The organism is Algoriphagus confluentis, from assembly GCF_036245625.1.
GTDB classification, from domain to species: domain Bacteria; phylum Bacteroidota; class Bacteroidia; order Cytophagales; family Cyclobacteriaceae; genus Algoriphagus; species Algoriphagus confluentis.
Genome location: NZ_BTPD01000005.1, coordinates 1 through 55686, shown reverse-complemented (window position 1 = coordinate 55686; position 55686 = coordinate 1). Strand labels below are relative to the sequence as shown.

Annotated in this window: 57 protein-coding genes, 4 tRNA genes, 1 other RNA gene and 1 pseudogene (1 of these 63 only partly in view); 30 read left to right on the top strand and 33 right to left on the bottom strand. The window is 44.8% G+C overall.

Annotated features, from left to right (window positions below; genetic code table 11):
* The 5 genes from AAA943_RS08555 to rpsT form a co-directional block, all read right to left on the bottom strand.
* Positions 1-165, bottom strand: the 5' portion of a protein-coding gene (locus tag AAA943_RS08555) for a hypothetical protein (protein ID WP_338221723.1). The gene continues 120 nt to the left of window position 1, outside the view; the window shows 165 of its 285 coding nt (coding positions 1-165); it begins with the start codon at positions 163-165; the stop codon falls past the left edge of the window.
* Positions 166-167: 2 nt separating this feature from the next.
* A complete protein-coding gene (gene pheT / locus AAA943_RS08550) occupies positions 168-2582 on the bottom strand; it encodes a phenylalanine--tRNA ligase subunit beta (RefSeq protein ID WP_338223809.1) in 2415 nt (804 codons plus the stop codon).
* A gap of 103 nt (positions 2583-2685) precedes the next feature.
* Positions 2686-3303 (bottom strand): DUF1684 domain-containing protein, encoded by a 618-nt coding sequence (locus tag AAA943_RS08545; protein WP_338223808.1) that lies wholly within the window; start codon positions 3301-3303, stop codon positions 2686-2688.
* Positions 3304-3306: 3 nt separating this feature from the next.
* Positions 3307-4002, bottom strand: a complete 696-nt coding sequence (gene radC, locus AAA943_RS08540; RefSeq protein WP_338223807.1) for a RadC family protein — start codon at positions 4000-4002, stop codon at positions 3307-3309.
* A 98-nt stretch (positions 4003-4100) separates the two neighbouring features.
* Entirely contained in the window at positions 4101-4355 is a 255-nt protein-coding gene (gene rpsT, locus AAA943_RS08535; RefSeq protein ID WP_338221719.1) for a 30S ribosomal protein S20, read from the bottom strand.
* Between the two features lie 211 nt (positions 4356-4566).
* On the opposite strand from rpsT, the gene AAA943_RS08530 reads away from it, so the two are divergent.
* The gene (locus AAA943_RS08530; RefSeq protein ID WP_338223806.1) at positions 4567-5505 is read left to right on the top strand and encodes a zinc dependent phospholipase C family protein; all 939 of its coding nucleotides are present in this window, start codon (positions 4567-4569) and stop codon (positions 5503-5505) included.
* A gap of 65 nt (positions 5506-5570) precedes the next feature.
* Here the strand turns inward: AAA943_RS08530 and AAA943_RS08525 are convergent, their stop codons facing one another.
* Positions 5571-6875 (bottom strand): pyridoxal phosphate-dependent aminotransferase, encoded by a 1305-nt coding sequence (locus AAA943_RS08525; RefSeq protein ID WP_338223805.1) that lies wholly within the window; start codon positions 6873-6875, stop codon positions 5571-5573.
* Between the two features lie 226 nt (positions 6876-7101).
* On the opposite strand from AAA943_RS08525, the gene AAA943_RS08520 reads away from it, so the two are divergent.
* Together AAA943_RS08520 and AAA943_RS08515 are read left to right on the top strand one after the other, a co-directional pair.
* The gene (locus tag AAA943_RS08520; RefSeq protein ID WP_338223804.1) at positions 7102-8175 is read left to right on the top strand and encodes a metallophosphoesterase; all 1074 of its coding nucleotides are present in this window, start codon (positions 7102-7104) and stop codon (positions 8173-8175) included.
* Between the two features lie 266 nt (positions 8176-8441).
* Positions 8442-9656: an ATP-binding protein gene (locus AAA943_RS08515; RefSeq protein WP_338223803.1), complete on the top strand. Its 1215-nt coding sequence runs from the start codon at positions 8442-8444 to the stop codon at positions 9654-9656.
* On the opposite strand, the gene AAA943_RS08510 is transcribed toward AAA943_RS08515, so the two are convergent.
* From AAA943_RS08510 to ettA, 4 genes are all read right to left on the bottom strand, one after another.
* On the bottom strand, positions 9653-9832 hold the full coding sequence (locus tag AAA943_RS08510; RefSeq protein WP_338223802.1) for a hypothetical protein: 180 nt from the start codon (positions 9830-9832) through the stop codon (positions 9653-9655). The two genes, AAA943_RS08515 and AAA943_RS08510, sit on opposite strands and share 4 nt — an antisense overlap.
* A complete protein-coding gene (locus AAA943_RS08505) occupies positions 9829-10233 on the bottom strand; it encodes a hypothetical protein (RefSeq protein ID WP_338223801.1) in 405 nt (134 codons plus the stop codon). Before AAA943_RS08505 ends, AAA943_RS08510 begins: the two co-directional genes overlap by 4 nt.
* Before the next feature lie 226 nt (positions 10234-10459).
* On the bottom strand, positions 10460-10657 hold the full coding sequence (locus AAA943_RS08500) for a hypothetical protein (RefSeq protein ID WP_338223800.1): 198 nt from the start codon (positions 10655-10657) through the stop codon (positions 10460-10462).
* Between the two features lie 121 nt (positions 10658-10778).
* Positions 10779-12458, bottom strand: a complete 1680-nt coding sequence (gene ettA, locus AAA943_RS08495; RefSeq protein ID WP_338223799.1) for an energy-dependent translational throttle protein EttA — start codon at positions 12456-12458, stop codon at positions 10779-10781.
* Positions 12459-12589: 131 nt separating this feature from the next.
* On the opposite strand from ettA, the gene AAA943_RS08490 reads away from it, so the two are divergent.
* Positions 12590-13837, top strand: coding sequence for a DUF349 domain-containing protein (locus AAA943_RS08490; RefSeq protein ID WP_338223798.1), 1248 nt, complete (start codon positions 12590-12592; stop codon positions 13835-13837).
* Positions 13838-13911: 74 nt separating this feature from the next.
* The gene (locus AAA943_RS08485; protein ID WP_026952747.1) at positions 13912-14133 is read left to right on the top strand and encodes a DUF2795 domain-containing protein; all 222 of its coding nucleotides are present in this window, start codon (positions 13912-13914) and stop codon (positions 14131-14133) included.
* A 56-nt stretch (positions 14134-14189) separates the two neighbouring features.
* On the opposite strand, the gene AAA943_RS08480 is transcribed toward AAA943_RS08485, so the two are convergent.
* The 5 genes from AAA943_RS08480 to queA all read right to left on the bottom strand — a co-directional run bounded on the left by AAA943_RS08480 (position 14190) and on the right by queA (position 18783).
* The gene (locus AAA943_RS08480) at positions 14190-14918 is read right to left on the bottom strand and encodes a LytR/AlgR family response regulator transcription factor (RefSeq protein WP_338223797.1); all 729 of its coding nucleotides are present in this window, start codon (positions 14916-14918) and stop codon (positions 14190-14192) included.
* Between the two features lie 16 nt (positions 14919-14934).
* The gene (locus AAA943_RS08475) at positions 14935-15969 is read right to left on the bottom strand and encodes a sensor histidine kinase (RefSeq protein ID WP_338223796.1); all 1035 of its coding nucleotides are present in this window, start codon (positions 15967-15969) and stop codon (positions 14935-14937) included.
* 33 nt (positions 15970-16002) lie between these two features.
* Positions 16003-16848, bottom strand: a complete 846-nt coding sequence (locus tag AAA943_RS08470) for a LiaF transmembrane domain-containing protein (RefSeq protein WP_338221707.1) — start codon at positions 16846-16848, stop codon at positions 16003-16005.
* Positions 16849-16974: 126 nt separating this feature from the next.
* The gene (locus AAA943_RS08465; RefSeq protein ID WP_338223795.1) at positions 16975-17655 is read right to left on the bottom strand and encodes a 2-C-methyl-D-erythritol 4-phosphate cytidylyltransferase; all 681 of its coding nucleotides are present in this window, start codon (positions 17653-17655) and stop codon (positions 16975-16977) included.
* A 78-nt stretch (positions 17656-17733) separates the two neighbouring features.
* Positions 17734-18783 (bottom strand): tRNA preQ1(34) S-adenosylmethionine ribosyltransferase-isomerase QueA, encoded by a 1050-nt coding sequence (gene queA, locus AAA943_RS08460; protein WP_338223794.1) that lies wholly within the window; start codon positions 18781-18783, stop codon positions 17734-17736.
* Between the two features lie 248 nt (positions 18784-19031).
* On the opposite strand from queA, the gene AAA943_RS08455 reads away from it, so the two are divergent.
* On the top strand, positions 19032-20279 hold the full coding sequence (locus AAA943_RS08455) for an ABC transporter permease (RefSeq protein WP_338223793.1): 1248 nt from the start codon (positions 19032-19034) through the stop codon (positions 20277-20279).
* Positions 20280-20353: 74 nt separating this feature from the next.
* Here AAA943_RS08455 and recA read toward each other — a convergent pair whose 3' ends face one another.
* Entirely contained in the window at positions 20354-21382 is a 1029-nt protein-coding gene (recA, locus tag AAA943_RS08450; protein WP_338223792.1) for a recombinase RecA, read from the bottom strand.
* Between the two features lie 177 nt (positions 21383-21559).
* Here recA and AAA943_RS08445 point away from each other — a divergent pair, with 177 nt between their 5' ends.
* The 9 genes from AAA943_RS08445 to AAA943_RS08405 all read left to right on the top strand — a co-directional run bounded on the left by AAA943_RS08445 (position 21560) and on the right by AAA943_RS08405 (position 28429).
* Complete coding sequence (locus AAA943_RS08445) at positions 21560-22342, top strand: DUF3108 domain-containing protein (RefSeq protein ID WP_338223791.1); 783 nt, start codon at positions 21560-21562, stop codon at positions 22340-22342.
* A 145-nt stretch (positions 22343-22487) separates the two neighbouring features.
* On the top strand, positions 22488-23177 hold the full coding sequence (locus AAA943_RS08440; RefSeq protein ID WP_338221701.1) for a response regulator transcription factor: 690 nt from the start codon (positions 22488-22490) through the stop codon (positions 23175-23177).
* Between the two features lie 3 nt (positions 23178-23180).
* Positions 23181-24263 carry a sensor histidine kinase gene (locus tag AAA943_RS08435; RefSeq protein WP_338223790.1) on the top strand — a complete coding sequence of 361 codons (1083 nt, stop codon included), beginning with the start codon at positions 23181-23183 and terminating at the stop codon, positions 24261-24263.
* A gap of 75 nt (positions 24264-24338) precedes the next feature.
* Positions 24339-25049: an RluA family pseudouridine synthase gene (locus AAA943_RS08430; protein WP_338223789.1), complete on the top strand. Its 711-nt coding sequence runs from the start codon at positions 24339-24341 to the stop codon at positions 25047-25049.
* Between the two features lie 180 nt (positions 25050-25229).
* Positions 25230-25673, top strand: coding sequence for a 50S ribosomal protein L13 (gene rplM / locus AAA943_RS08425; protein WP_338223788.1), 444 nt, complete (start codon positions 25230-25232; stop codon positions 25671-25673).
* 10 nt (positions 25674-25683) lie between these two features.
* Entirely contained in the window at positions 25684-26070 is a 387-nt protein-coding gene (gene rpsI, locus AAA943_RS08420) for a 30S ribosomal protein S9 (RefSeq protein WP_187176960.1), read from the top strand.
* 38 nt (positions 26071-26108) lie between these two features.
* Positions 26109-26870 (top strand): 30S ribosomal protein S2, encoded by a 762-nt coding sequence (rpsB, locus tag AAA943_RS08415; protein WP_338223787.1) that lies wholly within the window; start codon positions 26109-26111, stop codon positions 26868-26870.
* A gap of 183 nt (positions 26871-27053) precedes the next feature.
* Positions 27054-27884 (top strand): translation elongation factor Ts, encoded by an 831-nt coding sequence (gene tsf / locus AAA943_RS08410; RefSeq protein WP_338221696.1) that lies wholly within the window; start codon positions 27054-27056, stop codon positions 27882-27884.
* 128 nt (positions 27885-28012) lie between these two features.
* Positions 28013-28429 (top strand): hypothetical protein, encoded by a 417-nt coding sequence (locus AAA943_RS08405; RefSeq protein ID WP_338223786.1) that lies wholly within the window; start codon positions 28013-28015, stop codon positions 28427-28429.
* Between the two features lie 97 nt (positions 28430-28526).
* On the opposite strand, the gene AAA943_RS08400 is transcribed toward AAA943_RS08405, so the two are convergent.
* Entirely contained in the window at positions 28527-29816 is a 1290-nt protein-coding gene (locus AAA943_RS08400; RefSeq protein ID WP_338223785.1) for an aminopeptidase P family protein, read from the bottom strand.
* A gap of 111 nt (positions 29817-29927) precedes the next feature.
* On the opposite strand from AAA943_RS08400, the gene AAA943_RS08395 reads away from it, so the two are divergent.
* Genes AAA943_RS08395 through AAA943_RS08380 form a run of 4 tightly spaced genes read left to right on the top strand, consistent with a single transcriptional unit; the run spans position 29928 to position 34463 of the window.
* Positions 29928-31157, top strand: coding sequence for a M16 family metallopeptidase (locus tag AAA943_RS08395; RefSeq protein WP_338223784.1), 1230 nt, complete (start codon positions 29928-29930; stop codon positions 31155-31157).
* A 3-nt stretch (positions 31158-31160) separates the two neighbouring features.
* Positions 31161-31808: an O-methyltransferase gene (locus AAA943_RS08390; protein ID WP_338223783.1), complete on the top strand. Its 648-nt coding sequence runs from the start codon at positions 31161-31163 to the stop codon at positions 31806-31808.
* 59 nt (positions 31809-31867) lie between these two features.
* Positions 31868-33448, top strand: coding sequence for a LysM peptidoglycan-binding domain-containing protein (locus tag AAA943_RS08385; protein WP_338223782.1), 1581 nt, complete (start codon positions 31868-31870; stop codon positions 33446-33448).
* Between the two features lie 22 nt (positions 33449-33470).
* Entirely contained in the window at positions 33471-34463 is a 993-nt protein-coding gene (locus AAA943_RS08380; RefSeq protein ID WP_420915598.1) for a DUF3078 domain-containing protein, read from the top strand.
* Here the strand turns inward: AAA943_RS08380 and AAA943_RS08375 are convergent.
* Both AAA943_RS08375 and AAA943_RS08370 read right to left on the bottom strand, forming a co-directional pair.
* Positions 34460-34909 (bottom strand): hypothetical protein, encoded by a 450-nt coding sequence (locus tag AAA943_RS08375; RefSeq protein WP_338223781.1) that lies wholly within the window; start codon positions 34907-34909, stop codon positions 34460-34462. The two genes, AAA943_RS08380 and AAA943_RS08375, sit on opposite strands and share 4 nt — an antisense overlap.
* Positions 34910-35031: 122 nt before the next feature.
* The gene (locus AAA943_RS08370) at positions 35032-36174 is read right to left on the bottom strand and encodes a DNA polymerase III subunit gamma/tau (RefSeq protein ID WP_338223780.1); all 1143 of its coding nucleotides are present in this window, start codon (positions 36172-36174) and stop codon (positions 35032-35034) included.
* Between the two features lie 313 nt (positions 36175-36487).
* On the opposite strand from AAA943_RS08370, the gene ssrA reads away from it, so the two are divergent.
* Positions 36488-36889, top strand: a transfer-messenger RNA (tmRNA) gene (gene ssrA, locus AAA943_RS08365).
* 102 nt (positions 36890-36991) lie between these two features.
* Positions 36992-37345: a hypothetical protein gene (locus AAA943_RS08360; protein ID WP_338223779.1), complete on the top strand. Its 354-nt coding sequence runs from the start codon at positions 36992-36994 to the stop codon at positions 37343-37345.
* A gap of 15 nt (positions 37346-37360) precedes the next feature.
* Here the strand turns inward: AAA943_RS08360 and AAA943_RS08355 are convergent, their stop codons facing one another.
* Entirely contained in the window at positions 37361-38056 is a 696-nt protein-coding gene (locus tag AAA943_RS08355) for an ABC transporter ATP-binding protein (protein WP_338223778.1), read from the bottom strand.
* Positions 38053-39546, bottom strand: a complete 1494-nt coding sequence (locus AAA943_RS08350) for a DUF5687 family protein (protein ID WP_338223777.1) — start codon at positions 39544-39546, stop codon at positions 38053-38055. Before AAA943_RS08350 ends, AAA943_RS08355 begins: the two co-directional genes overlap by 4 nt.
* An 88-nt stretch (positions 39547-39634) precedes the next feature.
* Between AAA943_RS08350 and AAA943_RS08345 the strand changes: the two genes are divergently transcribed.
* Positions 39635-40366, top strand: a complete 732-nt coding sequence (locus AAA943_RS08345; protein WP_338223776.1) for a nitroreductase family protein — start codon at positions 39635-39637, stop codon at positions 40364-40366.
* 13 nt (positions 40367-40379) lie between these two features.
* Here AAA943_RS08345 and AAA943_RS08340 read toward each other — a convergent pair whose 3' ends face one another.
* Together AAA943_RS08340 and AAA943_RS08335 are read right to left on the bottom strand one after the other, a co-directional pair.
* Complete coding sequence (locus AAA943_RS08340; RefSeq protein ID WP_338223775.1) at positions 40380-40811, bottom strand: VOC family protein; 432 nt, start codon at positions 40809-40811, stop codon at positions 40380-40382.
* A 104-nt stretch (positions 40812-40915) separates the two neighbouring features.
* The gene (locus AAA943_RS08335) at positions 40916-42556 is read right to left on the bottom strand and encodes a S41 family peptidase (protein WP_338223774.1); all 1641 of its coding nucleotides are present in this window, start codon (positions 42554-42556) and stop codon (positions 40916-40918) included.
* A 158-nt stretch (positions 42557-42714) separates the two neighbouring features.
* Between AAA943_RS08335 and AAA943_RS08330 the strand changes: the two genes are divergently transcribed.
* The 5 genes from AAA943_RS08330 to AAA943_RS08310 all read left to right on the top strand — a co-directional run bounded on the left by AAA943_RS08330 (position 42715) and on the right by AAA943_RS08310 (position 47633).
* A complete protein-coding gene (locus AAA943_RS08330; protein WP_338223773.1) occupies positions 42715-43473 on the top strand; it encodes a hemerythrin HHE cation-binding protein in 759 nt (252 codons plus the stop codon).
* Positions 43473-43886 (top strand): Holliday junction resolvase RuvX, encoded by a 414-nt coding sequence (gene ruvX / locus AAA943_RS08325; protein WP_338223771.1) that lies wholly within the window; start codon positions 43473-43475, stop codon positions 43884-43886. The genes AAA943_RS08330 and ruvX overlap by 1 nt, the downstream gene beginning before the upstream one ends.
* On the top strand, positions 43883-44437 hold the full coding sequence (gene def / locus AAA943_RS08320) for a peptide deformylase (protein ID WP_338223770.1): 555 nt from the start codon (positions 43883-43885) through the stop codon (positions 44435-44437). The genes ruvX and def overlap by 4 nt, the downstream gene beginning before the upstream one ends.
* On the top strand, positions 44437-45237 hold the full coding sequence (locus AAA943_RS08315; protein ID WP_338223769.1) for an amidohydrolase: 801 nt from the start codon (positions 44437-44439) through the stop codon (positions 45235-45237). Before def ends, AAA943_RS08315 begins: the two co-directional genes overlap by 1 nt.
* Before the next feature lie 167 nt (positions 45238-45404).
* The gene (locus AAA943_RS08310) at positions 45405-47633 is read left to right on the top strand and encodes an NADP-dependent isocitrate dehydrogenase (protein WP_338223768.1); all 2229 of its coding nucleotides are present in this window, start codon (positions 45405-45407) and stop codon (positions 47631-47633) included.
* A gap of 84 nt (positions 47634-47717) precedes the next feature.
* Here the strand turns inward: AAA943_RS08310 and AAA943_RS08305 are convergent, their stop codons facing one another.
* Complete coding sequence (locus AAA943_RS08305) at positions 47718-48590, bottom strand: S1 family peptidase (RefSeq protein ID WP_338223767.1); 873 nt, start codon at positions 48588-48590, stop codon at positions 47718-47720.
* 254 nt (positions 48591-48844) lie between these two features.
* On the opposite strand from AAA943_RS08305, the gene gap reads away from it, so the two are divergent.
* Together gap and AAA943_RS08295 are read left to right on the top strand one after the other, a co-directional pair.
* Entirely contained in the window at positions 48845-49849 is a 1005-nt protein-coding gene (gene gap / locus AAA943_RS08300; RefSeq protein ID WP_338223766.1) for a type I glyceraldehyde-3-phosphate dehydrogenase, read from the top strand.
* A gap of 104 nt (positions 49850-49953) precedes the next feature.
* Positions 49954-50574 carry an LON peptidase substrate-binding domain-containing protein gene (locus AAA943_RS08295; RefSeq protein WP_338223765.1) on the top strand — a complete coding sequence of 207 codons (621 nt, stop codon included), beginning with the start codon at positions 49954-49956 and terminating at the stop codon, positions 50572-50574.
* A 43-nt stretch (positions 50575-50617) separates the two neighbouring features.
* Here AAA943_RS08295 and AAA943_RS08290 read toward each other — a convergent pair.
* From AAA943_RS08290 to AAA943_RS08275, 4 genes are all read right to left on the bottom strand, one after another.
* Positions 50618-50690: transfer RNA gene (locus tag AAA943_RS08290), tRNA-Lys, on the bottom strand.
* 42 nt (positions 50691-50732) lie between these two features.
* Positions 50733-50806 (bottom strand) — tRNA-Arg (locus tag AAA943_RS08285).
* Between the two features lie 27 nt (positions 50807-50833).
* Positions 50834-50907: transfer RNA gene (locus AAA943_RS08280), tRNA-Pro, on the bottom strand.
* A gap of 35 nt (positions 50908-50942) precedes the next feature.
* Positions 50943-51018: transfer RNA gene (locus tag AAA943_RS08275), tRNA-Lys, on the bottom strand.
* Between the two features lie 144 nt (positions 51019-51162).
* On the opposite strand from AAA943_RS08275, the gene AAA943_RS08270 reads away from it, so the two are divergent.
* A complete protein-coding gene (locus AAA943_RS08270) occupies positions 51163-51831 on the top strand; it encodes a hypothetical protein (RefSeq protein ID WP_338223764.1) in 669 nt (222 codons plus the stop codon).
* 131 nt (positions 51832-51962) lie between these two features.
* On the opposite strand, the gene AAA943_RS08265 is transcribed toward AAA943_RS08270, so the two are convergent.
* The 5 genes and pseudogenes from AAA943_RS08265 to AAA943_RS21880 all read right to left on the bottom strand — a co-directional run.
* Positions 51963-52706, bottom strand: coding sequence for a 3-keto-disaccharide hydrolase (locus tag AAA943_RS08265; RefSeq protein WP_338223763.1), 744 nt, complete (start codon positions 52704-52706; stop codon positions 51963-51965).
* A gap of 4 nt (positions 52707-52710) precedes the next feature.
* Positions 52711-53136, bottom strand: coding sequence for a c-type cytochrome (locus AAA943_RS08260; protein ID WP_338223762.1), 426 nt, complete (start codon positions 53134-53136; stop codon positions 52711-52713).
* 26 nt (positions 53137-53162) lie between these two features.
* Positions 53163-54215 (bottom strand): sugar phosphate isomerase/epimerase family protein, encoded by a 1053-nt coding sequence (locus AAA943_RS08255; RefSeq protein WP_338223761.1) that lies wholly within the window; start codon positions 54213-54215, stop codon positions 53163-53165.
* A gap of 98 nt (positions 54216-54313) precedes the next feature.
* On the bottom strand, positions 54314-55483 hold the full coding sequence (locus tag AAA943_RS08250; RefSeq protein WP_338223760.1) for a Gfo/Idh/MocA family protein: 1170 nt from the start codon (positions 55481-55483) through the stop codon (positions 54314-54316).
* A gap of 41 nt (positions 55484-55524) precedes the next feature.
* Positions 55525-55686, bottom strand: a pseudogene (locus AAA943_RS21880) (IS30 family transposase); the annotation flags it as partial.

Here is a 55686-nt window from a genome sequence, read left to right as displayed (position 1 = left end):
AATCTTATTTTTAAAATGATGGATTTCCTGCTCTTTTTCCTGAATTTCTCCTTCGAGCAAAGAAAGACGGGCTTTTAGTTCCTGATTTTCAGCGGACAAAGCCTCGATTTTTTTCCCTGCCTGCACGGCCAGTTTCTCCAGTTTTTGCAGTTCCTCGTGTATCATTTTCAGCTTCTGATGACAGCCCCCACTTGTTCCTGAAAGGCTTGGATCAATTTACTCATTGTTTTGTCAATTACCTTGTCCGTCAGTGTATTTTCCTGGTCCTGCAGGATAAAGCTCAGGGCATAGGCTTTTTTGCCGGAATCAATCTTTTCTCCTTGGTATACATCAAAAGCACCGATCCTTCTCAAGAGTTTTCCTCCTGCTTTTTCGGCTACCGATTTGACCTGATCGTAGGTGACGGACTTGTCGATGACTAGGGAAAGGTCTCTTCGTACCTCCGGAAACTTGGAGATTTCCTGATAGCGCTTGAGTCCGGATGCTTTCTTGCAAAGTAAATCCCAGTTCAAATCGGCATACCAAACCTCTTGCCTCACTTCTGCCAGCTTGAGTAATTTCTCATCCACCAAGCCCAAGGTAGCCACCACTTTTTCTCCCAACTTCAACTCCAATCCATAAGCAAATGGCAAAGCCTCAACTGGGGTCACCTCGCCCACTTGAACATTGAGCTTTTCGAGGATTCTTTCCACTGTGGCATACAAATCTGCGAAACCGAATGCCTTTGCAGGCTCTATCCAGCTTTCTGCAGAACGATTTCCTGAATGAAAAATTGCCAATCTTCGGCCTTCCTGATAGCCTTCGGATGTTTTTTGGTAAACTGTTCCAAATTCAAAGCCTTTCAGATCGGTCTGTCTTCGGTTGATGTTGTGCGCCATGACCTCCAATCCCGAGAAAAGCAAAGTCTGCCGCATCACCCCCAAGTCCTCGCTCAGTTTATTGTAGATTTCTACATTAAGGGCAGAATCCAAAAAGCCGGATTTCTCTGCGTATTGAGGCTTGGTCAACGAATTGGTAATCAGTTCGAAGTAGCCATTCCCAGCCAGCATTTCAGAAAGCCGATACTGCAGCTTGTTCAAGTCCTTTACCGGATGCTCTGCCAGATAGTCCGTGGAGAGGTTTTCGGCAAGAGCAACCTGCTGGAAACCATGAATTCTGAGAATTTCCTCGATGATATCTGCTTCCCGGGTTACATCCACTCGATAAGGCTTCACAATCGATGTAAACCCTTCCTCAGTCTCATTTTCCACCCGAATATCCAGACTTTCCAGAATGGTTTTCACCTCCTTGGGATCAATGACTTTTCCGATCAGGCGATTGATACGAGCATAGGCGACTTCCACTTCAAAGTCCTGAACTGGGTTAGGATAGAGGTCGATGATTTCTGAGGCGACTTTTCCACCTGCGATTTCCTGAAGCAAGGCGGCAGCTCGTTTCAAGGCATAAACCGGCATATTGGGATCGGTACCCCTCTCAAAACGGAAAGAGGCATCGGTTTTCAATCCATGATATTGTGAACCTTTTCGGATCACATCAGGTGAGAAATAGGCAGATTCAAGGAAAATAGTGGTCGTCTGATCACTCACCCCGGATCCTTTACCGCCGAAAATCCCGGCTATGCACATTCCTCCATCCGCATCACAAATCATCAATTCTTCTCCGGAAAGCTTCCGCTCCTTTTCATCCAAAGTGACAAATGGAGTTCCCATGGAGAGTTTTTTCACAATGACTTTGCCTCCGGAAATTTTATCCGCATCAAATGCATGCAAAGGCTGTCCGAGATCGTGAAGGATAAAGTTGGTGATGTCCACCACATTGTTGATCGGCTCCAAGTCCAATGCGCGGAGGAAATTCTGCAACCATTGTGGAGAAGGGCCCACCTTCAGTTCAGTGATGACCAGGCCGGCATACCTGGGACAATCCGTGGCATCTTCCACCTCCACCGAGATGGAAGGACCGGATGACTCGATAAGAAGCTCTTTTTCCTCGGGTAGACAGATCGGACGATGAAGGAGTGCCTTCAAATCACGGGCTACTCCCAGGTGGGAGGCGGCATCCGCACGGTTGGGAGTCAACCCAATTTCCAAAACGGAATCATTTTCCACTTGGAAATATTCGGAAGCTGGAGTGCCGTTTGGTAAGTCCGTGTTCAAAACTATAATCCCCGCATGGGAAGTCCCAATGCCGATTTCATCTTCGGCACAGATCATTCCTTCGGATACCTGTCCTCGGATTTTGGCTTTTTTGATTTCAAAAGGCTCTCCATTGGTCGGGTATAATTTCGCCCCAACTGTAGCGACCACCACTTTTTGTCCAGCTGCTACATTGGAAGCTCCGCAGACGATGTGTGAAGGAGCCTCTGCACCAATATCCACAGTGGTAATGCTCAGTTTATCGGCATCCGGGTGCTTTTCGCAGGTCAAAACCTCTCCAATGACTATCCCTTCCAATCCTCCTGGGAGTGATTGAAACTCCTCTACTGCTTCTACCTCAAGTCCCGATTGGGTCAAAAGAGCCGCAATTTCCTCTGGACTTTCAGTGAGTTGAATGTATTTTTTGAGTCGATTAATCGAAATTTTCATAAGCCTATTAATTCGGAACCTTTCCCGACGGGTTAACAAAAAAGGTGCACTGGCACCTTTTTGGACTAATTCACAAATTTAGAAGAATTGCAGGAGGGCGGGATTATTTATCGTAATTTTTCTCTCCTGCTTCAATGGCTATGGTCAGCAGGTTTTCTTTGGGGGGTAATGGGCAAGCATAGTCCGGATTGTAGGCACAGTAGGGATTGTAGGCTAAATTAAAATCAATGGTGATACTGTTTTTCCCATCCTGGCGCACATTGAGGTAGCGCCCTCCTCCATAGGTCTCCCTCCCACTTGTCTCGTCGGCAAAGGCCAAAAAGAAATTCCGCATGTCACTTTCACTTACTGACTGTAGGAGCAGCAGCTTGTTCGTTTTGCCTCCCAGTTCAAACTCCGCGTAGGAATGCTCGATATACCGTTCGGTAGAACCGTCTGTCATGGGGACTTGACGCACTTTTTTATTTTCAATGGAGATGAGTCTTGCTTTTATCTTGTATTCGGGATTGATTTCGTAAAAGGTCAAAGTTTGGAGGTTCCGTTTTTGGTCCTCGGTTAGGGGAGATTCCACATTAAAGCGGAGGTATTTAAACTGACGCTCACGCTCCTTTTCGATTTTTTCCACGTAGGCTTCAGGACTCTCCGCCGCGGTAAACATGTAAGCTACGGCTGAGATCACCACAATCCCGACCACAAGAAGTATAATCTGGTTAGTTTTCATCAATCAAAGGATGCCTTCATCGGCGAAGCTAAAATAGCCATGATCGGAGTAAATCAAATGGTCAACCACTGCCAAATCCAAATCTCTTCCGATTCTGACCAATCGCTCGGTCAATCTTTTGTCCTGCTCTGAGGGCGTGGTAGATCCACTTGGATGATTGTGAACGAGAATGATGGACTGGGCCATATGCTCCATGGCTATTTTAAAGACCATTTTGGGGTCGACCACAGTCCCTGCTGTGCCTCCCTGACTGATCAACTGCTTTTTGATGACATGGTTGGACCGAGTCAGCAAAATGAGGTAAAAATATTCCACTACCTCATCATACAACTCAGGTCTCATCAAGTCGTAGGCATCTTTTGAAGAGGAGATTTTGTATTTGACAGGAGGCTCCTGATCTTTTCTTCTGCGACCCAGCTCCATGGCACTGACTATGGAAATGGCCTTAGCCTCTCCTATGCCTTTGAATTTCATCAGGTCTTTGACCGAAAGCCTGGCAAGGGCAGAAAGGTCATGATTGACATTGCGGAGAATCATCCGAGAGAGGTCGACTGCACTCATCGTTCTGGTTCCTGACCCGATTAGAATGGCGATGAGCTCAGCATCGGTCAATGCAGATCTCCCTTTGAGCAGGAGCTTTTCCCGTGGTCGATCCTCTTCTGCAAGCTCCGAGATTTTGGTGGAAAGGTATTGATCCATACACATTTATCAAAAAGTGAAATGGAATTTAGTTAGAAAAAGGCATAAAAAAAACCCCGGAGAACTCCGAGGTTTTGAATGCAAAATGGTACCAAAGATTAAGCTATCGCGTTGACGAATTTAGCCAATTTAGATTTCTTGTTGCTGGCGTTGTTCTTGTGAATCACGTTCTTCTTGGCCAGTTTATCCAGCATAGAAGACACCTTCTTGTAAAGCTCCATCGCTTCTACTTTGTCGGTAGCAGCCTTAAGCCTTTTGATGAAAGTTCTGGTGGTCTTAGCCTGATATCTGTTTCTCAAACGCTTAGCTTCGTTGGCACGAATTCTTTTCAGAGCTGATTTGTGATTTGCCATATCTCGTTTTTAAATAAATTCTTTACGATCCCCTATTCCGAATTGGAGTGCAAAGTTATTGTAAATTATTAATTCTGCCAAAGGAATTTGAAACATTCGTCTGGTAACAGGATTCTTTTTCTAATAATGCTTCGGAAAAAGAGCACTTTCAGAAGCGCAAAGATACATTTTTTCGAGCCCTCCAATAGAAATGTTTTGGCTAAATTCAGGTATGAAAATTTTTATTCTTCAAGCCATTCTTTTTGGATTCAACTTTTTGCTTCCTCCCTTTTGGGGATTTTACGCTCATTCTCTGATCAACAGGCAAGCGGTTTTTTCTCTGCCTCCCGAAATGATGGTTCTTTATAAAACCGAATTGGAATTTATCACCGAAAAGGCGGTCAACCCGGACCGAAGAAGATATGCGGTAGAGGGTGAGGCTGAGAAACACTACATCGATCTGGATCATTACGGGGACAGTGCGTTGTTTATTCTTCCAAAATATTGGCCTGAAGCGATTCAGAAATTCCCTGAAGATTCACTCCGAGCGCATGGGATAGGCCCTTGGGCTGCCTATTTGACATTCATCAGCTTGACCAAGGCTATGGAACAAAAGAACAAAACAGCCATCCTTCGACTTTCCGCTGATTTGGGGCATTACTTAGGAGATTTGAATGTGCCTCTCCATACCACCAAAAACTACAACGGTCAGCTCACCGGTCAGGAAGGCATTCACGGGTTTTGGGAAAGCCGGGTTCCCGAATTGCTGGCCAAAGATTACACCTTTTGGGTGGGAAAAGCTGAATACGTAGAAAAGCCACAGCTGGCCATTTGGGATGCAGTAGCAAATGCTCATCTCAAGGTCGACAGTGTCTTGCAAACAGAACGGGAACTATCCTCCCAATTTCCCCAAGATCAAAAATATAGCTACGAAGAGCGGAATGGGCTGACCGTGCGCGTCTACTCCAGAGAATTCACTGAAGCTTATGCCATGGCCTTGGATGGCATGGTGGAGCGGCAAATGCGAAAATCGATTAAGATGATTGCTGATTTTTGGTATACGGCATGGATTAATGCGGGACAACCGGATTTGAGCACTTTGGGACAGTCTGTACTGGAAGTTGAAAAATTTGACAAAGATCCGAAGCTGAAAGTTAGAGATCATTTGTAAGTAGTAAGAAGTAAATAGTAAGTCGTATCCAACCACTAACTACTTACCTCTTACAAACCACCAATTTATGATAAAAGATATCGCTCAATTGCCCTACCTAGTCGTTTAAAAGTGTTCTTGAACACCTCCTCCTTTTCCTCCAGCAAAGTCACACGAAAACCACGCAGATCAGAACAAAACGAAGAAATAGGAACCACGCAAATCTGCTCGGCAACCAGTAAATAGTACACAAATCGCTTATCCAAGGGCATAGCAGGATCATCAAGCCAAGAATCCAGCAGGGTTTGAATTCGGGAATCCTTGATCTCCAGCTTTTGCTCAGGGTGAAGCAGGGCTTCATCAAAAACGATGGTATTGTAAAAGGCTCCTTGGGTAGGATTGAATTTGATCCCTTGGATCTCTCCCAGAATCTCAGTCATCCACTCACTTCTTTTCCCGATCTCCGCATTGGCTTTTTGACGATAAGCATGATACTCGGGATGGCTCATGATCTTAGGAATAGCCAGCTGGGGTAAGATTGTCGAGCAGACCTCAATCATTTTTGCATTTTCCAAAGTCTGACAGAGCTTGGCAAACTCTCGGGAAGCATCCCGATTGTAAAACTCCATCCAACCACAGCGAGCTCCAGGCCAAGGGAACTCCTTGGAGATACCCTTCAAGGAAATGGCTGGTCGATTCCCGATGACTTCTGCCAATGCCACGGCTTCTATTCCATTGTAGGTGATGTTTTGGTAAATCTCGTCCGCGATCAAAAGGAGATTGAACTCTTCGGCGATTTTCACAAAACCTTCCAAGACTTCCTTGGGATAGACCATCCCGGTTGGATTGTCCGGATTGATGATCAGAATACCTACTATGGATGGATTGTATCTGACTTTCAAATACAAGTCTTCCATGTCCGGAAGCCATTGATTGTCCGGGTCGAGCTTATAGGTGATAGGAGCGGTATTCGCATGCGCTGCCTCAGCAGAACTATGGGTAGAATAAGCAGGAGATGGACCAATAATCCGTGCTGTGGGTACCAAAAATTGGTACAACTTGGCAATCGCATCCCCCAAACCGTTGAAAAACAAAATGTCCTCAGCAGAAATCTGGGTTCCTCCTTTGTCATTGTTGAGTTTTGCCAAATACTTCCGGGTTTCAAGCACCCCTTTAGAGTCGGCGTAACCATAGGTTTTGTCCTCTTTGAGCAAATCGGCAATGATCCCCTTCATCCAATCTGGCACATGATTGCTTTTTTGGATAGGATCACCAATGTTTTCCCAAGTAATAGGAAAACCTAGGGCTTCGATTTGTCGGGCTTTTTTGACGATTCCACGGATTTCGTAGGAAAGCTCTTCAGCTCCGGGTCTCAGGAGTAGCTGTCTCATAGGTCAATAGGCTGGTTGGGAAAAATTTCCGGCACAAAGAAAGGGAAAAGGCAATTGAAATTTCAGGAACAGCCAAAAAAGCCTTCTTTTGAATTGGCTATCAATCCGGCTTTCCGGATTTGATTGAACCTTCTGGCATGAATTGGAAGATTCCAACTTGATTTTGCCTTTCCCGTTTTGGTAATTTAAACCCTTTAACCCACGAAATTCCAATAATCCCTCTCCCGTGACTAGCATATTGATCCGACTGATTCTATTTATCCTATTCCTCGGCCTGATTGATTGGTATTCCTTTCAGGCCTTCAAAACAGGCTTTCCTTCCCAACCATGGATTAAATATGCCTTTTGGGGATTTTCCATGCTGGTCTATCTATTTGTGGGCTATGTGTTTTTGACCTTCGACCGAGGCTCGATGAATCTGAATTTTGGCCGAATGGTTTCTCTTTTGATCCTTTCACTTATTCCCAAGCTGATCATCCTCGCTTTTCTTTTTGGAGAAGATATTTTGAGGTTTCTCTCCGGAGCCTTTCAGTCCTTAGCTGGGGGCAGAGAAGGAGACTTTTTGCCAGAAAGAAGGAAAATGATCAGCCAAACGGCATTGATCCTTGCGGCCGTACCTTTTCTTGGGATTTTGCATGGTGTGTTGATTGGAAAATACCGATATCGGGTGATGAAGCATACCTTGGAATTCGATGACCTACCGGAAGAGTTTGATGGGTTTACTCTGACTCAGATTTCGGATATCCATTCCGGAAGCTTTGATGATAAAAAGAAACTGGAATACGGGATCGACTTGATCAATCAGCAGAACTCGGATGTGATTCTGTTTACCGGAGATTTGGTCAACAATCAGGCAGCGGAAATGGAACCTTGGATCGAGACCTTCCGAAAGCTAAATGCTCCAATGGGAAAATACTCTATTCTTGGCAACCATGACTACGGCGATTACATGGCTTGGCCAAGTCGCGAGGCTAAGGTGCAGAACATGCAGCGGCTTTTCCAAGTCCACGAAGAAGTGGGCTTCAAGCTTCTTCGAAATGAAAGCCTTCCTATCAAAAAAGGAAATGCGAGTATCGATCTAATCGGGGTGGAAAACTGGGGGAAAGGCTTTGCACAATATGGCGATCTAGCCAAAGCTGCAAGCAATCTTAAGGAAAAAAGCTTCAAAATCCTGATGAGTCATGATCCTTCGCATTTTGACGAGCAGGTGAAAAATTTCTCTCAATTTATTCATTTGACACTGAGTGGGCATACCCATGGGATGCAGTTTGGGATCGAGATCCCCGGCTGGGTCAAATAGAGTCCCGCTTCCCTCCGCTACCCCAAATGGGCAGGATTATATGAGGAAATGGGACGATACTTGCATGTGAACCGTGGCTTTGGATTCTTGGCTTTTCCCGGGCGGGTCGGAATTTGGCCGGAGATTACGGTGCTGGAGTTGAGAAGGAAAAAGGGTTAATCCAAAGTTTTAAAAAGACATAAAGTCAAAAGCTTGTATTGATAATACACAATATCTTGTATTATCAATACAAGCTTTTATATTTGTATTGATTTACAGCAATTTAAATGATACAAATAGACCTTCTGGCTCAGGTAATCGAGGAGCAAAATGAGAATTTTCTCCAAAAAAAGCTTATAGCTAGGGAAATGACTTTACCCTTACAAACCAATCAAATCCTAGTGGTCAGCGGGGTGAGACGTTGCGGAAAAAGTATTCTGATCCGCAAAAGCCTTCCTATAGACCAACCTGGACTACACCTGAATTTTGAGGATCCCCGATTGGTGGATTTTGAGTCACCTGATTTTCCCAAACTGGAACAATTGAGAGATCAATTTGGCAAAACTTCCATACTCTTAGATGAGGTCCAAAGTGTGGTGGGCTGGGAGATCTTTGCCCGATCACTTCATGAGAAAGGCCAAAAGCTTTACATCACGGGTTCCAATGCCAGTATGCTTAGTAGAGAGTTGGGAACTCGCCTGACTGGAAGATACAAGCAGATTGAGCTATTTCCGTTTAGCTATCAAGAGTTCTTGCTTTTCAAAAATGGATCTCCGGGTGAGGAAAGTTTTGAAGGCTATTTCCTGTTCGGTGGATTTCCCGAATACTTACAAAATCAAGATCAAGACTATCTCCGGACGCTCTTTCGGGATATCCTGACCCGGGATGTGGCAGTCAGAAGAAATATCAGCAATGAAACTGCTCTAATCCGATTGGGTGTCTTCCTTTGCTCCAATGTAGGAAAGCCTTTCAGCTATTCCCGAATGGGAAGCCTACTGGAGATCAAATCCGTCCGTACCGTAATTGATTATTGCGATTATTTGGAAGAAAGTTACCTTTTCGACCTGATTCCCATGTATTCTCAATCAATCAGAAAACAGTTAGCCAATCCGAAAAAGGCATACTGTGTGGACCCAGCCTTGGCATCCGCCAATTCTCTTTCCTTTAGCAAAGACCTGGGGAGAAAGCTGGAAAATTATGTCTACCTGCATCTCCGGAGATCCTTCAAGGAAATCCAGTATTTCCAAAACAAGGATTCCGAGTGCGACTTTGTGGTCAAATGGAATGAGGAAATCATCGGCGCGGTTCAGGTATGCTGGGATTTAAACCCTGATAATCTCCAACGGGAAATCAAGGGACTAAAGGCGGCGATGGATGAAACCAAGGCGCCAAAGGGCGTTTTGCTAACCTGGAATCAGGAGGATATACTGGACGGGATTGCTGTGATGCCTGTATGGAAATGGATGATGCAGCCGTCGAGAGATTTCTTTGGAATGGATTAAGGCTTCCTTCTTCTATTCCTCATCCCCTCCACAAAAAAAGCGATCGATCCCCAGGCTATCACCACTCCCAAAACCCAATTTGGCATCGGAAAAAGGTCCAAGTATTTTACCAAGAGGATCACTAGGATCAATCCGAAAGGTATCCCGTAAAGTCGATCGATAATTTTCTTACTCATTTTCTTTTCAAAAGATATCTCGTGTGACCGTTGGAATAGCCAAAAACCAGCGTGTCGCCTGAAAAGCCATAACGATTAGTCCGACTTCCTTCACTGGTGTTCATTTCCAGGATTTGGTTATTGATGGTTTTCCATTGGAAAGTTGGAATGGCCAAATAGTCAATGGGAGCATTTACACCGAGTCTTTTAGCATCATCTCTCAAGAACTGTGGATCAATGATCCATTTCCCATCTCTTGTGAAAGTTTCGATGTAGCTCTTTCCGTAAAACTCATCTTTGACGATTTCTCCATTTTCGTCTTTTGAAAAAAGCATCGTCCACTTCCCAACCAAGCGGGGATCTCGCTCTGCTTTTTGAATAAAGAAGAGAAAAAAGATTAAACTGAGGATCTCAAGTTTCATAACTTATTCATTCGAATTTTTTTGCCTTTTTCCACTGCTGAACTACGCCTACCCCGAACCAGATACAATATAAACACATCGAAACCATAATGGGATTCGGATAATTTTTGCCTTCAGGCACAAGTCCACTGTGCCACCACGAAAATCCACCAATTAACAGGGAAGAAATGAACAGAACTGTGTAGGCGATTAAAAGACTTCTATCTTTTTTTTCCATAGAATCAACCTACTCCTTCCCTTTTTTAAGTCCACTCAAAACCAGTCCACCTTGCCCGATTATCAATAAGACCATAGCAATTGCTGTGAAATTAGGAACCTTATTCCGTCCAACCATCCAAAAACCAGATTGCCAAAGAGATAGACCACCAATCAATAAGGCAATCAAGATCATGGAAAGATGGAAATAGAGTCGACGCTTGCTCATTCTGAAAAACTAATTTTAGAGTAATAACTCAAAATCTTGATAGAAAAACAAAGCCTCTCGAAGATTTCTCCTCGAGAGGCGTTATTTCAGCTTTCTGATTTTAGCCTTCTGACTTCAAAGCTTACTTCAGATTTTTATACCGAATTCGCTTCGGTGTCACATCTCCCAACCTTTTCTTCTTGTTCTCTTCGTAGTCAGAGAAGTTGCCTTCAAACCAATACACCTGAGAATCCCCTTCAAAAGCCAAAATATGCGTACAGATACGATCCAGGAACCAACGGTCGTGGGAGATAATCACTGCACAGCCACCGAAGTTTTCCAAAGCTTCTTCCAAAGCCCGAAGTGTATTCACATCCAAGTCGTTGGTCGGTTCGTCCAAAAGCAGCAAGTTTCCGCCTTCTTTCAGCATCATGGCCAGGTGAACCCGGTTACGCTCACCGCCTGAGAGTACCCCGACTTTCTTTTCCTGATCTGCTCCGGCAAAGTTGAACTTGGAGACATAAGCTCTGGAATTCACTTCTTTATTTCCAAGCTTCATGTGTTCATTCCCATCCGAAATGATCTGGTACACCGTCTTGTTCGGATCCAAGGAATCGTGCTCTTGATCTACATAGGAAAGCTGTACGGTCTCCCCCACTTCAAAATTACCGGAATCGGGCTTTTCCTGTCCGGTGATCAACTTAAACAAAGTGGTTTTCCCCGCACCGTTCGGACCGATGATTCCCACGATACCACCTTGGGGCAGAGAAAAACTCAGATTTTCAAAAAGCAATTTGTCCCCGTAGGCTTTGGAGACATGGTTTGCCTCGATGACTTTGGCTCCCAATCTCGGCCCAGGAGGGATAAATAATTCCAGCTTTGCTTCTTTCTCTTTTGCTTCCTCGCCCACTAGCTTATCGTAGGCATTCAAACGGGCCTTACCCTTGGACTGTCGGGCTTTGGGAGACATTCGGATCCATTCCAGTTCCCGCTCCAAGGTCTTCTGACGCTTGGATTCGGTTTTTTCTTCCTGCTTCAATCGGTTTTGCTTTTGCTCCAGCCAAGAAGAATAATTTCCTTTCCATGGAATCCCTTCTCCCCGATCCAATTCCAAAATCCAACCGGCCACATTATCCAGGAAGTATCGGTCGTGGGTCACTGCGATGACTGTACCCTTGTAATTCTGCAAATGCTGCTCCAGCCAGTGGACCGACTCCGCATCGAGGTGGTTGGTCGGTTCGTCAAGAAGAAGCACATCCGGCTCCTGAAGCAAAAGCCGACATAGCGCGACCCGTCTTTTTTCCCCACCGGAAAGGTTAGCCACATTGGCTTCTGCCGGGGGAAGACGAAGGGCATCCATAGCCTTGTCCAGCATCACGTCCAGCTCCCAGGCATTGGCAGCGTCCAGCTTCTCCTGTACCTCTCCTTGGCGCTCAATGAGCTTATTCATCGCATCCGGATCTTCCATCAGGGCCGGATCCATAAACTTCTCGTTGATCTCTTCGAATTCCTTCAAGAGATTTACCGTATCTGCAACAGCTTCCTCGACTACTTCTTTGACGGTTTTGGACGGGTCGAGTTTAGGTTCCTGCTCCAGCATCCCGACGGTATAGCCCGGAGACCAAACCACTTCCCCAAGGAAGTCTTTGTCTATCCCGGCGATGATTCGGAGCAGGGAAGATTTCCCAGAGCCGTTGAGTCCGAGGACGCCGATTTTGGCTCCATAGAAAAATGAGAGGTAAATATCTTTGAGTACTTTCTTCTGAGGCGGGTACACTTTGGATACCCCTGCCATGGAAAAGATGATTTTTTCTGCGCTCATAGGTGTCTTTTCAGCTTTTTGGATCTAAGTGGGCAAAGATGGCAAAAATATCCCTCTTTTAGGATTAATGAGGGGTAATTGGTTATTTTGCAAAAAATTGAAAACGACCACCTATAACCTATTGAATTGAGATGGATCATCCGTACGGGTATATCAAAGACGGAAAAGTCTTTTTGAAGGGATTTTTGGGAAAGCCGGACCGTGAAATCGGCGAAGTGAAAGAAGACGAGGCATCCACTATCAGTTATTTTGAGGCGAGATTTGAGCAGGTCAAAGAAAAAGTCGAGAAGCTTAAAGCTGACATTCAGGAAAATCAAAACAAAGGATCCTTCCTGATGAAGCTTATTCATCTCAGGGATTCCTTGTTTGCCACCGATGCTTTGGGAGATTTTATCCCCTTGATTGAAGAGCTCAATCTGCAGGAAACCTACCTGAATGAGATCATTCAAGCCAATCGGACCAAAAACCTGGAAGTGAAGAAGGGCTTGATTCTGGAAGCTGAGGCGATGAAGAATGATACCGACTGGAAGGAAACGGCCGAGAAGTTCAAAGACCTCAAGCTCCGTTGGATCAAAACCGGGCCGGTAGACAAAGAAATCCACGAAGAAATTGAGACGCAGTTCAATGAGGCAGTGCAGACTTTCTTTGAAAACAGAAGACATTTCTTTGAAGGCTTGGCCCTTCAGGCTGAGGAAAATATAAAAGTCTACGAGGCTCTTGTAGTGCAAGCAAGGGAAGCGCATGACCTACCAGATGCCAAAATGGCTTTTGAAATCTCCAAGCGAATCCAAAAAGAATGGAAAGAAGCCGGAAAAGTCCCTGCTGAAAAGCGACAGCCACTTTGGGATGAATTTTCCAAACTGAACAACCGGATTTTCTCCAGATTCAAGCGAACCATGAATCCCGGCCCTCAGATGCATCCTAGGGAGGTAGTTCGGAAAATCGAGCAGATGGTGGAAGAATTGAAAAAAATGGCCCACCAGCCCAGCAGTCGCGCTATCACCGAGCGGGCAAAAGCAATTCAGGAAGACTGGAAAAAACTCCCTCCAAGAAAACCCAAGGAAGCCAATCTGCCTGCCCGTTCCTACCAGTTTTTCATGGATATTGTATTCGAAAAAGCCTTTCTTGAAAGACTGGCCCATGGCAAGTATCCTGACTTTGATGACAAGCCCCTCACCGATCAAAATCAAATCAAATCCGCCATTTTGAAGGATCTTTTGCACCGGGATCAAGGAGAATTGCAGACCATGCAGGAAAACTCCGATAATTTCCGCGTACAGACTCCAGACTTCGAAATGATGATGAGAAAAAAGCTTTCTGGATTGAAAAGGAAAGTGGATGTGAAAAATTATATCCTAAAGCAACTTTCTCCCAGATAATCAGTAGAACCTACATAATCAAAAATTTACTATTCTTGCATTCTTAAAATCCGGAACACCTTAAAATAAAACCTATGTACTGGACACTTGAACTTGCTTCCTACCTTGAGGACGCTCCCTGGCCAGCCACCAAAGATGAGCTTATTGACTATGCCATCCGATCTGGTGCCCCACTAGAAGTGGTAGAAAATCTCCAAGAACTCGAAGATGACGGAGAACCTTACGAAACCATCGAGGAGATCTGGCCTGACTACCCTACTAAGGACGACTTCTTCTTCAACGAAGACGAATACTGAAATAAACCCTGCGAACGCAGGGTTTTCGTTTTTTAGGTTTTTTTTCAAGAAAAAAATCAAAGTCCCAAGACTTGGCGTAGTCGTGCATAGCCGGATTTGCTGACGGGAATTTTTTCACCAGACCTCATCTTGGCTAGATAGCTCTCTCGTTCATAAGGCTCAATTCCGGTGATTTCATTCAGATTAATCAGATAAGAACGATGAACACGGGCAAACTTCCCCGGATCCAAACTTTCTTCCAATTGCTTCATGGTCATTTTTTTCAAAAACTTACCCTCTTCTGTATGGATAGCCACATAATCATCCTCCGCTTCAAAAAACCGCACAGACTGGATCGGGATAATTTTGATATCATTTTTTACCCTGACCACCAGCCGGTTGCTTTTTTCCGCCAGAGATTGTAATCCGGAATCTTCATCAGAGCTCGGGTTCCTCAACTGATTCAGTACACGTTCCATGGCTTGTTTGAAGCGCTCTTTAGAAAAAGGCTTAAGCAGGTAATCCAGGGCCTGAGCATCGAATGCCTTCAAAGCATACTGATCAAATGCAGTAGTGAACACAACCGCAGGAGCCTCATCTAGCAGTTCCAGCATCTCAAAGCCTGTAATCTTGGGCATCTGTATATCCAGAAAAATCAAATCAGGATGATGCTCTTGAATGGCTTTGAATCCGGAAAATCCATCCTGACACATTGCGACTACTTCGATCTGAGGATAATCCATCAGGTATTCTTTGACCAGTTCGGCAGCTAGTGGTTCGTCGTCTATGATAAGGGTCTTGATCATCAGAGATTTTTTGACTTTAAAATATGGGTATTTTTAATGTGACTTGAAAAACTTCCTGCTGAACTGACTTTTGGAGCAAATCCTTCCGTCCAAAAATTAAAAATAGCCTTCTTTCCACCGAACTCAGCCCAAAGCCTGTTCCAGATTGGGTCGAGGCAGTAGGATCAAAGGGATTTTTCACTTCCAAAATAAGGTAATTCCCGTCCAGTTGGGCCCTAATTTCAATTTTCACTTCACCTGCGACTCCGTACAGCCCATGCTTGATGGCATTTTCTACCAAGGGCTGAATAAGCAGCTGAGGGATTCGAATACTCTCTGTTCCCTCCCCGATATGAAAATCCACAGTCAACCTGTGGCCAAAACGGATCCTTTCGATCTCCAGATACATTTTTAAGGTCTGAAGTTCTTCCCTCAGCTCTACTCGGGACTGTAAATCTTTTCGAATTGTCCCCCTGAGAAAGTCTGACAACAAAAGAACCATTTCCCTTGCCCGCTGCGGCTGAGACACGACTAGAGAATTGATGGAATTTAGACTATTAAACAGAAAATGAGGCTGAAGCTGCTGACGGAGTTGGGTAAGTTCAGCCTCTTTGGCCAGTTCCAACATTTGGGATTCCCGTTTGTTGATTTCATCCTGCCGCTCCAGCTGAGAAACCGCCAAAGCCAACAAGGCCACCATCTGCTCCGCCATTCCCAACACAGTCCAACGAAGGTAAAGCTGTCCATTCAGCATCTCCCGATACGCGGAGTCTCCGGCATACCAATCCAAAACCCATCGGTGAATCCAAACGGAAATAAAGCTTAGGCTGATCGGGAGAAAAAAGATGAGCCAAACATTTTTCCCTTTGGGAGAAATCAGGCTGAACACCCGATCCAAAATCAAAACCCCTCCCACAAACAAAAAGGCATAAAAAAAGGCATCTGCCCCAGCCAAAGAAGATTCGAGACCCCATTCAATCAATAAAAAGAGGCATCCCAAGAACCAGATGAGACCGGCTCCCGGGATGACCCATTTACCCAGATTGGGATTGGAAAAGGCGTTTAGTAGCAAGAATAAGCGGTTTTAAATGACCGTTTAAGGTCGTTAAAAGGATTTGATTTCCAAACCTCCAAACAGGATCGTTCCTTTGAGCACAACGACTTTGGATGTATCCACTCCGCCTTCTCTGAAAAACCGCTTGTCTTCCAGGCCTGCGGCGATGTTGGTCACTTCTGTCCGGATATCCCAATGAGGTGGCACAAACAATTTGACTCCGCCAAAGATGATATCTACCTGAATGGTAATGACCCCGTTGAAATCCACTTGGGTCAAGTCCAAGTCTGCCCCACCAAAGGCTGCAGTGATTTTTCCTCCCTGAAAGTTTTTGGACATAAACTTCCGATTGACCCCGCTGAAGATCGCATCGATGTTCAATCGGTCATGAAAAGAAGTCCCTGTGGTCCGCGTAAACCCAGAGCCGGAAAAAGAAGAATCATTTGAAGAAGTAGAAGAAGTATTGCCATTCTCATCGACTACTTTGGCATCCTCTACCGAGGAGCTTCCAAAGGAAGTTTTGGAATTTTTTGATTGCCAGTTTTGCCGAATATCATCGAGTACTTGCTTTTCTCTTCTCTTCTGGGTGATTAAATAGATGCCTAGAACGATCAGACCAATTGGCCAGATATATTGCCCTAATCCAAAGTCAAATCCAAATTCATTTCGAAGAAGAAAATAACTGCCCAGGAAAAGCATCACCGCTCCAAAAAAGCTTCTGAATTCATGCTTGATCAGAGTAAATACCCCTATGGCGATCAAAATCATCGGCCAGGATAGTACCCATCCGGGGATGAAAAAGCCGAGTTTTCGAAGAAGAAGGATTACACCTATCCCAAGGATAATGAATCCCACAGCGATGCTGCCGTCATTGTTTTTTTTACTGAGTTGGTTCATGGTCTGTTTCGGTTTTGAATTATGGAACCAAAACTAGTATACCCCTCACCTCTATAAAACGGGCAGTAGGTGGACTTTGGAATAAAGTCGGTAAAGCCCCCCAAAAAGTCGGTGAATCTGCAGAAGTCAGTCTTTTTTCTTCGAAATGAGGAACTCAGCAAATTCCATATCCTCAGGAGTGGTGATTTTGATATTTTCCGGATTACCGGCAATCAGGCTGACCTGCCAACCTTGATGTTCATAGACCGTGGCATCATCGGTAAACTCAGGGATTTCAGTGACCTGAAATGCCTTCAGTATCTTTTCAACCTGAAAAGTCTGTGGAGTCTGGACCAATCGATACCGCTGCCTTTCCCGAAAAGAACTTTTGCCATCATCTGAAAGCTTCCGGATAGAATCTTTCAATGCTACCACGGCCACAGCGCTTCCGGATTGATGGGCTACCTCAAAGCTTTCTCTGATCACTTCTTCTTTCACAAAAGGCCTTACCCCATCGTGAATGGCAACCAGCTGAGTTCCGGAAGTCAAAGCCTGTAGCCCATTTCGGACCGACTGAAACCGGGAATTCCCTCCTGCGACCACTCGATGGGGAATCTCAAACCGGTAGGTTTTGCAAAGGGAATCCCAAAAAGCAAAATCGTCAGCAGGCAAAACCAAAATCAATTCCGCTTCCGGGACAGCTTGATAAAATATCCCTAGGGTATGCATCAATACCGGCAATCCACCAATGGGGAGATACTGCTTGGAAACCGGACCGCCCATTCGGGTGCCCCTGCCTCCTGCTACCAAAATAGCCGCCTTTTTCATGGCTGGTAATTCGTGTTTGATGTGGTAAAAAAGAATAAGCTAAAGGATAAAAAAAAGCTCCTTTCGGAGCTTTTGAATTTAAAGGATAAGCATGGCGTCACCATAAGAGAAGAATCTGTACTTCTCTTTGATAGCTTCCTTGTATGCTTTCATGATCAGGTCATATCCTCCAAAGGCCGCTGCGGTCATCAGCAATGTAGACTCCGGCAAATGGAAGTTGGTGATCAAAGAATTGGCAATTTTGAAATCGTAAGGCGGAATGATGAATTTGTCTGTCCATCCTGTCGAGGCTTTAAGTCTACCTCCGGCTGTCACGGAAGACTCAATGGTCTTCAGGGAGGTGGTACCTACAGCTACCACTCGCTTTTTGGCATCCAGTGCCTCATTGACCAGTCCGACTGTTTTATCCGGTATGTTGTAGTTTTCCGAATCCATCTTGTGCTTGGTCAGATCTTCTACATCTACCTGTCTAAAGGTACCCAATCCTACATGAAGGGTAATTGGAGTCACTTCCACTCCTTTCAATTCCAGCCTTTTAAGCAATTGAGGGGTAAAGTGAAGTCCTGCTGTAGGCGCTGCGACGGCACCCACATTTTTGGCAAAGACCGTCTGATACCGATCTCTGTCCTCTGGTTCAACCTTACGATCAATGATCTCCTTCAAAAGCGGGGTTTCACCTAGAGAATCGATGGTTTTTTCGAATTCTTCGGGAGTGCCGTCAAAAAGAAAGCGGATGGTTCTACCTCTGGAGGTCGTGTTATCGATCACCTCAGCGACCAAGTCACTGTCTCCGAAATACAGCTTGTTGCCTACCCGGATTTTTCGGGCTGGGTCTACCAAGACATCCCAAAGCTTAAGGTCAGGATTCAGTTCTCTCAGGAGAAAGACCTCAATTTGTGCCCCGGTTTTTTCTTTATTGCCATAGAGTCTGGCTGGAAAAACCTTGGTATCGTTGGTGACAAATACATCACCATCGCCAAAGTACTCCAAGATATCCTTGAAGTTTTTATGCTCGATCTGTCCGGTTTTTCTATGGACAACCATCAGTCGGGATTCATCCCGATTGTCAGTAGGATATAGAGCAATTAGTTTTTTAGGGACGTCAAATTTGAAATCTGATAATTTCATCTGTAGTTATTTGATTTGAATGGTCAGACCTGCTTTTTCCGGCAGGCGGTTTGAATTTCGAGTAGCTTTCCGAGGATAAGGGACTATCCCGATGTACAAGGAACACTTCATGCTCGATTTTCTAGGGTGCTTTTGAATGGATTCTCTTTAAATTCGCTTGGTTTTTGCTTTAAAAAGTGCAAAGTTAACAACAATAATGTCCAAATTCGCCTAACTTACCAAATTGTTTTAAACCAACTATTCATCGCATGCTGTTTTTCCGCCTTACCTGGGAAAGTTTCCGTTTTGCCATCAACGCACTGCGCACCAATCTCACCCGTACTATCCTTTCCCTTTTGGGAGTGACGGTTGGGATTTTCGCCATTATCACTGTATTTACCCTGGTCGATTCATTAGAGACCAAAATCCGTTCCTCTTTTGCATTTCTGGGCACGAATGTGATGCGGGTAGATCGATTTCCTTTTGAAGGAGGAGGTCCGGACTTCCCTTGGTGGAAATATTTCAGACGGCCTACCGCCAGCCTTTCAGAGTACCGTTTTTTGTCCGACCGGATCAAAAATGCGCAAGGCGTGACCATTTCAGCCTCCTCCAACACCACTATTCAGGCGGGCAGCAATGCCTTTGAGGGCATGTCCCTGACCGGCGTGGTCCACTCCTATCAGGACGTCTATGAAATAGTTCTGGAAGAAGGAAGGTATTTTTCGGAAGCAGAAATCGAAGCCTCAAGGAATCTGGCCATTATCGGAAAGAAAATTGCCAACACCCTTTTTCCCAACCAATCGGCTATAGGAAAAGAAGTCAAAATCAAAGGGATGAAATTTGTGGTGATCGGGATTTTTGAAGAAGAGGGAGAAGGATTTCTGGAATTGCCCTCCAAGGATGAGGCGTGCCTTATTCCGTATGGATCCTTCACTAAAATGTACTATACCGGTAGAAATGGGCTGGAGCCTACCATTGCAGCAAAAGGATTGGCTGAGGATGTGGGCTTGGTCGCCCTGGAAAATGAAATGACCGGTCTGCTACGAGCCAAAAGAGGACTTAAGCCTACCCAGGAAAATAATTTCGCCCTGAACAAAACAGAATTTATTCAAAATGCCATCGGCTCTATTTTTGATGTAATTTCCGTGGCGGGTTGGGTAATTGGAGGATTTTCCATTTTGGTTGGTGGATTTGGGATTGCCAACATCATGTTTGTCTCCGTCAGGGAGCGAACCAACATCATCGGAATTCAGAAATCCCTTGGAGCGAGAAATTACTTTATCCTTTTCCAATTTTTGTTTGAGGCCATTTTCCTGAGCCTGATTGGTGGAGGTACAGGAATTCTCCTCGTTTTCCTATTGAGTTTCGTCCCGCTAGGAAGTTTGGACCTGATTCTTTCCTTTAAAAATATCATTTTGGGATTGGGAGTATCCTCTGCAATCGGTGTGGTCGCCGGTATTGTTCCTGCCACACTTGCGGCTCGTTTAGACCCTGTGGAAGCCATCCGAACTGCCTAACCGGCAAAATGCACCAATGAAAAAAGGAGGCCGATCACAGATGGATGGGCCTCCTTTTTTTATTTTGATGATACTCAACTTTCCAAGTCTACCGTAGGCTCAGTGGGCAGAAGACCGGAGGCAGATTTGATCTTTCCTTCCAGTTCTTCCATCAATTCAGGGTTGTCCAATAACAGATTTTTCACTGCATCCCTTCCTTGACCGAGTTTTTCCCCATTGTAGCTAAACCAAGAACCGGCCTTTTTGATAATGTCCAACTCCACGCCCAAATCGATGATTTCGCCAACTTTGGAAATGCCCTGACCATACATGATATCAAACTCCACCACTTTGAATGGTGGAGCCACTTTGTTTTTCACCACTTTTACTCGGGTTCTGTTTCCGAGGACATTGTCTGCACTTTCCTTGATTTGACCGACTCGTCGGATATCCAAGCGCACGGAAGCGTAGAATTTGAGCGCATTACCTCCAGTGGTCGTCTCCGGATTACCAAACATGACCCCGATTTTTTCTCGTAGCTGATTGATGAAAATACACGCGCATCCGGTCTTATTGATGGCTCCAGTCAGCTTTCTGAGTGCTTGGGACATCAGTCGGGCTTGCAATCCCATCTTGCTGTCTCCCATCTCACCTTCGAGTTCTCCTTTTGGCACCAATGCAGCCACCGAGTCGATCACAATAATGTCGATCGCTCCTGAACGAATGAGATGTTCGGCGATTTCGAGGGCCTGCTCCCCATTGTCGGGTTGGGAGATGAGCAGATTTTCTGTATCTATACCCAGCTTTTCAGCATAGCTCTTGTCAAAAGCGTGCTCAGCATCGATAAAAGCAGCCATTCCTCCGGCTTTTTGAGCCTCAGCAATGCAGTGCATGGTCAGCGTCGTTTTACCTGAAGATTCGGGACCGTAGATCTCAATGACTCTTCCCCTGGGAATCCCACCTACGCCCAAAGCCATGTCAAGCCCCAGTGAACCGGTAGAGATCGCGGGGACTTCCAGGACTTTATTGTCACTCAGCTTCATTACGGTGCCTTTGCCGTATGCCTTTTCGAGTTTATCGATGGTCAGCTGTAGTGCTTTTAGTTTTTCTGCGTTATTACTCATGAGTTAGAAAAGATGAAAATTAAAGATTGGAAATTTACCAAATACCCAAGCATTAGCAATAGAAAGCTTGGATTGTTTTCGATTGCCAAATTTGTACATTTAATTTATCCGAAAAGCTCTATTTTTCGTTTAGAGAAACAAAACCTGAAGATTTTGTCAGTTATTGTCAGAAAAAACATGATTCGCTCGGTTCTCTTCCTTTTGGGGATCCTCTTTTTTTTCCATTTCTCAACCTCTGCCCAATCCAACAAGGCCTTCACTTTTGGCGAAGAATTGACCTTTGAGGTCAGCTATGGATGGCTTGAACTGGCCGAAGCCAAGCTTCAGGTGGCCAAACGGGCAGTGCAGGAAGGGAGCAAAGCACACTATAAAATAGATGCCTACGGCAAAACCAAAGGAGCCGCCACTATTTTCGGGAAGGTCAATGACAATTGGGGCACCCATCTGGATACGGGAAGCCTACTCCCCTCTGTCTCTTACAGGCACATTGAAGAAGGCAAATACCGGAAGCACGAAAAAGTCTATTTTGATCAGGAAAAGAAGTTGGCCAAAATGGAACTCTATGATAAAGAGAACAAAAACCTGAAAGAGGTGAAGGAATTTAACCTACCCGGTAAAGTTCAGGATTTGGTCAGCGGATTCTATTATCTAAGGACGATGGATCTTTCCCATCTTCGAAAGGGGGAATCCATCACCATCACAGGATTTTTCGATAAAGAAATATATAACCTAAAATTAATATACGAGGGCAAAGAGGAGATCGATACCAATCTTGGCAAACAAGAAACCTTCGTTTTTTCTCCCCAAATCCCCAAAAACAAACTTTTCAGAGGTGAATACCCAGTAAAAGTATGGGTAACCACCGATCAGAATAAAATCCCGGTGAAAATCAAAGCCAATCTTTTCATCGGTTCCCTGAATATTGATATTGCCGAAGCCAAAGGCCTTCGTTCGATGTGAGATTTGTTAATTTTTGAATAACCTCTGCTTAACTTTAGGGAAATTTCACGCGAAAAACCTGATCTAAAATACCGGTCAGCCAATGATTGTTTGGTTTTAATGAGCGATTATTGATTAATTTTAACCGAACCTTAAAACCATCTCCATGAGCGAGAAGCAGAAGATCAAAGTTTTGGTCGTCGATGATGAACCGGATATCGTTGAAATTCTAAAATACAATCTCCAAAAAGAGGGGTACGAAGTAGCCACAGCAGAAGACGGAATCAAAGCGGTAAAGACAGCCGTCAAATTCCAGCCTGATGTCATTTTGCTGGACATCATGATGCCCGGTCAAGACGGAGTGGAAACTTGCCTGCAGATCCGTCAGATTCCCGAGCTTAAAAATGCTTTCGTCATCTTCCTTACCGCCCGGATGGAGGAATACTCAGAAGTAGCCGCCTTCGATGTGGGAGCGGATGATTACATCACCAAGCCTATTAAGCCCCGGGCGTTGATGAGCCGGATTGCGGCCTTGTTTCGAAGAGAATCGAAAAAGGAGCAGGAGGTATCCCAAATCAAAATTAGAGACCTCGTTATCGACCGGGGCAGTTACACCATAAACAAATCAGGGAAAACCATCACCCTGCCCAAGAAAGAATTTGAATTGTTGTATTTCCTTGCCAAAAATCCTAATATGGTCTTCAGCCGGGATGAGCTTCTTCAAAACATCTGGGGTTCGGATGTTTTTGTTTTGGCCAGGACTGTGGATGTGCATATCCGAAAAGTCCGGGAGAAGATCGGAGAAGACTACATCACTACGGTAAAAGGCGTAGGATACAAATTCGACTTGGGATAACACATGCTGACCAACTCCAGGGGGATAGCACTTATTTTGGCAATAGCCATTGCTGCTTTGACGACGGCTTTCCTTTCCCTCATGGGCGAGAGTACGATCACTTATATGCTGGTGGCAGGTGCTTTGATTTTTTCCATTGCTTACTTACTCATCAACATCACTTTGGAGTTTCTTATCTTTAGAGAAATAGGAAACATTTACACCCTTTTGGAGAAAATTCAAAAAAAGGATCTCTCCGATATTCAGGACAAATCTTTCCGCTCATCCCTCTCCCCGCTTCGCAAAATCAACTCGGTAATCAACTCTTACGCCATCGCCAGGCAAAAGGAAATCGAGACCCTGACCAAGAATGCGGAATTCAGAAGGGAATTCATCGCCGATATATCCCATGAGCTCAAGACTCCTATTTTCGCCACGCAAGGATATATTCACACCCTTCTCGATGGGGCAATAGAAGACAAACACGTCCGGATGAAATTCCTGAAGAGAGCAGCCAAAAGCCTGGACTCCCTCGATGTGTTGGTTCAGGACCTGCTTACCCTCAATCAGATGGAGAGTGGAGTCATCAAGTTTTCATTTTCAGATTTTGACCTTCGGGAACTCATCGATGAGGTTATCGAAGAGCTGGAGCACAAAGCTTCCAAGCGGGAGGTGAAGATCAAATGGGAATACGACCCGGAAAGAAAGTACATCACTCATGCCGATCGACCAAAAATCTATCGGGTCTGCCAAAATTTGATTTTTAACGCCATCAAATACAATCACCACGGAGGAGAAGTGCAGATAGGACTTAAGCCCGGCAAAAACACCTTACAGGTAGAAATCAAAGATGATGGACAGGGGATCCCCCCGGAAGACCTCAAGCGCATTTTTGAGCGATTTTATAGAGTGGAGAAAAGCAGAAACAAAAAAGAAGGTGGCACTGGACTCGGATTGGCCATCGTCAAGCACATCCTCGAGGGGCACAAGAGCAAAATATCTGTAAGCTCTACGGTCGGAAAGGGATCAATTTTCAGTTTTTCATTGCCCATGGTTAAACTTGCAGAACAGGAAGATTTGACCAAGTCTGCCACATCCAAACAGTAAATAAAACAGGTCCTTTTTTTCATCCTATCTTTTGACTTACCTTTGCCCCTTCTTTGAAGAGGCGCAGGAAAATCCATGAAGAAAGTAGACTTTCAAAACCTTATACTATTTGAAAACGAGGATTACCTGGTGATCAACAAGCCGCCATACCTGTCGAGCTTAGACGACCGGCATGAGGCGCAAAACATCCTGGACCTAGCCAAGGCACACACCGCCGATTCTCAACTGTGCCATAGATTGGATAAAGAAACCTCGGGATGTCTGGTGATTGCCAAGAATCCGGAGGCCTACAGGCACTTGGCCATGCAGTTTGAAAACAGGGAAGTAGAAAAATTCTACCATGCAGTCATCGAAGGAATCAAGGACTTCCGTCAGGAGCTGGTAGACCGAAACCTCGTCGCGACTAACAAAGGCATCGCTAAAGTCAGTAAAGAAGGAAAGCCAGCGCAGACCGTGTTCAACACGCTGAAAACCTATTATGCGCACACCTTGGTGGAGTGTAAACCCATCACGGGTCGATTACACCAAATTCGCGTGCATTTAGCCTACCTGAAAGCTCCGATTTGCGGAGACACCTTATATGGTGGCAAGCCTTTGTACCTTTCTTCACTCAAGCGCCGCTTCAATCTCAAAAAAGACACCGAAGAGCTACCCATTATGCAGCGGGTTTCACTTCATGCCTATTCCATTGAATTTCTAGGTCTGGACGGAAAGCCCATTCGAGTCTCTGCTCCTTATCCTAAAGATTTTCAGGTATTAGTCCATCAGTTGGAAAAAAATGTCTGAGAAACAATAGGGTCCTGAAATCAAAAAAACCGAGGAATATTCGGGATTTTGGACCTAAACCCATGAAAATTAGGAATAAGGATTGGAAATAGTTTGCATAAAAAACAAAATGCATCTATCTTTGTGTCCCTTTTTGGGGTCGATAATTAAATAACAAGCTAAAAATTAAACAGTTACACAGTGGATACTCTGAGCTATAAAACCATCTCAGCCAACAATTCCACCGTAGAAAAGCAGTGGGTCGTCGTAGACGCACAAGCTGCGATTCTGGGAAGATTGGCGAGTGAGGTTGCGAAAATCTTGAGAGGAAAGACGAAGCCTAGCTTCACTCCTAACGTGGATTGCGGTGACAATGTCATTGTAATCAACGCAGACAAGGTACGATTGACGGGTGACAAGTGGGACGCCAAAGTCTATGTGCGTCACACCGGATACCCAGGTGGACAGCGAATTTCCACCCCAAGAATCCTGAAGCAGAAGTCTTCAGCGATTTTGGTGGAAAAAGCAGTTCGAGGCATGCTGCCTAAGAACAGATTGGGAAGAAAAATGTACGGTAACTTGTACGTGTATGAAGGTGCAGAGCATCCTCATGCAGCACAACAGCCTAAAACCATCACCCTTTAATCGCTAAATCATGGAAATGATCAACACAATCGGTAGAAGAAAAACCTCCGTAGCCCGAATCTACATGACTCCAGGCAACGGAAAAATCACCGTAAACAACAAAGCTATTGAAGTGTACTTCCCGTTTGATTTACACCAGATTGTAGTAAAGCAGCCTCTTGCCCTAGTAGGGGTAGAAGGCAACTACGACGTCAACATCAATGTAGACGGTGGTGGAATCAAAGGACAAGCTGAGGCAGCCCGTATGGCAATCTCCAGAGCTTTGTGCGAGTTTGACGCAGAGCACAGAGGTCCTTTGAAAAAAGAAGGCTTCCTGACCCGTGACCCTAGAATGGTCGAGCGTAAGAAGCCAGGACGTAGAAAAGCAAGAAGAAGATTCCAGTTCTCCAAGCGTTAATCGGAACGATCTTCATTCCATAGAAAACAATTTTATTCATGTCAAAAATCGAATACAAAGACTTACTGGATGCTGGTGTTCACTTCGGACACTTGACGAGAAAGTGGGATCCAAGAATGGCTCCATATATCTTCATGGAGAAAAACGGTATCCACATTATCGACCTCAACAAAACGCTTGCTTGCCTCGAAGAAGCATCCAACGCAATCAAGCAAATCGTACGTTCCGGCAAAAAAGTAATGTTTGTCGCTACGAAAAAACAAGCCAAAGACTTAGTAGCTGCAGAAGCTCAGCGTCTAAATATGCCTTACGTGACCGAAAGATGGTTGGGCGGTATGTTGACCAACTTCGCTACTATCAGAAAATCCTTGAAGAAAATGTCCGGCCTTGAGAAATTGATGAAGGAAGATTCTTACAAGAACTTGGCTAAGAAAGAGCGTCTGATGGTCAGCCGTCAGAAAGAAAAAATGGAAAGTGTACTTGGCGGTATCGCTGACCTGAGCAGACTTCCTGCAGCGCTTTTCGTAGTAGATATCAAAAGAGAACACATCGCCATCGCAGAAGCACAAAAATTGGGTATCCCGGTTTTCGCTTTGGTAGATACCAACTCCAATCCTAACGAGGTGGACTTCCCAATCCCTGCAAATGATGATGCATTCAAGTCTGTTTCTTTGTTGGTGAAAGCTTTCGGAGCAGCCATCGAAGAAGGTCTTTCCGAAAGAAAGAAAGACAAGGACGAAGCCAAGCTTTCTGAAGAGGAAGAGGCAAAAAGAGCCGTGGACGCCGAAACACAAGAGTAATCCACACCGATTTGAAATAAATAAAATTGAACATCCGGCCCAGGCCGATGTTCAATTTTTTTGTTTTTACTCTTTCCCCGGGTCAAAAGCTTAACCCCATGGAAATATTACCCGGTCTCCTGTTTTGTAACTTGGGCCGGCAATCACAGAAAATTATTAATCGCTAGATAAACTGATCACAACATGGCAATTACTGCACAAGACGTAAACAAACTGAGACAAATGACCGGTGCCGGTATGATGGACTGCAAAAAAGCTTTGACAGAAGCCGAAGGCGACTTCGAAAAAGCAGTGGACATCCTCAGAAAAAAAGGTCAAAAAGTATCTGCTTCCAGAGCAGACCGCGAGACCAAAGAAGGCGTGGTAGTAACCCGAGTAGCCGAAAACGGCGCAAAAGGAATCCTTCTTTCCCTGACTTGCGAGACTGACTTTGTGGCTAAAAACGAAGAGTTCGGTGCTTTCGCAAATACTTTGATCGATATGGCTGTGGCCAACAACGCTTCTTCTAAAGAAGATATCCTAGCCCTTCCTTTTGAAAACATCACCGTAGCTGAGAAAATCGTAGAAATGACCGGTAAAATCGGCGAGAAAATCGAAATCTCCCACTACGAAGTCATCTCCGCTGAGAAAGTGGTTCCTTACATCCACTCCAATGGCAAATTGGGAGTATTGGTAGGATTGGTCAACGCATCAGGTGCTGATGTAGAAGATGCCGGAAAAGACGTAGCCATGCAAATCGCTGCTATGAATCCAGTAGCCGTAGACAAGGACGGAGTGGATGCTTCCATGATCGAAAGAGAAATCGAAATCGGTAAGGAGCAGGCTAGAGCTGAAGGCAAGCCGGAAGAGATGTTGGAAAAAATCGCTATGGGTAAGCTTCAGAAGTTCTACAAGGAAAACACCTTGTTGAGCCAACAATTCGTAAAAGACAACTCAAAGTCTATCGCTCAGTACCTTGACGGAGTGAGTAAAGGCTTGACTGTAAATACTTTCAAGAGAATTTCTATCGGGTAATTATCCCAATTAAACTTCTTACAAAAAACCCTCTCGGAGCGATCTGAGAGGTTTTTTTTATGATATAATTTGTGTTTTTTAACATTTATCGTAATTTTAATAACTTAAATAGTTAAAATAATTGGATAATGGATAAAATTGAGAGAAAGGCATTTACAAAAAACTTCTTAGAGGCGATTGAACATCTAAAAGAGAAAAATCTTATCAAAACTGATAGAGATTTAGAATTAAAAGCAGGAATAAGATCGCAAAGAGTAACTGGGATGAGATCTTATCTGGAAAAAAATAATGGAAAGGCATATTACGCAACTCCAGATCAAATAAAAAAACTAAATGAATTATTTAATGTCAGTTTAGAATTTATTTATAAAGGGATTTACCCAATAATTGAAAGAAAAAAGGATATCACTATTGCGCCAGAAAGAGTTTCGGAAAACTACCAAACTATCTCTAAAGTCATGGAAGAAATTAATTTTTTAAAAGAGAAAATAGATTTCTTAAATGAAAGGGTAGATTTTCTTTTTGAAAAACTTAAATCAAAATAAAAAACTCTCAAAATCGTTTCTGGGGAGTTCGGTAATTCGGTCAAGAAACTTTTCCAAAGTTTGAAACTTTGGAAAAGTTCTTCTTCACCGAATTAGTTCATGAATTCATCAACTCTTCAATCTCTTCCGCTTCTATCGGAATATTCCGCATCAGATCGAAATATCCCTCTTCCTGAACCACCACATTATTTTCCAAGCGAATCCCAAACCCTTCCTCCGGAATATAGATCCCCGGCTCTACGGTGAATACCATTCCTACTTTGATCGGAAAATGCATGGTACCCACATCGTGCACATCCAATCCCAAATGATGGGAAGTCCCATGCATAAAGTACTTTTTGTAGGCGGGCCAGTTGGGATCCTGATTTTTGATATCCGTCTGATCGATCAATCCCAGTCCGACCAACTCCGATTGCATGATCAGGCCGACTTCCCGATGATAGTCCTGAATAGTCACTCCAGGACGAAGCATGGAAGCGGCTTGTCTTTTGACCCGCAAAACGGCATCATAGACCTCTCGTTGCCTTTTGGTGAATCTTCCGCTCACAGGAATAGTTCGGGTCATGTCTGCATTGTAATTCCCATATTCTGCACCTACATCCAGCAACAACAATTCCCCGGCATTGCAGGCTTTGTTGTTTTCGATATAGTGCAAAACACAGGCAGAAGGACCTGAAGCGATGATTGGCTCGTAAGCAAAACCCCGGCTTCTGTTGCGCACAAATTCATGAATAAATTCCGCCTCGATTTCATACTCGGTCACCCCGGGTTTGACAAAAGACAGAATCCTGCGAAAGCCTTTCTCGGTGATATCACAGGCGATTTGCATCTGATCGATCTCTTCCTGCTCCTTGACTCCCCGGAGTTCGTGCATGATCGGGGCTGCCCGCTCATATTCATGAAGAGGAAACTTTTCCTTACAAGCTTTGATAAACCTCGCATCCCGGGTCTCAACTACGACTCCTGCACGGAGATGTTCGTTGGTATTCAGGTAAATCCGCTCCGAAAGAGCCATTACCGAGTTGAATATCTGATCAAAGGCAGTCAACCATTGGATATTTTTGATCCCGGAAGCAGCCTCAGCCTCTTCTTTGGTGTATTTATGGCCTTCCCAGACTGCGATATGCTCGTTGGTTTCTCTGAGAAACAATACTTCTCTCCAAGCCGGGTTGGGGCAATCCGGAGCGATAAGCAGGATAGTTTCCTCCTGATCGATTCCTGATAAGTAGAAGATGTCATTGTTTTGGCGGAATTTCATCGTCCCATCTGCGTTGGTGGGCAGGATGTCATTGGAATTGAAGATGGCCACGGAATTTTTCGCTAGTTTGGAAGCAAGGTTAGACCGGTTGCGGATATACAGTTCTTTGGGAAGGGGTTGGTATTTCATAGTCAAATTGATCTCAGGGCAAGTTAATAAAACCTGTTTATCCTCGGAATCAAAATCAGAGATAGGGGGTTTAGACTTAAATTTGTACTTTCCAAAAAGGATTAGCGCAGCATGCAGTTGAATATAAAAGAGCTACCCAACGGGATTCGGATAGTTCACCAACAAGTCACCCACACCCGTTTGGTTCATTGTGGATTCATTCTCAACATCGGTAGCCGGGACGAAGATAAAGAGCAGGAAGGATTGGCTCATTTTTGGGAACACATGGCCTTCAAAGGCACTCATAAAAGGAAGACCTTTCATATCATTAATCGACTGGAATCACTAGGTGGAGAGCTCAATGCCTACACTACCAAAGAAAAAGTCTGCTTTTATGCCTCGGTATTAAAAGACCACTATCCCAAAGCAGCCGAATTGCTGTTTGACATTACCTTCAATTCTACTTTTCCCGAAAAGCAGATCGAAAAAGAACGGCAGGTGATTTTGGAAGAAATGGCCATGTATCGGGACTCACCGGATGACTCCATTCAGGATGACTTGGATGCTTTGGTCTTTGCCAATCATGCTTTGGGCAGGAATATTTTGGGGACAGAAGACACAGTAGGAAGATTCACCCAACAGGACTTCTTCGACTTCATTTCCACACATTTGGACACCTCTCAACTGGTTTTTTCAGTAGTAGGAAACATCTCCTTTGAAAAAGCCCTGAAGGCAATCGAAGGCCCACTGAAAGAAATCCAAACCAGACGGACCCTTTATGTCAGAAATGGATTTCACACCTACCAGCCCCAAATCAAAACGGTCCGCAGGGAAGTGTCCCAATCCCTCTGTGCCATAGGTAGGCCGGCCTACTCTCAGCATGACCCTAATCGGTACAAGCTCTTTCTGCTCAACAACATCCTGGGAGGTCCAAGCATGAACAGCCGATTGAACCTTTCCCTTCGCGAAAATTATGGCTACGTCTACAGCATCGAATCCAGTTATCAGCCTTTTTCAGACACAGGATTCTTTGGGATTTATTTTGGGACGGAAGAAAAAACCCTGAAAAAATCCCAGGCTATTGTCCATCGGGAAATGCAAAAGCTCCGAACCAAAACCTTGGGAACCCTTCAGCTCCACATGGCCAAGGAACAGGCCATTGGACAGATGGCCATGGCCGAAGAAAATTACGCAGCCTTGATGCTTGTCTATGGCAAAAGCCTGATCGATCATGACAAAATTGATCCCTTGGAGCGGATTTTTGACCAAATCCGCTCCACTACAGCCACCGACCTACTGGAAATCGCCCAGGACATCTTCAATCCTGAGCAGTTGAGCGTACTCACTTATATCCCTTCTTGATCCATGGAATTCATCGACCCAGCCTTACTGGCTTATTGCGAAGCCCATACCAGCCCGGAAGATCCTCTTCTCCAGAAAATCACCCGGGAGACCCAAGCCAAAGTCCTGATGCCACGCATGCTTTCCGGACATCTTCAGGGGAAAACCCTGGAGCTCTTTGCAAAAATGATCCGGGCTCAATCCATTCTGGAAATCGGTACCTATACCGGCTATTCGGGAATCTGCCTGGCTAGAGGCTTGAGCAAAGGTGGCAAACTGACTACGCTGGATATCAATGACGAACTGGAGCCCATGGTTCGGGGATTTTTTGAAGAAAGTGGTCTCGCCCATCAAATCGACTACCGACTGGGCAATGCAAGGGAAATCATCCCTACCCTTTCGGGACCTTTTGACTTGGTTTTCATTGACGCGGACAAATACTACTATTCTGAGTATTTCGACTTGGTCATTGACAAAGTCAGTCCGGGAGGGATTATTTTGGCTGACAATGTTCTTTGGTCAGGGAAGGTAGTACAGGAAGAAGGAAAAAAGGTAGACAAGGATACCCAAGCTTTGCTTGACTTCAACCGGAAAGTCCAAGAGGATTCCCGGGTCGAAAATGTACTTTTACCTCTTCGAGACGGGATTCTGATGGCAAGAAAACTGGATTAGGACAAAATGGGAATCATTTTTGCTATTTGGGGCAATAGCAATTGATTTTCCTGAAGACCATGACCCTAAGACTACCCAGCTTACTCTTTTTGACCTTTTTCAGCACTTTGGGAGCCCTCTGGGCCCAAATCCCCCAAGTGCCGAGTGAGATGGAATTTGCAGACCTCATCGTTCGAATCAATCCCCAAGCCAAACGGGAAATTCAACTGGATGTGGATGCACTATATCGTAACCCTACCTACTTCAAGCTCAAAAATGACCGGGTCAATCTATTCATGCCCATCGTAGAGCGGGAGCTCCGAAAGCAAGGAGCGCCTGATGACCTGAAATACCTGGTAATCCAGGAAAGCGGATTGATTGCAGATGCGGTCTCTACTTCCAATGCGGTAGGATTTTGGCAATTTAAGCAGGGAACTGCGGAGGAAGTGGGCCTAAGGGTGGATGGACAAATTGACGAACGGAAAAACATTGTCACTTCCACTCAGGGAGCTGCCAAATACCTCAAAAAGCATCAGGCAGTTTTGGATAATTGGATGACGGCACTTGTTTCCTACCAAATGGGGCTCGGGGGAGCAAAATCTTACTTCGGAAATCAGTATTCCGGCAAAAAAGTCATTGAAGTGGACCGTAATTCCCATTGGTATTTTAAAAAGTACTTGGCCCACAAAGTCGCCTACGAAGGACAAATTTCAGTTTTTGCTTCAAATCAACGATTAGCTGAGGTCCAAATCCAAGGTCCTGCTACATTTAGCACCTTAGCAAAAAGATTTGGTGTCAGCGAAGATCACTTGAAAGAGTACAACAAGTGGGCTGTCAATGGAAAAGTACCCGCAGGAAGTCACACCCTTTTCTATATCGCCGCAGGATCCCTTCCTGTGGAGCCGGCAATTGTCACAACACCTGAAAAGAAAAACAGCAATACTTCGACTTCTTCCTCCTCGAGTGCGGCTTCATCGGTTTACAAGCAGGCCGATTCCTACCCAAGAATCAGCGGCAACACTACCCAAGCCGGCAAACCCAATCAAATCAAAGTCAATGATCTCGACGGAGTACAAGCCTCCACCGCTACTACACAAAGTCAATTTGCAGACCGGGTGGGATTGAGGGAGAAAAAACTCAGAAAACTCAATGACCTGGAGCCCGGAGCAAGAATTGAAACCGGGAAGTATTACTATACCGAAAAGAAAAAGGCCAAAGCCGATGTGGAAACTCATATTGTGCAGCCCGGGGAAACACTTTGGAGTATTTCTCAGAAATACGGAATCCGGCTGGCTTCTCTAAAGTCCAAAAACAGAATCCGAAGTGATAGAGAGCTCAAGGCAGGCATGGTACTTCAGCTTCAGGAGCCCAGAAAACGGGGAGAGGAGATTCAGATTGTCCCCGTCAAAAACCCCTCATCAGCTCCCAGAACAGTGATTGCCCAGAACAACACACCTGCCCCAGCCCAAGCTTCTCCTCCTCCGATCAAAGAAGAGAAAACTTCCTCCAATCCAAGCTACCATGTTGTTAATCAAGGCGAAACGCTTTTTGCTATTTCAAGAAAGTATGGAATCACAGTAGAACAGCTGAAGTCTTGGAACAACATTGGCAGCAATAACCTCATCTCCATCGGTCAGAAATTGGTTATCTTCCAGCCCTGATTCAGCCTGTTATCCGAAGTAAATGCGACGTTTTCTCCTACTTTTCAGTGTATTTTTTTGTTTGCTGATCCGGACTTCGATGGGTCAGGATCGGATTATTGTACCTGATACGGTTTTGATCAACGGAGACACCCTGGTGATGCTGGGGGATTCCATTTTGATCGAGGAGCCGGAAAAGGAGATCTTTTGGTCTACAGGCGGAAATTACAACCTCAATATTCAGCAGGTCACCTTGAGCAATTGGGCTGCAGGGGGGGCCAGTTCTTTTGCGCTAAACTCCGGAGTATCCCTCTTTGCCAATTACAAAAAAGACAAAAAAGTCTGGGATACGCAGTTGAATATCAACTTAGGATTTAACCGGCAAAATGATCGGTCTTTCGAAACCCGAAAGACCAATGACAACTTTATCTTTTCGAGCAATTATGGTCGAGAGCTATCAGAAAAATACTTTCTCTCCACCCAACTTGACGCTAGAACACAATTACTGACCGGATACAAATACAGCCGACCTGCTGGCAGCGAATCTGAAATAAGAACCAAAATTTCGGATTTACTCTCTCCTGGCTACATTCAGTCCTCAACCGGTCTGAATTATCGAAGAACCTTCGAGGACAAAAGCAGCCTTTCCCTTATCGTATCTCCTTTCACCGGTCGATTCACCATTGTGCTCAATGACTCCCTTAGTAATGCGGGAGCTTTTGGGGTGACTCCGGGAGAAAATGTCCGGGCTGAGGCCGGAATGTCTTTTTCCACCAGGATTGCTGATTTTATTCTCATGGAAAATGTGACCTGGAGAGCCAATCTGAACCTGTTCTCTAATTACGAACGTTTTGGAAATATGGTGGTCAACTTTAACTCTGATATCCGATTAAAGGTCAACAAGTACATCTCCACCCGGATTGAGACGGTCTTGATTTACGATGAGGAGGTTTTCATCAAGCAGGATGATGGAAGCAGCAAGCAGGCCGTGCAATTCCAAAACCTGATCAATTTTGGCGTTTCGCTCGATTTTTAGAAATCCACATCCAGTCCAAACTTCCGCTGAAGCTCTATTAAGGCAGGATACTTTTTCATCAAGTGCAGGAGCTTGTCACTGTCTGTATACAGCTTTCCACTATGATCATCTTCTTCTTCCTTGATATGAACTCCAATGGTAAATCCATTGGCACCGGTCAACTTCCGAATCAAGCCCACCAAGTCAGGCTTCATTTTATAGGCAATCTCTTCCTGCATATGCCCGGAGACTTCGAGTCTGACTTCACCCGAGATCAATTTGATTTCTTGGTCCAAGATCGTCTGCTCAAACTTACGTTCGGCTTGTCGAAAGTGATTTCTGATTTCAGGCAGACAAGAATCAAGCAGGTCTTGGGTCAGAGGTTTTGATTCCTTAGGTTCCTCGACTTTTACTTCTTTTTCAGCAGGTTTGGGAGCCTCGGCTTCCTTTGCCTTTTTGTCTACCAACTGCTTGGTCTGGCTCAGACTGACAGGAATAGAGATGGTGGACTTTACAGGAGATTTTTTCTCCGGTATTGGTGTTGGGCTGGAAAGAGGAAGAGGTTTGACAGAATTCTCCGAGGGATTAGTTACCCTTTTTTTTTTAGCTCATCAGCCAAAGTAGCCATGCGGAAAGCATGGGGAAGTTTTGCCATCTTCATCAAGGCCAATTCCACATGAAGGCGCTGGTTTTTGCTGGTTCGGTAGTGGATATCGCACTGATTGGCAAGATTGAGCGCGGAGATCAAAAAGGATAAAGAGGCCTGTTGAGTCTGCTGCAGATAGCGCTCCTTGGCAGAATCTGATACTTGCAAAAGCTCAATCGTTGCTTCATCTTTTACTACCAAGAGGTCCCTAAAGTGTTCACTCAGGCCAACGATAAAGTTATGTCCATCAAAGCCTTTTTTCAGAATCTCATCAAAAATCAAAAGAACCGAAGAAATGTCTTCCGCTACCAAAGCATCCACTACTCTGAAATAATAATCGTAGTCCAGGATATTGAGATTGGCGATGGTTTCCTGATAAGTGACTTTTTTCCCTGCAGAATAGGTAACGATCAGATCAAAAATCGACAAGGCATCCCGAAGCGCACCATCTGCTTTGGTCGCAATCAGGCGAAGTGCCTCTTCCTCGTAATCGACCTTTTCCTTCTCTGCGATGTACTGCAGATGGTCTGCGATATGCTTGATTTGAATTCGGTTGAAATCAAAAATCTGACAGCGGGAAAGAATGGTCGGGATGATTTTGTGCTTTTCCGTAGTAGCCAAGATGAAGATGGCATACTTTGGCGGCTCTTCCAACGTCTTCAAAAAAGCATTGAAGGCCTGAGTAGAAAGCATATGCACCTCATCAATGATATAAACTTTGTATTGACCTTTTTGAGGAGCGTAGCGCACTTGCTCTACCAGATTCCGGATGTCATCTACGGAGTTGTTGGATGCGGCATCCAGTTCATAAATATTGAAAGAGGCGTTGTTTTGAAAAGAAACGCAGGAATCACAAGTCCCGCAGGCTTCGAAGTCTTTGGTCAGTTTTTCACAGTTGATGGTCTTGGCGAGAATCCTGGCACAGGTGGTCTTCCCTACCCCTCTAGGTCCACAGAAAAGAAAAGCCTGGGCAAGGTGATTATTTTTGATCGCATTCTGAAGCGTAGTGGTAATATGCTGCTGCCCCACCACACTCTTGAAATCTGCCGGTCTGTATTTTCTTGCCGAAACGACGAAATTTTCCATCGCTGCAAGATATAAAAAAGTGGATACTCAGGAAGGGAGAAAAACGAGCTATGGTAAAGTTTTTCAGTAATTGATTGATTTTTAAACGGATTGGAAAATTGAAAAATTCAATAGGTTGGAAGGTTGGAAAGTTGAAAGGTTAGAAAGTTGGAAGGTTCGAAGGTAGGGAGATTTGAGAGCAAGAAGGTTGCAAAGTTAGATAGACAACTAAGCTTTGAAGAATAGGATTCAATTAGCTTGCCCTTTTCGTAAATCCCAAATCATAAATCCAAAATGAACGAATTTTCTCCTACTTTTGTCTTCCTAATGAAATGGGGCTGACCGGTTTTGACAGTAAGTATAAAGATCGGGCTCGCATGCAGGCTGGAGTATGTACGGCCTTGAACGATTCATACGAACGATAAATGGCGAAACTTCTTACGCCATGGCTGCCTAATCTCTCCTAACTAGGACAGATCGCTTAAAGGGTTGAGTCGCGAGAGTGATTCCCCGGCCACATCTCCCCACTCGCCGTCTGATCCGGGTGGATTCGAGGTGTCGACTTGATCGGACTGCTGCTTGTGATGCGATTAAGCAAGCTTAAGACCAATCGATAAGCCAAACTCAGGTGTGTCACCCAGCATAATTTGGTCGAAAACCCAACAGGTGACTAAGCATGTAGACGGTACGGTGTTTCCTTATCTGGACGCGAGTTCGAATCTCGCCAGCTCCACTAAAATCCTCTCATCTCCTTGAGAGGATTTTTTTATTTTCAGCGCTTTTCCATTTCTCTACATTTCCAAGCAATTTCTTACTTTATCCATCTATTCCAGCTTCTATGAAAAAACCAGTATTCTTCGCGCTTTTCCTTTTCGCCTGTAATGTCATCCCGCCAGAACCCTCGGACTTTACCGTAGAGGAGGTGAGTGTGGTAGGCGGCCCGGTTCTTTCGGTTCAGGATAGTGTCGGACTACTTTTAAGGGTCAGGGGCCTCCCCCCTACCAATGCATGGAAGATGGTATGGGAAGTCAATGGCCAGGATGTATTCACTCAAGATGTCTCGGGAAAGCCAGGAACTTTTTCTTTTACTAAAAAGTATCGTGGAACCCAGACTGGGGAATATCTTTTCAAAGGATGTATTCAATCCAAAACCAGAAGAATTTGTGATGAGACTACTTTCTTTCTCCAATAGAAAAGGGAATTCTTCTTAGCCTGTAAAATAGGCCTCCAACTCACTCATCATCGCTTCTTTTTCCCTCAGGTCACGGATGATTTTTCCCTTTTCGAGCAAAACAATCCGGTCACAAATCTCCGTCACATGATTCAGGTCATGGCTGGAAATCAAAAAGGTTCTTCTGGAATTCTCCGTTTCTCTGAGTACCAGTTTCTTCAATCGAATCTGAGAACTTGGATCCAGATTTTCGAAAGGTTCATCCAAAAACACCACTTCAGGATTACCCATGAGTGCTGCAGCTATGCCGACTTTCTTGAGGTTTCCTTTGGATAGGTCTCGGATGTACTTCTTTTTGCCCAAGACCTCGTCATTGAATAGATCCACAAACTTCTCCAAATGCAGCCTTAAGTCAGCTTCGGACATTCCGTAGATTTTTCTCAGAGACTCAAAATACTCATCTGGAGTCAGATAGGACAAGAGCATGTGCTCGTCCAGATAGGCTCCTACTCTGGCTTTCCAAGATTCAGTTTGGGCTACATCCTCCCCATTGATGGTGACCTTGCCACTGGTAGCTCTTACCAAGTCAAGCATGATTCGGAAAAGTGTTGTCTTCCCGGCACCATTGTTTCCAACAAGGCCGAAGCATTGGCTGGAAGGGATTTCCAGATTTTCGACATCCAAAACGACGGCATCTTTGTATTGCTTTTTCAGCTGGTTTACAGTAATCATAATTCTTGGCGGAATGAAGATGAAATTTCGTAACGGTTATTGAGCACTCTATTGATATTGACTTGGGACAAGGGTTTGAAAGCCACCATCCCAATCAGTCCGATGACTCCTAGCGCGATCACCCCGGCTACTTCATTGAAAAGAAAAAATACCGGCAGATAGATTGCATAAGGTAAAATAAACATCGGGATAAACATCAGCCACTGTGCCGCACCCATGCCTTCGTAGTTAAACATGGCCCCTTTGTTTAAATCCATCGGCTTGGGCTTCCAGAGGGAAAAGTAAATGATGACATGCATCAACACGCCGATATTGAATAAGAAGCAGCACAGATGCAAAAGCAGAAACTGCAAGCCGAAAAAGGCGTAAGGAATCGAGGCCAGAAAGCAAATAAAAGAGGTCCCGATGAAGAGCAGGTATTTCCCTCTGATCAGCGATTCAATCCCATTCTTTTTGCTGATATAAAAATCAAAATTGGAGGAATTCCAACTGAGAAAAACCTGGGCATATTGGAGCATAAAGATACCGGTAATGAAGACTCCAACGAAGATAAATATCCAGTGGAGGCCGCTACCCTCCTCAGTGGCATATTGAGGGTTTTTGTAGAAAATCAATCCATAAAGCAGGAAAAATCCAGCCAACATCAGGTAAGTCCTGCTCTTTTTGTGCCGGATGATGAGCTTCCACTCCAAATTGGCCAACTCTCCCGCCAAACCGAATCGGGAGAAAAAGCCGATACTCTGATTGACAAAACGGACATCTTCCTCTTCCGTCAAATCTTCCAGATAGGCATTGACCACATAAAATTTGAAGCAAAGCACATAGGCACCCGCAGAAAAAGCCAAAATGGCAAGAAATGGAAGAGGACTCAGCAAAGCTAAATCAAACACCGGCTTCATGATTTCGCCCAAATTAAACCAACCCATATAGCTGGAACCTGTCCCCAACAGCAAGACTGCCATGACAGAGATCAGCCCAATCATGCTGTCATCAAAACGCTGCTTGAACCAAAGCATAAACCAATGCAAAGTCCAGCTGGTGAGCAAAATGGAACCTAACCAGGTAATTACCCCTTGCCAACCGTATTCACCGCCTACTACTTCCAAAGAAAAAGGAAGGAAAAGCAAAAGAGCGATCAGAGAAAGTGGGGAAATAAAGGACCTGAAAAGGAGAATATGAACGATTCGTTTTTTCCCGATAGGCAAATGAAGAAGACTTTCCAGGTCTACCACCGGCAATTTTTGGATAAAATACCGATACATGAACTCCGCCAGAAAGAAGTAAATCAGATAGCTGTTGAGTACATCTAGAGGATTTTGGCCTTCAGCCAACTGCTCAATTATCCGCTTGAGCAGAAATCCGGCTGCAAAAACGTAGCTAAGGAGAAGCAGGGCCAGAAATCCCATGAATAGATTCATCAGGAGACTTTTGGCGAAAGAAGTGGACCGGACACTTTTCAGAAACTGCAGTCGGATAAGGGTAAAAAACATAGGCTTTTGTCTGGAGTTTTTTAATTCTTGACCAAAATAGACCCAAACCTTTTAATTTTTAAAATAAATTTGACCTCAAAAAGGATAAATGAGGAATAAACTACAGGAATTAGGATTTTTTGAAGCGGTGGAGCAGAGACGATCTGTACGAATCTTCGATCAGACTGCTCCTTTTGACCATTCGATTGTCCAAAAATGCCTCGAGGCGGCGATCCTTTCCCCCAACAGCTCCAACCTACAGCTCTATAACTTTGTCCGTGTTCCAGAAAACTCTCCTTTGAAAGATCGGTTGGCCCAGCTTTGTATGGGACAAAAAGCAGCCACTACCGCCCGGGAATTGGTCGTGGTGGTAACCCGAAGAGACCTTTGGAAATCCCACGCCAAAGCCAATTATGATTACATCAAGAAATCATACGAAGGCAAGCCGGACAAAAAGCAGAAACAGGCATTGAGCTATTATGGCAAATTGATCCCCAAGCTGTATTCCTACTACCCCGGCTGGTCATTAATCAAAAAGCTAATCGCTTGGTGGGTGGGGCTAAAAAGACCCATGGTGCGGGAAGTGGGTGAAACGGAGGTTCGGATTTCTGTTCACAAAAGTGCTTCTTTGGCCGCAATGACCTTTATGCTCGGGATGAAAGCCTCCGGCTACGACACCTGCCCCATGGAGGGACATGACTCCAAGCGGGTGAAAAAGCTGCTCAATCTCCCCTCCTCCTCAGAGATATGCATGATTATCGGCTGTGGAAAAGGCCTTCCTGAAGGGGTTTATGGTGAGAGGTTCCGAGTTCCTACTGTTGAATTGATCAAAGAGAGCTAGGAAAATAATCTATTTAAAAATCATCGTTGATTTCGATCCAGTATCCATCAGGGTCTTGGATATAGATCTGCTTGATTCCATCCACCCGGTTGGTGATTTCCCCTTTGACCCCAGCCCAGCTTTCGAAAGGATAATTTCTTGCCTTCATATTGGCCACAAAAGCGGCCATATCCGGAATGCTAAAGCACAAATGATTGGTTTTGGATTTTTCTTTCGGATGATTGGCTGCTTCAATCAAATGTAAAGAAGCTCCTCCTCCGATGTCGTACCAAGCATGGAGGCCGTCTTTGAAGGGTTCATCGATTTCTTGAAGTGATAGGACATGCTGATAGAAATCCATGCTTCGTTTCAATTCTGTCACATGGACGGCAATGTGATTCACTTTGATTTGAGCAAATGAAGACATGGCTAAAGTCAAAAGAAAGCTGGTGAATAGGATTTTCATGGCTTTTTGGGTTGATGGACTAATGATAGGGACTTTTGGCCTGAAATGAAAAAGCCAGGCAAATCAATTTGCCCGGCTTTTCTTTTGATGGGTCAGAAATATACTTATTCCTTTAGGGTCGTTGCCAAAGCAATGCGGTCCGCCTCGTCAAAAAGATTGATCGCCCGCATATAGACTTCATTGATATCATTGACCACTTTGTAGAAGGCATTGTCATCAAATATCTGACGACCCAAATGAGCTTTGACCAATAACCTCAGGTATTCCTTAGACTTGTTAAAATCCTTGGCATCAAAATCCACTTTATTTTTCTTGCCAAACTCGGTCAACTCCATCAGCATAGCATCACTGACTTTATATTGGGTATAATACTCATCCAAGGTCATAGAAGTGAAGCTATCCTTATTCTTGCCATAGAAATCCAAGATAAACTCTCTGGAGGAGTCCGAATTGAATAAACGGGTCACATAGGCACTGTTCATGGTGGTATCCAATGGCACAAAGTAATCCGGCATGATGCCTCCGCCTCCGTAGACCAATCGGCCTTTTTTGGTTTCGTATTTTAGACTGTCATTGAACTTAATGCTATCTGCTGAGAAAAACTCTCCATGCTCATACCGGTCCATCCAGTCTTTTTCGTAGGCCTCGTAGTCTGAGCTGTAGGGCTTTTGAATTGATCTTCCTGAGGGGGTGAAATACCGAGCAATGGTCAATCGCAATTCAGCTCCATCCGACAAGTCAATCGGCATTTGCACGAGACCTTTTCCGAAAGATCTTCTTCCCACGATCAGTCCCCGGTCATTGTCCTGAATAGCGCCCGCCAAAATCTCAGAGGCAGAGGCAGAACCCTCATTGATCAACACGATCACAGAGCCCTCCTCAAACATACCCGGCTTGAAAGCAAAAGCCTTCTGACTGTATTGAGATACTTTTCCTTCTTGTGAAACGATCAAATCTCGATCTCCCAATAATTCGTCGGCCATATTGATAGCAGCCCCCATATATCCTCCGGGATTACCCTGAAGGTCGATGATGAGCTTTTTCATGCCTTTCACCTGAAGATCACTGACTGACTTTCTGAATTCCTCATAGGTAGTCGCTGCAAATCGGGTCACTTTGATGTAGCCGATTTCGTTATTGACCATGTAGGCTGCAGGGATGCTGTATTGAGGAATTTTATCCCTCGTGATTTCGTAGGTGATCAGGTCCGGATTATTCTTTCGCTTGATGTCCACCACCACTTTGGACCCTCTTGGACCTCTGAGGTAGTCAAATACATCCCGGTTGGTAATGCCAATACCTGCGACGTTTTTCCCGTCCACGGAGATAATCTGATCTCCGGACTGAATTCCCAAAGCTTCGGATGGACCTCCTGTCAGCGGAGCCACTACATAGATGGTATCTCGGATGATACCAAATTCAACCCCTATCCCATCAAACTCCCCTTCCAGTTGAGACTGGGCCAAGGAAGCATCTCGGGCAGGAATATAGCTAGAGTGCGGATCCAGGTGTTCCAGCATCTTGTTGATACCGAATTCCACCAGTTCGTTGGTATTGACGCTGTCTACATAGTCCCTATTGATGTATGTCATAATCTCCTGTAGCTTGTACAGGGCTGCTCTGAGATCATTTTGATTGCCTTTGGGTTCGGCAAAAGTCGCCCCGATCCATATTCCGGCAGAAATAGCCAAGGCCAAAAGTATGGGCAATCTGATTTGGGCTTTTGAATTTTTAGTCTCGCTCACGTGATTTATTGTTATCTCCTCTAAGTAACTCAAACTACAAGAAAATCATTTGAGTTTAAAATGGATTTTAGATAAAATTAACGATTCATTATACGATAGGAAAAGATAAAGGTCTGAATACCCCAACTTTTTCCCTCAAAAAAAATTATTTTTGCTCAATGAAGTTAAATCCCGGTTTTGAAAAAAATTCAGTTGGTGAGCTAGTTACGGAAAATTACGTCTTTGCCGCTGTTTTGCACTACTTTGGGATCAGCTTTTATCAATACCCGACCGATTCTCTGGAAAAAGTCTGCCGAAAGCACAAAGTCAATCCCCAACAGTTGGTTGCCGAACTGGAAGCTTGGGCCGAACAAAAAGACCCATCTCTAGAAGACCTGTACCTCAATCCCATCGAACTGCTTGTCGCTTATCTGAAAAAGAAACATTATTTTTTTGTCAGGCAGGAACTCCCTTTTCTCTCCAACATGGTCTCAGGGATCACAACAGACCTGAGATACTCATCGCTGATGGCAGATTTGAAAATCATGTTCCCCCTCTTTGTAGAAGACTTCATTCATCATATCCATGAGGAAGAAAGCCGAATGTTTAAGCGAATCGAGCTGCTTCAGGATATCGAAGACGGGAACTTTCGCACCCAAGATGCATTGGTGATTCTGGAAAAAGACCCTATTCGGCTGCTTGCAGATCAACATGAAATCCACGACGATGAGATGCAGGGAATCCGGCTGCTGACCAAGGATTATTTCCTCGAAGAGGATGCCCCCCTGACCATGAAAGTCCTCTATCATGAGCTGCAGAATTTTGAAAAAGAGCTGTCCATCCACGCCAAAATTGAGGACGAACTGCTATTTCCCAAAGCTGTTCAGCTGGAAGTAGAGGCTCTGAGGAAAATCCGCAAACAAATCCAAACCAACTGATGGCAAGAATCCTCGCCATTGATCTGGGAACCAAGCGCACCGGAATCGCTGTTACTGATCCGCTGCAACTCACGGCAAATCCTTTGGAAACCATAGAAACGGCCCAACTGATTCCGTTTCTGAAAGCCTACTTTGCCAAAGAGGAAGTCGAGACCCTTGTGCTGGGTCTTCCCATCCGACTCAATGGGCAGGATAACGAAATGACCCCGAAGGTCAGGAGCTTGAAATTGGAACTTGAACGCATATTCCCAGAGAAAAAAATAGAACTGATCGACGAGCGATTCACTTCAAAAATGGCCATGCAGAGCATGATCGCCATGGGAAGCAAGAAAAAAGACCGAAAAGAAAAGGCAGGCAACCTAGACAAAGTCTCGGCTGCTATCATCCTTCAATCTTATTTAGAAAGAAAATGATTTACCCCATCGTTGCCTATGGCAATCCAATATTGAAAAAAGAAGCTGAGGACATTGTGGAAGGAAGCGATATTTCCCAGTTGATCCAGGATATGTATGCTACCATGGACCATGCCAATGGAGTGGGGCTGGCTGCTCCTCAAATCAACCAAGGAATCCGCCTTTTTGTCATCGACAGTACACTCATGCTGGACGAAAATGACGAAGAAAAAGGAATCCGAAAAGCATTCATCAACCCCATCATCCTGGATGAATATGGGGATAACTATGGTTTCGAAGAAGGCTGCCTGAGTATCCCTGATGTACGGGCGGAAATCATCCGGCCCGAAAAACTGACCATTGAGTATTTTGACGAAAACTGGAACCTGCAGGAAGAAGAGTTTTCCGGAATGACCGCCCGAGTAATTCAGCATGAATACGATCACTTGGAAGGAATTCTTTTTGTGGATTACCTGAAAGGGTTGAAAAAAAGACTCATTCAATCCAAACTGATTGAGGTGAGCAAAGGAAAAATCTCCACGGATTACCGAATGATCTATCCGCTGCGCTGATGGATAAAAGCCCCGAAATAAAGATTGCCCTCGTACAGCCGGATTTGAATTGGCTGGATAAAACTGCTAATCTGGCGATGCTGGAAGAGAAAATCTGGGAGTTGAAGGGGCGATGCGATCTTATAGTGCTGCCGGAGATGTTCCCGACAGGATTTACCATGGAGGCCCAGAAGTTGGCCGAGCCTATGAATCTTCACATCCACAAATGGATGAAGCAGATGGCAGCCCAAACCGGGGCAGTGATCACAGGCAGTGCAATCATCAGCGAAGGAGGACACTTTTTCAATAGACTTCTGTGGGTATACCCGGATGGCCACACCGAGCATTACGACAAGCGTCATCTGTTTAGAATGGCAGATGAGGAAAAAACGTTTTCCCCCGGAAAGCAACTTCCGATTTTTACCCTGAAAGGTTGGAATTTTTGCCCTCAGGTATGCTATGACCTTAGATTTCCTGTTTGGTCCAGAAACGGTTGGGAAGATGGACTTGCAGGTTATGATGTCTTATTTTATGTTGCCTCATGGCCTGCGGCAAGAATCAGCGCTTGGGATACTTTACTGCCAGCCAGAGCAATTGAAAACCTCGCCTTTTCTTTCGGGGTCAACCGCATCGGAACAGATGGAAATGGAATTCACTACAACGGGCACAGCGGAGTTTTTGACTTTAAAGGGGGAAAAGTCCTAAACTTGGGAGAGGAAGAATCCATCGAAATCATCTCTCTCAATTTCAAGGATTTGGAAGATTACCGGACCAAATTTCCCGCTTGGCAGGATGCAGATTCTTTTCAGATCACCAAATAAACCCGGAAGAACGGCCTTAACTCTCCTTGAAAGGCAGTTTGAAACCATTCCAATTTTTGTATTTTAGCCCTCCAATTTGGCCCTGTCCTTATTTTTCCCCAGCCGAAGAACCAAATTTTCGGACCAAAAAAAGACAGACATAAATCCTTCACCACTAGATGATACCTATGAGTCACTCACCCAAAATTCTCTACACTCTTACCGACGAAGCTCCAGCGCTAGCTACTTATTCCTTACTACCGATCGTTCAGGCATTTACCCAATCAGCAGGCATAGAGGTGGAAACAAGAGACATCTCACTTTCCGGAAGAATCATTGCTAATTTTCCTGAGTTTTTAAAACCAGAACAACAAATCGGAGATGCTTTGGCAGAATTGGGGCAGATTGCTACTACGCCTGAAGCCAATATTGTCAAGTTGCCCAATATTTCTGCCTCTGTACCGCAGCTGAAAGCAGCCATCAAGGAATTGCAGGAAAAGGGGTACGCTTTACCCGACTATCCCGAAGAGCCTAAAAACGAGGAAGAAAAATCGATTAAAGCAAAATACGACAAGATCAAAGGATCTGCAGTAAACCCTGTTCTTCGCGAAGGCAACTCCGATCGAAGAGCTCCCTTGGCAGTAAAAAACTACGCCAAGAAACATCCCCATTCTATGGGAAAATGGAGTGCAGATTCCCAAACCCATGTAGATAGCATGAGCTCAGGAGACTTTTACGGAAGTGAAAAGTCGATCACCTTATCCTCTCCTACTACAGTTTCCATTGAACTGAGCTGTAAAGACGGAAAGAAAGAAATACTCAAATCAGGATTCAAGCTTCAGGAAGGAGAAGTAATCGACGCAGCCACTTTAAGTGTAGCCCAGTTGAAAGTATTTCTTGCCAAAGCAAAAGCCGATGCCAAGGCAAAAGGCGTCCTGTTTTCACTCCATATGAAAGCCACCATGATGAAGGTTTCCGATCCTATCATCTTTGGTCATGCGGTACGGGTATTTTTTGAGCCGGTTTTCACCAAACATGCAGAAACGCTCAAATCCATTGGAGTAGACGTCAATAATGGCTTTGGAGACCTTTTAGCGAACTTGGATAAGCTTTCCGAAGAAAAAAAGAGCGAGATTCTTGCCGATATTGATGCATGCTATTCAGACGAACCGGACTTGGCCATGGTCAATTCGGACAAAGGAATTACAAATCTCCACGTACCCAGCGATGTGATCATCGATGCCTCTATGCCCGCTATGATCCGAACTTCCGGTCGAATGTGGAATAAGGAGGGAAAACTTCAGGATACCAAAGCAGTAATTCCAGACCGCAGCTATGCCGGAGTATATCAGACGGTGATTGATTTTTGCAAGAAAAACGGGGCCTTTGACCCGGCCACCATGGGTTCTGTTCCTAATGTGGGTTTGATGGCACAGAAAGCCGAAGAATATGGCTCACATGACAAAACTTTCGAAATACCTTTCGACGGAACAGTAAACGTAGTCGACGGGGAAGGAAATGTACTCCTGTCCAATGAAGTCGAAGCCGGAGATATCTGGAGAATGTGTCAGACCAAGGACGCCCCTATTCAAGACTGGGTAAAACTTGCGGTGACCCGAGCGAGACTATCTCAAACTCCTGCTGTTTTCTGGCTGGATAAAAACCGGGCTCATGATCGGGAATTGATCAAGAAAGTGGAGCAATACCTGCCTAATCATGACACCAAAGGGCTGGAAATCCACATCATGTCTCCTGTGGAAGCCACCCAATTTTCTTGCGAAAGAATTGTGGAAGGCAAGGATACCATCTCCGTGACAGGAAACGTGCTAAGAGACTACCTGACTGACTTGTTCCCCATTCTGGAAGTGGGCACTTCTGCCAAAATGCTCTCCATCGTTCCGTTGATGAATGGAGGCGGCTTATTTGAAACAGGAGCCGGAGGGTCTGCTCCCAAGCATGTGGAGCAATTTGTCACCGAAGGTCACCTCCGATGGGATTCTCTCGGCGAATTCCTCGCTTTGGCAGTTTCTTTGGAGCATTTGGGTGAAACCTTCGGAAACGAACAAGCCAAGCTTTTGGGAGCAACGTTGGACAAAGCCACAGGAAGATGGCTGGAAGAAGACAAATCTCCTGCTCGAGTGGTGGGCAAGCTGGACAATCGAGGCGGGCATTTCTACCTAGCCATGTATTGGGCGGAGGAATTGGCCAAACAAACCGAAGATCCTTCCCTGGCAGCTAAGTTTGCTCCGATAGCTAAAGCAATGGCTCAAAACGAAGAAAAAATCGTCGCAGAATACAATGGTTCCCAAGGAAAGCCGGTGGACATCGGCGGATATTACAGACCTGATGAGGCCAAGACTTCTGTCGCTATGAGGCCGAGTCAAACCTTTAATGAAATTCTTGCTCAATTGGTATAAAAGAGTAAAGCCGGGTTTTTAACTCGGCTTTTTCATTCCAACTTTTCCAAAGTTCTAAACTTTGGAAAAGTTTAGACTAAACGACTAAGCGAGATGATATTTCACTCCTTGCTGATCCATAAATTCTTTGATGGCAGAGACATGAATGCACTCTCCCAAATGAATAAAGGAGTAATCATTGACTTTTTTCGATTTGCCGTGTGCTACGATTTCTTTCTCCTCAATATCAAATCCCAAATGCAGATGCTTGGTCCGGCTTTGCATCCCTACTACTACGCCCTCTGAATCAAAAAGCGGTCCACCACTCTGCCCACGAAGCCCGGGGGTACTGAGTTCTATACCATAGATTTTTCCCTTTTTATCCCCCAGAAAACGGGTGACCATTCCCTCCATAGGAAATCGGGGAGATCGGGGCTGTCCTACCTGGATCCATTCCAATTGATCTTTGGTCGAGTTTAGCTGAAAATTATTGAATTCAGGAAAGGGAAACCCCAGCCGGCAAAGCATCTGACCGGGTTGGACTTGCTGATTGTCTTTCAAAAACCTGGGGAATTGAGTCACTCCCAATTTTTTAAAACCCTCGATCTTGATCAAGGCCAAGTCGTATTCCGGATGGTTGACAAAGCGGATATTGGTGATTTTGTCTACACAATCCACAAAAGTGATCCGCATTTCGACGGTTTTAGAATCATCCAGTCCCAATTTATTGGCCACAGTTTTGGCCAATTGGGAAGACAGTCCTCTGCTTTCACTTTGATATTGATGAAATTTCTTATTGATCATGTCCGCTTGGGTAATCCATTGTGCTACATGCTTGCAGGTCAAAGCCCAGCCCTCCTCATTGACAAAAAAGAGAGTGGCTGCTCCTCTTTGAGCTTTTTGGCTTCCAAAATTTCGGGAAATAGAATGGATGGCACGGGTAAAGCCCGCAACTTCTTGAATGGCTCGAACAAACATAAGCTAAGGAAGGATGAATCCTGAAATTAGGCAAATGAGGGGATTTTCTCCCCCCTTAGAAGCAAAAGAAAAATTTTCAAACCCGAAATCGTTTGAATTTCAAATCCACAGCCATTGGTAATTGAGAGGGCTTTAGAAGTTTGGGGAGACCATTTATTTGTAATAACTTAGGCTGTCATTCAGGAGATTTTGGGTCAAGCTGCCCCCTGAAGAAGTTTTTAAATTCAAACCTATACTCAAAATAATAATAGCTTATGAGCAAAATCAAAGTAGGAATCAACGGATTCGGAAGAATCGGTCGCTTGGCTTTCCGCGTGGCCACAGAAAGAGAAGACATTCAGGTAGTAGGCATCAATGACTTGATCGATGTCGATTACATGGCCTATATGCTAAAATATGACTCTACCCATGGCCAATTCAAAGGGACGGTAGAAGTAAAAGACGGCAACTTGGTAGTCAATGGCAACAGCATCCGAGTGACTTCTGAAAAAAATCCTGCCAACCTAAAGTGGGGAGACATCGGGGCAGATTACATTATCGAATCTACCGGAATCTTCTTGACCAAAGAGACTGCTCAGGCCCATATCGATGCCGGTGCAAAAAAAGTGATTATGTCTGCTCCTTCCAAAGATGATACACCAATGTTTGTAATGGGCGTAAATGAGCACACCTACACACCGGACATGGCCTTTGTATCCAATGCGTCTTGTACCACCAATTGTCTGGCGCCTATCGCTAAGGTCCTTCATGACAATTGGGGCATTGAAGAGGGATTGATGACCACCGTTCACGCAACTACAGCTACCCAGAAGACCGTAGACGGGCCTTCTGTCAAGGATTGGAGAGGTGGACGTGGAGCTGGACAAAATATCATCCCATCCTCTACTGGTGCCGCAAAAGCAGTAGGCAAAGTAATCCCTGAACTGAATGGCAAACTCACAGGAATGGCATTCCGCGTGCCTACACCGGATGTATCTGTTGTGGATTTGACAGTAAGACTTAAAAAACCAGCCAAATACGCTGAAATCTGTGCAAAAATGAAAGAAGTATCTGAGACTTCAATGAAAGGTATTTTGGGATACACAGAAGATGCAGTAGTATCCAATGATTTCATCGGAGATCCAAGAACATCCATCTTTGATGCTGAAGCAGGAATTCAACTTTCGGACACCTTTGTGAAGGTTGTTTCTTGGTATGACAACGAGTGGGGTTATTCCAACAAAGTCATCGACTTGCTTGCATACATTGCTAAAAAATAAGCGCAAAGCCCCGGAAGTTAATCCCGGGGCTTTTTTTTGCCTCTTGGCAAAAGGGCAACCAAAGGCTTATTTTAGGGTTATAAATAATAAATCTCCAATCAAGCATGTATCTCCCCTTTTTTCCATTGAAGCTAGTCGCCTTTCCTGATGAGGAGGTGAATTTGCATATCTTCGAACCCAGATACAGGCAGCTGATGGGAGATGTGGAGTCTCAAAAGATCAACTTTGGTATTTGCTCCTATACCAACCAACTTTCAGGCTATGGCACGGAGGTCAAGCTCATTCGGGTTCATAAAAGATATGAGGACGGGAGAATGGATATTCAAACATTAGGCCTACGCCCATTTAAAATAATGTCTTTTGATAACCCCATGCCGGGCAAACTGTATTCGGGTGGAGAGATTGAGTTTCTTCCCAATGACCCGACTATCGGTCAGGTGACCCATCACGAATTCATCTTTTATCTTAAAGAAATTCTTCACCTTTTGAACTATCCCAATGTATTTGACCCTAAGACCATCACTTCCTTTACTTTTGCCCATAAGGTAGGATTGAAATTGGAAGAAGAGTTGGAGCTTTTTAAAATACCTTCAGAAAACCAGCGAGCTGAATACCTAATCCACCATTTCAAACGGATGATCCCCGTCATCAAAGCTGTAGAACAGGCCAAAGAAAAAATCAAGCAAAACGGTCATTTCAAGCACCTGGATCCGCTAAACTTCTAAAGAAAAAAGCCAATCGAATCGATTGGCTTTTTTTGAACTTCTGTGATCCCGCTGGGGCTCGAACCCAGGACCCTAACATTAAAAGTGTTATGCTCTACCAGCTGAGCTACGGAATCAAAATAAAAAGCGGAGATCTTCCGCTTCTATTTTCTTTAAAGTGATCCTGTCAGGACTCGAACCTGAAACCTACTGCTTAGAAGGCAGTTGCTCTATCCAGTTGAGCTACAGGACCTGGATACTATCTCTAGTATGAATTAAGTCGGGGTGGCAGGATTCGAACCTACGACCTCCACATCCCAAATGTGGCGCGATACCGGGCTACGCTACACCCCGAAACTTTCCAACTCCTTGTGAGTCTTTGTACTCTTTGGTGATCCCGCTGGGGCTCGAACCCAGGACCCTAACATTAAAAGTGTTATGCTCTACCAGCTGAGCTACGGAATCTTAAATCTTCCAAATCCAGGTTTTGGCCTTGCTTTTTGCTCGATCATTGCCGTAATTGGACTGCAAATTTATGACTCTGATCTTTAAATGCCAAGTACCAATTCAATCTTTCTAGCAAAACTTTCTATATTTTTTTTGTTGCTTTTGCAAACAATTCATTGTCAGGCCAATACCCCCCAGCTTTTGGTAGCAGATTCTTTGTTTGAAAACAAAAGCTACAAGGAAGCGATGGAAATTTACCGGACGAATTTCCAAAATGGGATCTATTCCCCTTCCATGTTGCTGAAGATGGCCTTTATTTCTGAGGGAATCGGTGACAAAGAAAATGCAGCCCTGTATCTGAGTAAATACTACGATCTCAACCCCAACCCACAGACCATAGCCAAAATCAAAGACCTAACGGGGCAGACTGTCATAGAAGGGTATGAAGTCAGCGATGGCATGAGATTCTTGGTTTTTCTGGTTGGCTATCAGGAAATCATTGTCGGGCTTTTGGCTTTGGCCTTGATCGTCTCTTTTATCTTGCTTTGGTCCAATCGAAGTAATCTGACAGAAGCAAGATTTTTCTGGCCCTCCATTTTGCTCATCCTTTTACTTTTCCTTTCCAATAACTTTTTCAAAGCACCTAAAACGGGGCTAGTCACCGGCAGCCCCACCTACATTGTCACCAAACCAAGCGCGGGGGGAGATCTCATCGAACGGGTGGAACCCGGCCATCGAGTCAAAATCAAATCCTCCAAGGACGTATGGTATGAAGTGGAATGGAAAGAGCAAACCGCCTACATCAAGAAAAAGAATGTTACCCGCTATTGATTTGGACCAGGATTATTCGTGAAGGAAAAGTGATTGGTCGAGGTTTGAAAAATCAGTAATCGCTTTATCTTGGTGATCTAGTGATCTTAGCCCTTTAAACAAAAAATGCCCGGAGATTCCGGGCATTTGACTTACAACTTCTTGATCTGTATGTTTCGGTAATGCACTACATCACCGTGGTCTTGAAGGGCGATCTTTCCCTTTTTGTACTTTCCAAAGCCCGGCATATCCTTGAATTTGCTTTGAGCGATCAATTCTTCCCACTCAGGAGTCCAAAGGGTCGTTTTTACCACAGCTACCCCGTTGAGGCGGAGTTCGAGATTTCCTTGATCGACAATGATCTCTGCGGTATTCCATTCACCGGCTGGCTTCACTGTCTCTTCGCTGCTAACGATCAGATCGTAAAGATCTCCTGCTCTATGACTGATGATCTTGGCGTCGGGGTGGCCTTCATTATCCAAAACCTGCATTTCAGGCCCGGTCTGCCAAGGGTAGTCGTATTCAGGTGATTCATGGACCAGGAAAATAATACCACTGTTCCCATTGGGAGCAATTTTCCAATCGCATTTGAAATGGAAGTTTTCAAACTCCTCGGTAGTAATAATATCACCACCGTCTCCAGTTTGCCAGCCATCTTTGTTGGCGGCATCCAGAAAAAGTTCTCCATTTTCGATCTTCCAGGCTTTCCCCACTTCTCCTCCGCCGTATTTGGACCAGCCATTGAAGGTCTGACCGTCAAAAAGAGGTATCCATTCCTCAGCAGGTGCTGCTGCAGTCTCTTCGCTTGTGGTACTTTCTGCTTCATCGGATTTGGGTGACGCACAAGATGCTAGCATCCCTAACAAAGCCAATCCTGCCCAATAACTTTTCTTCATTTTCTTATTTTTTTAACAATAATACGTATCGCACCATATCCTTGGCATCTTCTTCACTAAGTCCCGGATGTGCAGGCATAGGCACCTCTCCCCAAACGCCTACGCCACCCTGAATTACCTTCTGAGCAAGCATAGCTACGTTCTCTTCGGTGCTTTCATATTTGGCAGCTACCTCTGCATAAGAAGGCCCTACGATTTTTCTTTCCACCATGTGGCAAGAGGTACAATCGGACCCTTTTACTTTTTCCAAGCCCTTGATGTAAATCGGGTCATTGGCGTACTTCTCTTCCAAGCTCACCTCTTTGGCAGGAGCTGGGGCTGCAGCCTCCGCTGTCTCACTGCTTGATGATGCTTTCTCTCCTCCCCCACATGCAAAGGTAATCGCGGCTAATGCCAGCAGACCTAGATTTACTTTTTTTGCAATTTTCATTTTGTTACGTGTATAAATAAAGTGAATTAAATTCCTAAAACTTTTCTGTTGAAGGCCTCGTCAGCACCGGTCCCGGCAAAATCATCAAAGGCTTTTTCGGTCACCCGGATGATATGTCCTTGAATAAACGGAGCCCCTTCTGCTGCACCCTGCTCAGGATGCTTGATGGCACACTCCCATTCCAAAACGGCCCATCCGCTGTAATCGTACTGCGAAAGTTTGCTAAATATTCCCGCAAAATCAACCTGTCCATCCCCTAGGGATCTAAATCTTCCGGCTCTTTCTACCCAGCCCTGAAAACCTCCATAGACTCCCTGCTTTCCTGTCGGATTGAATTCTGCATCCTTTACATGGAACATTTTGATTCGCTCATGATAGAAATCAATAAACTGTAGGTAATCCAGGCACTGAAGCACAAAGTGGGAAGGATCATAAAGGATATTGGCCCGTTTGTGACCGCCTAATTTCTCCAAAAACATCTCAAAGGTGATTCCGTCATGAAGATCTTCTCCAGGATGCAGCTCATAGCACACATCCACTCCCACTTCATCAAATGCATCCAAAATTGGCTTCCATCTTTTGGCAAGTTCGGTAAATCCGGTATCAACCAATCCTGCCGGACGCTGTGGCCAAGGGTAAACTGTATGCCACATCAGTGCGCCACTGAAGGTAGCGTGGGCATTGAGTCCAAGATTGGCAGAGGCCTTTGCGGCATATTTGAGCTGCTGGGTTGCCCACTCAGACTTTCCTTTCAAGTCTCCCTTCAAATTTGCCGGAGCAAAGCCGTCAAATAGTTCATTATAAGCAGGGTGAACAGCTACCAATTGCCCCTGAAGGTGGGTAGAAAGCTCAGTGATAACCATGCCGCTTTCTTCCACGATTCCGGCGATTTCATCTGCATACGTTTTGCTTTCTGCTGCTTTTTGCAAATCTATCATTCTCCCGTCCCAAGAAGGGATCTGCACCCCTTTATAGCCGAGGTCGGCCATGTATTCACAAATATTTTTTAGGTTGTTGAAAGGGGCTTTGTCATCGGCAAACTGTGCCAAGAATATAGCCGGTCCTTTGATCGTTTTCATATCAGGTTCACTTTATTTTTTTGAGTTCTGTTTATTGATTTTTATGATTAGGCAGAAAAGGTCTTAGCCTGTCTGGTGACAAAATACTAAACGGTGGCCTATTTCTCTACCACAAATGGAGTCCATTTTTGATCAGATTCGTTGCTTTTCAGTACCAAATCGATAAAGGCCATTCCTCGAATGCCATCCTCGATACCCGGATAGTCTTCCCATTCCCATTTCGGCTTTTGTCCTGCACGGTCTGCATAAATGCAGCGGGCAAAATTTCGGTAATGATTGGCAAAGGCCTCAATGTATCCTTCAGGATGCCCTGCCGGAGTTCGGGTATTTTCCTGAGCCAAAGAGCCCAGGTAGCCTGTTCCAGCACGGAAAATTCTGGCAGGCTCATTTGGAAATCGTACGGTCAATGAATTATTGAGCTCCTGCTCCCACTCCAAGCCACCTTTTTGTCCATAGACTCGGATTTTCAGGTTGTTCTCACAGCCTGTGTCCGTTTGGGAGGCCATGAGAACCCCAGACGCTCCATTTTCAAAACCCAGCAAGACCACTCCGTCATCATCAATTGGCCTACCTGGAATCTTAATATACAGGTCTGCGCAAATCTTAGTCACTTTGAGACCTGTGATGTATTCTGCCATATTGAAGGCATGGGTACCAATATCTCCCATACAGCCGGCTTTTCCATTTCTGGCAGGATCTGTCCTCCACTCGGCCTGTTTGTTGTTTTCAGTTTCCAAAAGCTTGTATAGCCAGCCCTGTGGATATTCTACATATACTTTTCGGACTTCCCCGATTTCACCATTCATGACCATCTGCTTGGCTTGCTTAATCATGGGATATCCGGTATAGGTGTGGGTCAGAAGAAATCTTCTGTCTGAATTCTTGACTATCGGATAGAGTGCCTTAGCTTCAGCATAATTCAAGGTCAAGGGCTTATCCAGAGCCACATGAAATCCATGCTTCAGGGCTTTCACTGTAGGGTCAAAATGAACATTGTTCGGAGTCACGATAGCTACCACATCCATGCGCTGATCTTCTGGAAGTGCAACTTCTTTTTGAAACATTTCATCGTAGTTTCCATAAACTCGTGAAGGGTCTATCATTAGTTCCTCTCCCCTTTGTCTGGATTTTTCGGGATTGGAGCTGAAGGCTCCGCATACCAGTTCAAACATTCCATCCATCAGGGCTCCGTTGAGATGAATGGCTCCAATGAATGATCCTGGACCGCCTCCCACTAGACCTAGTTTGAGTTTTCTTGCCGTTGACATAGTCAATAGTTTAGTTTAAAGGTTATTTTGAGTTGCCGTGTTCAACTTATAAGTGCAACACCTAATTTTTGTTTGAGTTTTTGTATTGGACTAAGGTAATTAAACTTTCTAACGGGTCTGTTATTGATTTTAGCTTCGATTGCTTGTATTTGTTCTGTTGAGATTTCATTGAGGTCAGTTTTTTTAGGTAAGAAAGCTCTAAT

Bases quoted from the DNA above. Each gene is read 5' to 3' on its own strand.
- pheT (WP_338223809.1), bottom strand. From the start codon at position 2,582: ATGAAAATTTCGATTAATCGACTCAAAAAATACATTCAACTCACTGAA.
- AAA943_RS08545 (WP_338223808.1), bottom strand. From the start codon at position 3,303: ATGAAAACTAACCAGATTATACTTCTTGTGGTCGGGATTGTGGTGATC.
- radC (WP_338223807.1), bottom strand. From the start codon at position 4,002: ATGGATCAATACCTTTCCACCAAAATCTCGGAGCTTGCAGAAGAGGAT.
- rpsT (WP_338221719.1), bottom strand. From the start codon at position 4,355: ATGGCAAATCACAAATCAGCTCTGAAAAGAATTCGTGCCAACGAAGCT.
- AAA943_RS08530 (WP_338223806.1), top strand. From the start codon at position 4,567: ATGAAAATTTTTATTCTTCAAGCCATTCTTTTTGGATTCAACTTTTTG.
- AAA943_RS08525 (WP_338223805.1), bottom strand. From the start codon at position 6,875: ATGAGACAGCTACTCCTGAGACCCGGAGCTGAAGAGCTTTCCTACGAA.
- AAA943_RS08515 (WP_338223803.1), top strand. From the start codon at position 8,442: ATGATACAAATAGACCTTCTGGCTCAGGTAATCGAGGAGCAAAATGAG.
- AAA943_RS08510 (WP_338223802.1), bottom strand. From the start codon at position 9,832: ATGAGTAAGAAAATTATCGATCGACTTTACGGGATACCTTTCGGATTG.
- AAA943_RS08505 (WP_338223801.1), bottom strand. From the start codon at position 10,233: ATGAAACTTGAGATCCTCAGTTTAATCTTTTTTCTCTTCTTTATTCAA.
- AAA943_RS08500 (WP_338223800.1), bottom strand. From the start codon at position 10,657: ATGAGCAAGCGTCGACTCTATTTCCATCTTTCCATGATCTTGATTGCC.
- ettA (WP_338223799.1), bottom strand. From the start codon at position 12,458: ATGAGCGCAGAAAAAATCATCTTTTCCATGGCAGGGGTATCCAAAGTG.
- AAA943_RS08490 (WP_338223798.1), top strand. From the start codon at position 12,590: ATGGATCATCCGTACGGGTATATCAAAGACGGAAAAGTCTTTTTGAAG.
- AAA943_RS08485 (WP_026952747.1), top strand. From the start codon at position 13,912: ATGTACTGGACACTTGAACTTGCTTCCTACCTTGAGGACGCTCCCTGG.
- AAA943_RS08480 (WP_338223797.1), bottom strand. From the start codon at position 14,918: ATGATCAAGACCCTTATCATAGACGACGAACCACTAGCTGCCGAACTG.
- AAA943_RS08470 (WP_338221707.1), bottom strand. From the start codon at position 16,848: ATGAACCAACTCAGTAAAAAAAACAATGACGGCAGCATCGCTGTGGGA.
- AAA943_RS08465 (WP_338223795.1), bottom strand. From the start codon at position 17,655: ATGAAAAAGGCGGCTATTTTGGTAGCAGGAGGCAGGGGCACCCGAATG.
- queA (WP_338223794.1), bottom strand. From the start codon at position 18,783: ATGAAATTATCAGATTTCAAATTTGACGTCCCTAAAAAACTAATTGCT.
- AAA943_RS08455 (WP_338223793.1), top strand. From the start codon at position 19,032: ATGCTGTTTTTCCGCCTTACCTGGGAAAGTTTCCGTTTTGCCATCAAC.
- recA (WP_338223792.1), bottom strand. From the start codon at position 21,382: ATGAGTAATAACGCAGAAAAACTAAAAGCACTACAGCTGACCATCGAT.
- AAA943_RS08445 (WP_338223791.1), top strand. From the start codon at position 21,560: ATGATTCGCTCGGTTCTCTTCCTTTTGGGGATCCTCTTTTTTTTCCAT.
- AAA943_RS08440 (WP_338221701.1), top strand. From the start codon at position 22,488: ATGAGCGAGAAGCAGAAGATCAAAGTTTTGGTCGTCGATGATGAACCG.
- AAA943_RS08435 (WP_338223790.1), top strand. From the start codon at position 23,181: ATGCTGACCAACTCCAGGGGGATAGCACTTATTTTGGCAATAGCCATT.
- AAA943_RS08430 (WP_338223789.1), top strand. From the start codon at position 24,339: ATGAAGAAAGTAGACTTTCAAAACCTTATACTATTTGAAAACGAGGAT.
- rpsI (WP_187176960.1), top strand. From the start codon at position 25,684: ATGGAAATGATCAACACAATCGGTAGAAGAAAAACCTCCGTAGCCCGA.
- rpsB (WP_338223787.1), top strand. From the start codon at position 26,109: ATGTCAAAAATCGAATACAAAGACTTACTGGATGCTGGTGTTCACTTC.
- tsf (WP_338221696.1), top strand. From the start codon at position 27,054: ATGGCAATTACTGCACAAGACGTAAACAAACTGAGACAAATGACCGGT.
- AAA943_RS08405 (WP_338223786.1), top strand. From the start codon at position 28,013: ATGGATAAAATTGAGAGAAAGGCATTTACAAAAAACTTCTTAGAGGCG.
- AAA943_RS08400 (WP_338223785.1), bottom strand. From the start codon at position 29,816: ATGAAATACCAACCCCTTCCCAAAGAACTGTATATCCGCAACCGGTCT.
- AAA943_RS08395 (WP_338223784.1), top strand. From the start codon at position 29,928: ATGCAGTTGAATATAAAAGAGCTACCCAACGGGATTCGGATAGTTCAC.
- AAA943_RS08390 (WP_338223783.1), top strand. From the start codon at position 31,161: ATGGAATTCATCGACCCAGCCTTACTGGCTTATTGCGAAGCCCATACC.
- AAA943_RS08385 (WP_338223782.1), top strand. From the start codon at position 31,868: ATGACCCTAAGACTACCCAGCTTACTCTTTTTGACCTTTTTCAGCACT.
- AAA943_RS08380 (WP_420915598.1), top strand. From the start codon at position 33,471: ATGCGACGTTTTCTCCTACTTTTCAGTGTATTTTTTTGTTTGCTGATC.
- AAA943_RS08370 (WP_338223780.1), bottom strand. From the start codon at position 36,174: ATGGAAAATTTCGTCGTTTCGGCAAGAAAATACAGACCGGCAGATTTC.
- AAA943_RS08360 (WP_338223779.1), top strand. From the start codon at position 36,992: ATGAAAAAACCAGTATTCTTCGCGCTTTTCCTTTTCGCCTGTAATGTC.
- AAA943_RS08355 (WP_338223778.1), bottom strand. From the start codon at position 38,056: ATGATTACTGTAAACCAGCTGAAAAAGCAATACAAAGATGCCGTCGTT.
- AAA943_RS08350 (WP_338223777.1), bottom strand. From the start codon at position 39,546: ATGTTTTTTACCCTTATCCGACTGCAGTTTCTGAAAAGTGTCCGGTCC.
- AAA943_RS08345 (WP_338223776.1), top strand. From the start codon at position 39,635: ATGAGGAATAAACTACAGGAATTAGGATTTTTTGAAGCGGTGGAGCAG.
- AAA943_RS08340 (WP_338223775.1), bottom strand. From the start codon at position 40,811: ATGAAAATCCTATTCACCAGCTTTCTTTTGACTTTAGCCATGTCTTCA.
- AAA943_RS08330 (WP_338223773.1), top strand. From the start codon at position 42,715: ATGAAGTTAAATCCCGGTTTTGAAAAAAATTCAGTTGGTGAGCTAGTT.
- ruvX (WP_338223771.1), top strand. From the start codon at position 43,473: ATGGCAAGAATCCTCGCCATTGATCTGGGAACCAAGCGCACCGGAATC.
- def (WP_338223770.1), top strand. From the start codon at position 43,883: ATGATTTACCCCATCGTTGCCTATGGCAATCCAATATTGAAAAAAGAA.
- AAA943_RS08315 (WP_338223769.1), top strand. From the start codon at position 44,437: ATGGATAAAAGCCCCGAAATAAAGATTGCCCTCGTACAGCCGGATTTG.
- AAA943_RS08310 (WP_338223768.1), top strand. From the start codon at position 45,405: ATGAGTCACTCACCCAAAATTCTCTACACTCTTACCGACGAAGCTCCA.
- AAA943_RS08305 (WP_338223767.1), bottom strand. From the start codon at position 48,590: ATGTTTGTTCGAGCCATTCAAGAAGTTGCGGGCTTTACCCGTGCCATC.
- gap (WP_338223766.1), top strand. From the start codon at position 48,845: ATGAGCAAAATCAAAGTAGGAATCAACGGATTCGGAAGAATCGGTCGC.
- AAA943_RS08295 (WP_338223765.1), top strand. From the start codon at position 49,954: ATGTATCTCCCCTTTTTTCCATTGAAGCTAGTCGCCTTTCCTGATGAG.
- AAA943_RS08265 (WP_338223763.1), bottom strand. From the start codon at position 52,706: ATGAAGAAAAGTTATTGGGCAGGATTGGCTTTGTTAGGGATGCTAGCA.
- AAA943_RS08260 (WP_338223762.1), bottom strand. From the start codon at position 53,136: ATGAAAATTGCAAAAAAAGTAAATCTAGGTCTGCTGGCATTAGCCGCG.
- AAA943_RS08255 (WP_338223761.1), bottom strand. From the start codon at position 54,215: ATGAAAACGATCAAAGGACCGGCTATATTCTTGGCACAGTTTGCCGAT.
- AAA943_RS08250 (WP_338223760.1), bottom strand. From the start codon at position 55,483: ATGTCAACGGCAAGAAAACTCAAACTAGGTCTAGTGGGAGGCGGTCCA.